A 48421-nucleotide genomic window follows, 5' to 3' on the forward strand; every position below is an offset into this window, starting at 1 on the left:
CCGCCGTCCGGCGCGGCCGGCGCGGCGCGTCCCCTGCGCGCGGGGGGGGGGGGGGGTCGGTGCGGGGGGCCCCCCCCCCGCGCCGCGGCGGTTCCGTTCCGGCGTGCGTCGGGTCAGATCTGCACGCCGAAGTCCTGGGCGATGCCGGCCAGGCCGGAGGCGTAGCCCTGGCCGACCGCGCGGAACTTCCACTCGCCGTTGTTGCGGTAGAGCTCGCCGAAGATCATCGCGGTCTCGGTGGCGGCGTCCTCGGAGAGGTCGTAGCGGGCGATCTCGGCGCCGCCGGCCGCGTTCACCACGCGGATGTAGGCGTTGCGGACCTGGCCGAAGTTCTGACCGCGGGCGGTGCCGTCGTAGATGGTGACCGGGAAGGTGATCTTGACGGCCTCGGCCGGCAGGCCGGCCAGGTCGACGTTGATCGACTCGTCGTCGCCGGCGCCCTCGCCGGTCCGGTTGTCACCGGTGTGCACGACGGTGCCGTCCGGGGCGCTGGTGTTGTTGAAGAAGACGAAGTGCGCGTTGGAGAGCACCTTGCCGTCCGCGTTCAGGACGATCGCGCTGGCGTCCAGGTCGAATTCGGCGCCGGTCGTGGTGCGGACGTCCCAGCCCAGGCCGATGCTGACCGCGGACAGGCCGGGGGCCTCCTTGGTCAGCGAGACGTTTCCACCCTTGGAGAGGCTCACTGGCATGGCGATTGCAGTCCCTTCGTTCGCTTTTTCCGGGACAACGCAATACGACGAGGGCTTGGTTCCGTGGATCCCGTGAATTCTTCGTCAGGGGTCAACCCCGGGCAAAGGCCGGGCAATGCGGTGGCATGGTCGGGCGGTTCCGGGGTCAGACCCGGGGGAACCGGCCCTGCAGCGTCCAGATGTTCGGGTTGTCGGCCAGGTCGGGGTGCATGTCGAACAGGTCGGCGAGGGTGTCCTGGAGGAAGTCCCGGGCCTCGCGCCGCAGCTCGCTGTGCCGGATCACGGCGGGCGGCTCGTCCCGCAGCCAGGTCGCGGTGACCTCGACCCAGTTGAAGCGGCGGGCGAAGCGCAGCAGTTCGGTGTTCTGGGTGAAGTCGAGGTCGGCGGTCTGCACCCGGGCCGCCCGGGAGCCGTCCGGGTCGCGGTCGAGCTGCTCGACGATGTCGCACAGCGCCCAGGCGAAGTCCAGTACCGGCACCCAGCCCCAGCGGGTGGAGAGTTCGGCGCCCTCGGCGTCCAGGTAGACGTCGCCGCAGAACAGGTCGTACCGCAGCGAGCGCACGGGGGCGGTGCGGTAGTCGGTCTGCGGGGGGTCGGGGAAGCGGTTGGAGAGGGAGTAGCCGAGCTCGATCACGTACGCCATTGTCGGGGGTCCGGGCCGGTGGCGGTAACCGGCCTCCGCTGCGGGCACGGGCGACCTACCTTTAACCGCGTGACCGGGCGGGGCGGGCGCGGGATGATGGGCGCATGTCCGAGCCCATCCGCGTACGGGGGTCGGTGGTCGTCCCCGACGCCGAGCTCGTCTGGCGCTTCTCGCGTTCCTCCGGCCCCGGTGGCCAGCACGTCAACACCTCCGACTCCAAGGTCGAGCTGCGCTACGACGTGGCCGCTTCGAAGGCGCTGCCCGAGGTGTGGCGCACCCGCGCCCTGGAGCGGCTGGCGAACCGGCTGGTGGACGGCCGGGTGCTGGTGATCCAGGCCTCGGAGTTCCGTTCGCAGTGGCGCAACCGGGAGGCGGCCGGGGCCCGGCTGGCCGCGGTGCTGAGCGAGGCGTGCGCGCCGCCGCCGAAGGCCCGTCGGGCGACCCGGCCGAGCCGGGGGATGGTGCAGCGGCGGCTGGAGAACAAGAAGCACCGCTCCGAGCTGAAGCAGGGGCGTCGGGCGCCGCGCGGCGAGTAGTCCGGCGCGGCGAACCGTTTCGGCCGGGGCGCCGGCGGGTGTCGTGCGGTGCTGCGGCTCAGCCCAGCGTGCGGTAGCCGCCGTGGAAGTAGAGCAGCGGGCGGCCGCCGGGGGTGGGGACGGTCGCCTCCAGGACCCGGCCGAGCAGCAGGGTGTGGTCGCCCGCGGGTATCCGCTGTTCGGTGCGGCATTCGACGGTGGCGAGCGCGCCCTCGATCAGCGGGGCGCCGGTGCGGGCGCCGTGGCGGTGCGGGGTCTCCGCGAACAGCAGCCGGTCGCTGAGCCGGCCCTTCATGGCGAAGCGGGAGCCGAGCGTCTTCTGCCCCTCGGTGAGCACCGAGACCGCCCAGGTGCCGTTGCGGGAGAGCACCTCGTCCATCCGGGAGTCCTCGCGCACCGAGATCAGCACCAGCGGCGGGTCCAGCGACACGGAGAGGAAGGAGGTGGCGGTCATGCCGATGTCCTCGCCGTCCTCCTCGTCGTGGACGGTCACCAGGCTGACGCCGGCGGCGAGCTGGGAGAGTGCTGCCCGGAACTCGTCGGGCGTGGCCTGGGTGGCAGCTTCGGGCTGCGGGGACGGGTACACGTACCGCACGGTAGTCGTCGCAGGCGGGAAACGGCATCGGGCCGTGGTCGTAGGACCACCGGCGCACGTCCGGCCGGGCGGGGGGCCCGGTCACTCCCAGGGGTGAAGCGGGTGGACCGGCGGGTGCAGTGGGCTTCAGGATGCGGCCAATGCGGTCGACCACGGGAATTGTTCCGATAGCGCTTTATGTCCGGCTATGGGGCGGATGAGCTGATGAAGGACGCATTAGTGTTGTGTGATTTAAGTCACAAGTGGTGGCCTATTGCTGACCGAGCGTGCCGAACGCTGTGCTCCCTGTGATTCAGTTCTTCTGGCAATCGGACGATAACCAATCAAGAACTATCCGAAGCAGCCGGGGAGCCCCCGCATGGAAGCCGAGTCGGAGCCGTACGTCCGTCTCGCGACCCTCCGCACCTTGCACCGGGTCGTGGCGGACCTCAACGCTGCCCGCAGCCTGGCGGGCACGCTGCAGGCCGTCGTCGAGGGCGCGGTGCACGGACTCGGCTTCGACGCCGCCGCGGTCAGCCTGGTCCGGCCGGACGGCGACCTGGTGGTGGCGGCGGTCTGGGAGCTGGAGGAGAGCCCGATGGGCGGGCCCTCGGTGCTGCTCGGCCAGGTCGGCTCACGCGAGTCCTGGGACCGGCTGCTCGGCGTCAGCGACCACTGGGGCACCCTGCGCTTCCTGCCGTACGACCGCGGCTGGGCGGTCGCCAGCGACATCCCGCGCTGGATCGGCGACGGCCCGCTGCCCGTCTACGCCAACGACTGGCACCCCGCCGACGGGCTGCTCGCCCCGATGTACAGCGCCGGCGGCGACCTGCTCGGCGTGCTCTCGGTGGACCGCCCGCGCAGCGGCAAGCGGCCCGGGGCGTGGACCCGCGAAGCCCTGGAGATGTTCTCGCTGCAGGCCTCCATCGCGATCGGCAACGCCCGGCTGCGGGCCGAGATGCAGCGCGCGCTGGCCCGGCTGGAGAAGGAGCAGCAGGCGCTGCGGGCCAGCGAGGAGAGCTTCCGGCAGGCCTTCGAGTACGCGCCCAGCGGGATGGCGATCACCGAGCTGCACGGCGCCGGGCGCGGTCAGCTGACCAGGGTCAACGACGCGCTCTGTCGACTGCTCGGCCGCCCCCGCGCGGTGCTGCGCCAGCAGAGCTTCGCCGACCTCGTCCACCCCGAGGACCGCGCCCTGTTGGAACGCACCAGCGCCGAGAGCGGCCGGGCGGAACTGCGGCTGTCCCGGCGGGACGGCGGCTACCAGTGGGTCTGCCTGCGCAACTCGATCGTGGCGGACGCGGCCGAGGGCCCGAGTTTCCTGCTCACCCATGTCGAGGACATCGAGGACCGCAAGCGCCACGAACTCCAGCTCGCCCACCGGGCCAGCCACGACGCGCTCACCGGCCTGCCCAACGGCGCCGAGCTCAAGGCCCGGCTGGCCCGCCGGCTCTGTCCCGAGCCGCAGCCGGTCGGTGCCGCCGCGCTCCCCGCCGAGGTCGGCCACCAGCAGCCGTACGGCTACCCGGCCGACTCCTACAGCGCGCACACGGCGTACGAGGGGCTGGAGGGCGCGGACCCGTACGCCGGGTCGGTGCACGGCTACGGACCGGTCGAGGGCTCCCCGCTGCCCGGCCTCGCGGCCGGCTTCGGGGAGCACGTGCACGCGGTGGTCCCGGCCGAGTACGGGCCGGGCGGCGGCGACGCCTGGTCCGTGCCGTTCCGCTCCGGCCCGCCGACGCCGGTCGACAAGGGGCTGGCGGTGCTCTTCTGCGACCTGGACGGCTTCAAGTCGATCAACGACCGGTTCGGGCACAACGCCGGCGACTCGGTGCTGGTCGAGGTGGCCCGGCGGCTGAGCGGGGCGGTCCGGGACGGCGACACGGTGGCCCGGCTGGGCGGCGACGAGTTCGTGGTGCTGGCCGACGGGATCGGCCGGGACGAGGCCAAGGACCTCGCCCACCGGCTGCGCAACGCGATCATCCCGCCGATGCGGATCGACGGCCGGGCGATGCGGGTCGGGGTGAGCCTCGGGATCGGCTGGGCCGGCTGCGGGATGAGCATCGAGGAGGTGCTGCACACCGCGGACGAGCGGATGTACGACGAGAAGCGCGCCCGGGGCGGCGCGGTGCGCGGGGCGCGCGGCGAGCGCTCGCACCGGCGGGCGGGCTGACGGAAGCCGCTCGGTTCCGGCCCGGAGTCGATCGGATGCCGAGCACCCGGGGGCGCACAGGTTACCCACGGGTTGTCAAGGGTTCTTTTCCTGCTGTCAGGTAGGACAGGTAGGGTGCCCGGTACGACAGCGTCCATGATCTGCGCCGCCCGCGCGCGGCGACGCACACCGGATGGGGGAGCAGACCACCGTGACGACCGCCGGCGACAACGGATTGCCCGAGGGTCAGGCGGGCGGTGCCCCGCAGGACGACGACCCGTTCGGCTACCTCTACCGCCCGGCCGACGGCTCCACCGGGCAGTCGGCCGAGCCGCAGCAGGGCGTTCCCCGGACGTCCTACAACCGCCCGATGGAGGTCGGCCGGGCGCAGTACGGCTACCCCCCGCGGGCGCAGCAGCAGCAGCCGTACGGGCAGCAGCAGCCGCCGTACGGCCAGCAGGCCCCGTACGGTCAGCCCGGGATGCCGCCGCAGCAGCAGGCCGAGTACACCGCGCCCACCCAGCAGACCCGCTACGCCGAGCACTCCCGGCCGCAGCCGGGGGACGAGCCGCGCAGCAGTGGCCGGAGCAAGGGCGCGGTGATCGGCGCGGTCGCGGTGGTCGCCGCGATAGCGATCGGTGCCGGGATCGCGCTCTCCACCGGGGATCCGGACGGCGGCAAGGACGCCAAGGGCGGCAGCACGACCGCCGCCCCGCCGGCGCCCAGCGGCGGCGCGACCCCGAGCGGTTCGACCGGCTCGGTCTCGCCCTCGGCGAGCGCCACCGTCTCCGCCGGGCCGGCGACCGTGGACGCCGGTCAGCTGCAGGGCCAGAACGCGCCGTCCGGCAACAGCGTCAAGGGCGCGAAGTCCGCCGACGGCAGCTACCTGACGCTCCAGCAGGGCGGCAGCGTGACCTGGAACGGCCAGATCGCGACGGCCGGGACGTACAAGCTGACCGTGCACTACAACAACGCCGGGGCCGATGTGAAGGGCGCGGCGTCGGTGAACGGCAAGGACTGGCCGAGCGGCCTGACCTTCAAGAACTACTCGCCGGGCAAGGACCCGGCCTCGTCCTGGTTCAGCACGTGGATACTCCCGCAGCTGCAGGCCGGGGCGAACTCGGTCTCCTTCACGGTCCCCTCGGGGCCGATCCTGATCGACCAGATCACGGTGGAACCGAGCAGCTGACCGGCTGACCGGACGTGCGAACGGCCGCCCTCCCCACCGGGGGAGGGCGGCCGTCGGCGTTCGGTCAGCCGGACTTGACGGTGCGGAACCTGTCGCCGCCGACCACCCAGCGGCCCCGGCGCATGACGGCGACCAGGTCGTAGCTGTCGGAGTCGACCACGACCAGGTCGGCGAGCTTGCCGGTCTCCAGCGAGCCGATCGAGTCGGCGAGGCCGAGCAGCCGGGCCGGGGTGGTGGAGAGTGACTCGACGGTCCGGGTGAGACTCAGGCCGTTGACGGTGACGGAGCGCTTGAACGCCACGTCCAGGGTGAGGGTGGAGCCGGCGATCGCGCCGCCCTCGACCAGCCGGGCGACGCCGTCCTTGACCTCGACCTGGAGGGGGCCGAGGGGGTAGAGGCCGTCGCCCATGCCGGCGGCGCCCATGGCGTCGGTGATCAGGGCGACCCGGTCGGCGCCGGCGGTGCCGTAGGCGAGGTCGAGGACGGAGGGGTGGAGGTGGACGCCGTCGTTGATCAGTTCGACGGTGACGCGTTCGTCCTCCAGCAGGGCCACGATCGGTCCGGGGGCGCGGTGGGCGATGCCGGGCATGGCGTTGAAGAGGTGGGTGGCGACGGTGGCGCCGGCCTCGACGGCTTCGAGGGTGGTGGGGTAGTCGGAGTCGGTGTGGCCGACGGCGGCGATCACGCCGAGGTCGGCGAGCATACGCACCGAGTCGAGGCCGCCGGGGAGTTCGGGGGCGAGGGTGACCATCTTCGCGTGGCCGCGGGCAGCGTCGACGAGCTTGCGGACCAGTGCGGGGTCGGGGTCGCGCAGCAGGTCGGGGCGGTGGGCGCCGCAGCGGTTGTGGGAGATGAAGGGGCCCTCGAAGTGGATGCCGGCCAGGACGCCGTCCTCGACGAGTTCGGAGAGGACGGCGGCCTGGCGGGCGAGGTCGTCGATCTCGCCGGTGACGGTGGAGGCCATCGTGGTGGTGGTGCCGTGTTCGAGGTGGGTGCGGGCGGCGAGCAGGGCCTCCTCGGCGATGCCGGAGGCGTAGGAGGCGCCGCCGCCGCCGTGGACGTGCAGGTCGACGAAGCCGGGCACGACGGTGTGGCCGGTCAGGTCGAGGTCGCCGGGCTCGGGGGCCCCGCCGAGGCCGGCGATGCGCTCGCCCTCGACGGCGATCCGGTCGCCCTCGACGACGCCGCCGGGCAGCACCAGTCGGGCTCCGGACAGAGCGGTACGGTCACGGTCCGCGGTGGTCACGCGGTCACCTCCATCGAGAGCAGATCCCAGGCGAGCAGGCCCGCGCCCAGGGACGCGGCGGTGTCTTTGAGCATGGCGGGTACGACCTTCGGGGGCATCTGGAAGGTCAGGCGCTCGGTGACCGCCGCGCGCAGCGGAGTGAAGAGCGTGTCGCCGGCCTCGGCCAGCCCGCCGCCGACGATGACGGTGGACGGGTCGAGCAGGCTCTGGGCCAGCACGATGCCGTCGGCCAGCGCGTCGACCGCGTTCTGCCAGACGGCGCGGGCGCGGTCGTCCCCGGCGTCCACCGCGGCGGCGCAGGATGCCGCGTCGGCGTCGGGGTCACCGCTGGCCTCGGCCCAGGCGCGGGAGACGGCGGAGGCGGAGGCCAGGGTCTCCAGGCAACCGCGGGCGCCGCAGCCGCACGGCGGGCCGCCGGGGCGGACCACGACGTGGCCGATCTCGCCGCCGTAGCCGTGCGCGCCGGCCTCGATCCGGCCGTCGATGCCGATGGCGCCGGCGATGCCGGTGCCCAGGGCGATGAACAGGAAGCGGTCGACGCCGCGGCCGGCGCCGAGCCGGCCCTCGGCGAGGCCGCCGGAGCGCACGTCGTGGCCGAGGGCCACCGGCATCGCGGGGCCGCCGGGGGCGGCGAGGCGTTCGCCGAGCAGCTTGCGCAGCGGGAGGTCGCGCCAGCCGAGGTTGGCGGAGAAGACCGCGATCCCGTTCCTCTCGTCGATCGTGCCGGGGACGGCCACCCCGGCCGCCGCCGGGGCGAGGCCGAAGCGGGTCCGGCCCTCGTCGGCCAGATCGGCGGCGAAGTCGAGGATGGCGGCGACGACGGCGTCGGTGCCGTGCTCCCGCCCGGTCGGTCGGCGTGCTTCGAACAGCACGGAGCCGTCCTGGGCGAGCAGCGCGGCCTTCATGCCGGTGCCGCCTACATCGAGTGCGATGACGTGCTTCACGGAGGACAGTTTCCCTTGGTCTGGTCGAAGAGGTCTAGTCCAGTTGTCGGATTGGTCTGGTCCATACTGGGTGAGCTTTGTCTCGGCTGCGGGGGTGTGCGGGACTTTGTGCCCGAGGGCCCGACAGGGGGCGTTCGGCCACCGGTTGTTGCGCATCGTGCAATGAACCAGGGCACTTCGGTAACTACTCGGCGGGTGGGGTCGAGTGGTGTGGACCATTCGGTGGGCGATTTGGCAGTGTTGCGCTCCCCCCAGCCGGACGCGACCGTCCGGCCGTAGTTCCCCCGTAGTTCCCCCCGAAGGCGGTACCCGCGTTGGACAGGCGCGCCCACGTTTCCACCCGTGTGCTCGGAACGGCGTTGGCCGGAGCACTGGTGCTCACCGCGGTCAGCGCCTGCAGTGGGCAGGGCGACGGGCCGGTCACGCTCAAACTGGTCGCCGCGGACTACGGGGAGAGCATCGACACCAGCTCCAAGCACTACTGGGACGAGGTCGCCAAGGCCTTCGAGTCGGCCAACCCCGGCATCAAGGTCGAGGTCGAGGTCGACAGCTGGACCGACATCGGCAAGAAGGTCGACGACATGATCGCGGCCGGGAAGTCGCCGGACCTGCTGCAGACCGGCGGCTTCGCCGAGCAGGTCGCGGCGGACCGGCTGTACCCGGCCGCCGACGTGCTCTCGATGGACACCCAGGCCAAGTTCATGGACAACTTCGCCCACGCCGGGCAGGTGATCGGCACCCAGTACGGGATCCCGTTCGTGTCCTCGTCCCGGGTGCTCTTCTACAACAAGGCGGTCTTCCGGCAGGCGGGCATCTCCCAGCCGCCGACCACCTGGAACGAGCTGCGGGCCGCGGCCGAGAAGATCAAGGCCAAGGTGCCGGGGGTGACCCCGTACGGGCTCCCGCTCGGGCCCGAGGAGGCGCCGGCCGAGTCGATGCTGTGGACGCTGAGCGGCGGCGGCTCGCTCTCCGACGACGTCGGCAACTACACCATCGACAGCGACCAGAACCAGGCGACCTTCAGCTGGCTGAAGAACAACCTGGTCGGCACCGGGCTGACGTATCCGGACCCGGGCAAGATGAACCGCACGCCGGTGTTCCAGGACTTCGCCTCCGGGAAGGTCGCGATGCTGAACGGGCATCCGACGCTGCTCCGGATGGCCACCGCCGGGAAGATCGACTTCGGGACGGCGCCGATCCCGAAGAAGGACGGCGTGGGGAAGACCGGGAGCCTCGGGGTCGCGGACTGGATGATGGCGTTCAAGGCCAACGGGCACAAGAACGAGATCAAGAAGTTCCTGTCCTTCGTCTACGCGAAGGACAACCAGCTGAAGTTCGACGAGCAGTACAACCTGCTGCCGGTGACCCAGGACGCCTTCAACCAGATGTCCTCCGACCCGAAGCACGAGGACCTCAAGCAGTTCGCGGTCGGGCTGACCAACGCGAGCTTCTACCCGTTCGGGGACCCGGCCTGGGGCGAGGTCAGCAACCGGATCAAGACCGGGATCGGGCAGGCGGTGACCGGGGACCCGAAGCAGGTGCTCGGCGGGCTGCAGGACGCGGCGGTCAAGGAGGCGGCCCGGGTCCGTCGGCAGTAGGACCCGGGCCCGCCCGGCGGGGCCGTCCTCAGGGGAGGGTGATCGCGTAGGTCTTGCGGAGGGTCTCGTGGACCGTCCAGGTGGTGCGGTCGCCCGCGCGCAGGACGGCGCAGTCGCCCGGGCCGACGGTCAGGGTCGGGCCGCCCTCGATCTCGATGGTGGCCCGGCCGCTCAGCACCGTGAACACCTCGTCGGCCTCCACGTCGGTGACCACGCCCGGGGTGATCTGCCAGATGCCGCGCAGCTGGCGGCCGTCGGGGGACTCGGCGAGGACCCTTCCGGTGACCTCGGGGGTGCCGGAGACGATCTGGGACGGGTCGAGGGGCTCGGGGTCGAGCTCGGCGGTCGGGACGTGGACGGTGAAGCTCGGCGTGTTCGGCGTGGTCATGGGGGTGACGGTAGCCGGGCGGGGATGCCGGGGCGGGGGGCAGAGTGTGTCGGGGGCGGGGGCGAGGATGACACTTCGTAGCCAGGAGGTGTTCGTCGTGGGCGAGCTGAACGAGCTGAGTGAGCGGGACCGGGCGGTACTGGCGCTGGAGGGGCGGCAGTGGCGGACGGCGGGGGCCAAGGAGCGGGCGATCCGGGAGGAGCTGGGGCTCTCCTCGACCCGGTACTACCAGCTGCTGAACGCGCTGCTGGACCGGGAGGAGGCGTTGGCGTTCGCGCCGGTGCTGGTGAACCGGCTGCGGAGGGTCCGGGAGGCCCGGCGGGAGGCTCGTTGACGGGGGGCTCTCGGGAGGGTGGGTGGCCGGGGGCGGTTCCGGGGGTGGCCGCTCCGGGGGCTGGATGATTTTCGGACTGCCGACCCTGTCTGCGTATGCCTGGCCGCCGTTGGCAGTCTGAAAATCACCCGCAACGCCCCTCTCCGCGGCCACCCCCTCCACCGCCCCCTTCCGCAGCGCGTCCCTCTCGCCTGGTTGGTTCGTGGGGTGGGGTGGGGTGGGGTGCGGGTTAGGGGGTGGTTCTTTGCGGGCGCGCGGGCTTTCGCCCTGCGCGCCCGCTGGGGTGGTGGGGTGGGCGGGGGTGGGTATGGGCCTGGGTATGGCTCTTGACGAGATGGGCGTGCCGGTCACTGGTGCCGGGCGGGACGGGTGGCGGGCGATCGTGGCGGCGCCGGGGGATGCGGTGGTCGCGTTGGACTTCGACGGGACGTTGGCGCCGATCGTGGCGGATCCGGCGCGGGCGCGGGCGCATCCCGGGGTGGTGGCGGCGCTGCGGGGGCTGGCGTCGGTGGTCGGGGCCGTGGTGGTCGTCACCGGGCGGCCGGCCGGGGTGGCGGCGGAGTACGGCGGGTTCGCCCGGGTGCCGGGGCTGGTGGTGCTGGGGCACTACGGGGCCGAGCGCTGGGAGGGGGGCGTGCTGACGGCGCCGGAGGTGCATCCGGGGGTGGCCGGGGCCCGGGCGGCGTTGCCGGGGGTGCTGGCCCGGGTGGGGGCGCCCGAGGGGACGTGGGTGGAGGACAAGGGGCGCTCGGTGGCGGTGCACACCCGGCGGACGGCGGAGCCGGAACGGGCGCTGGAGCTGCTGCGGGCGCCGGTGGGGGAGCTGGCGGCCGAGCACGGGCTGGTGGTGGAGCCCGGGCGGCTGGTGCTGGAGCTGCGGCCGCCGGGGGTGGACAAGGGGGCGGCGCTGACCGGGTTCCTGCGGGAGCGCGGGGCCCGCTCGGTGCTCTACGCGGGGGACGACCTGGGGGACGTGGCGGCCTTCGCGGCGGTGGAGCAGTTGCGCGGGGACGGCGTCGCCGGGCTGCTGGTGTGCGCCGGGGCGGTGGGGGACGCGCCGGTGCGCGAGCTCGCCGACCGGGCGGATCTGGTGGTCGACGGGCCCGCGGGCGTGGTGGAGCTGCTGGAGGGCTTGGGGCGGGCGGTCAGAGCGCGTTGAGCTGGTCCAGGAACCACTGCTGCGGGGGGAGCGCGGTGGCCGCCGCGGCGAGCCGCTTGGTGCGGTCGGCGCGCTCCTCCGGGCTCATGGTGAGTCCGGCGTGCAGGGCCTCGGCGGTGGCGATCACGTCGTAGGGGTTGACGGTGAGGGCGTCGTCCTTGAGCTCGGCGTGGGCGCCGGCCTCCCGGGAGAGGACGAGGGCGCAGCCCCGGTCGGAGACCACCGGGACCTCCTTGGCGACCAGGTTCATGCCGTCCCGGATCGGGTTGACGAGGGCGACGTCGGCGAGGCGGTAGGCCGCCAGGGAGCGCGGGAAGTCGTCGTCGACGTGCAGGATCAGCGGCCGCCAGGTGGGGGTGGCGAACTCGGCGTCGATCTCCTCGGCCAGGCGTCGGACGGCGGCGGTGTAGTCGCGGTACTCGGCGAGGTCGGTGCGGGAGGGGTAGGCGAAGGCGATGTGCACCACCCGGTCGTGCCACTCGGGGCGGGTGCGGAGCAGGTGCCGGTAGGCCTGGAGGCCGCGGACGATGTTCTTGCTCAGCTCGGTGCGGTCCACCCGGACGACGGTGCGGCGGTCGCCGACGGCACTGCGCAGGGCGGCCAGGCGTTCGTCCACGTCGGGGCGGTGGGCGCGCTCGCGCAGGAAGTCGGCGTCGGCGCCCAGGGCGTGGACGCCCAGCCGGGTGGTGCGGCCGCTGGGGGTCCCCCCGGCCGAAGGCTGGGGGAGGGTGACGGTGAGCGCCTCGTGGTCGACGGTGGCGCCGAGGAGGTCCGCGCAGCAGGCGGCGAAGGCGCGGGCCCAGCGTTCGGTGAGGAAACCGGCCCGATCGGCGCCGAGGATGCCGGTCAGCACGGCCCGGCCGACATCGTCGGGGAGCAGCCGGTAGTACTCGGGCGGGGCCCACGGGGTGTGGGAGAAGTGGCCGATCCGCAGGTCGGGGCGGGCTGCGCGGAGCAGGGCCGGGGCGAGGGACAGGTGGTAGTCCTGCACCAGCACCGCGGCGCCCGGGGCGGCCTCGGCGGCCAGGGCGTCCGCGAAGGCGGCGTTGTAGGCCCGGTAGGCGGCCCACTCGGTGCGGAAACCGGCGTCGAAGGAGGGCGCGGTCGGCGTCGCGTAGAGCAGGTGGTGGACGAACCAGAGGGTGGAGTTGGCGACGCCGTTGTAGGCGCGGGCGAAGGTCTCCGGGTCGATGTCGAGCATCCGCACGGCCTGGCCGCCGACCTCGTGCCCGGCCCGGTCGAGCCGGCCCTCGGGGGCCTCCCGGGCGGCTCTGCGGTCGGCGTCGTTCAGGGCGGCGCAGACCCAGACGGCGTCCGGGTCGTCGATCGCGGACAGGCCGGAGACCAGGCCGCCGCCGCCGCGGCGCAGGGTCAGTGTGCCGTCGTCGGCGGTGCTGAAGGACACCGGTCCCCGGTTGGAGGCCACCAGGACGGGGGCGGTGCCGGTCGCACTCGAACGTTCGGTCGTGAGATCGCCCATGGTTGGGATGTTGCCGGGGGGTCGGGTCGGCAAACGTTTCGGCAGGCGGTTCAGTGGCGGGTCGCGTACTCGGGGACAGTGTGCATCGGCGGGCGCTCCAGGGCCGTCACCGGGTGGGTGTGGGCGGTGAAGGCGCGGGTGTCCGGGTCGCGGCTGAACTGGGTGAGGTGGGGGTGGACCAGGTCGGCGGAGGCCTTGAGGCGGTGGGTGCGGTCGAGCCGCTCCAGGGCGGTGCGGTAGATCGTGGCGGCCATCCGGCCGAGGGCCTGGCCGTCCTGGTGGCGGTGGTGCCGGACGCCGACGTCGACCTGGGCCAGGGCGTCCAGTCCGACCAGTTCCAGGGCGTCGACCAGCAGGCCGAGCTCGACGCCGTAGCCGGTGGGGAAGGGCAGCCGTTCGAGCAGCGGGCGGCGGGCCGCGTACTCGCCGCCGAGCGGCTGGACGAAGCCGGCGAGTTCCGGCCAGTGCAGGTTGAGCAGCGGGCGGGCGACGAGTTCGGTGACCCGGCCGCCGCCGACCGGCAGGACCGCCCCGCTCTCGGTCTCCAGCGGGCGGTCGTACATGGCCTTGACCAGCTGGACGGACTCGTCGGTCAGCAGCGGGCCGACGATGCCGGAGACGAAGGCCGGGTCGAACTCGCGCAGGTCGGCGTCCACGAAGCAGACGATGTCGCCGCGGGTGACCAGCAGCGAGCGCCAGAGCACCTCGCCCTTGCCGGGGACGGCGGGCAGCCGGGGCAGGATCCGGTCGCGGTGCTCCACCCGGGCGCCCGCGGCGGCGGCGACGGCGGCGGTGGCGTCGGTGGAGCCGGAATCCACCACGACGAGTTCGTCCACCAGGGGGATCCGCTCCATCAGCTCGCGCCGGACGGTGCGGACGATGTCGCCGACGGTGGCCTCCTCGTCCAGGGCCGGAAGGACGACGCTGACGGTGCGGCCGGTGCGCCGCTTGGCCTCCAGCAGGGTGTGCACCGGCCGGTCGGTCGCGCTCCACGAGCGGCGGCGGAGCCAGGACGCCGCCTGCGGGAGGAGCGCGGGGATCGGTTCGGCGGGCACGGTGACTCTCCTCGGCGGGATCGGGGTGGAACGGCTCATCTCGCTTGGCGGACGGACCCGTTCAGGGGTGACGCCTTCGGATACAGTCTTCGTACAGCGGTCGGACCTTTGCACGCCGGGGTCACCGTTGCGCACCGCCACAATTTCACAAGCTCATCCAGAGGGACTGAGGGAACGGCCCGTTGACGTCCCGGCAACCTTCTCGCTCGGCTGTCTGTCGACAGGCCCCGGCGGGACAGGTGCCAATTCCGGCCTGTGGCGCGACCGCGCCGCGGGGAAGATGAGGAGAGAGGCCTCCGCCATCATGGCCATCGACACTGCCGCACCTGTTTCCGTGGACCTCGGCCCCGCCGCCGCGCTGTCCTGTCGGGAGTGCGGAACCCGGTTCCCGCTCGGCCCCAGCTTCGCCTGCCTGGAGTGCTTCGGGCCGCTGGAGATCGCCTACGAGTTCGGGAGCGAGCGCGCCGAGGAGCTGCGCAAGCGGATCGAGTCCGGCCCCGCGTCCATCTGGCGGTACGCGCCGCTGCTGCCGGTGCCGGCCGACGTCGCCTCCAAGCCCAACCTGAACCCCGGCTGGACCCCGCTGGTCAAGGCGGACAACCTGGGTCGTGAGCTCGGCTTCACCGCGCAGCTGCACATCAAGGACGACTCCGGCAACCCCACCCACTCGTTCAAGGACCGGGTGGTGGCCTGCGCGATCGAGGCGGCCCGGGCGTTCGGGTACACCACGCTGTCCTGCTCCTCCACCGGCAACCTGGCCGGCGCGGTGGGCGCGGCGGCGGCCCGGGCCGGGTTCCGGTCCTGCGTCTTCATCCCGCACGACCTGGAGCAGGGCAAGGTCGTGATGGCCGGGGTGTACGGCGGCGAGCTGGTCGGCATCGAGGGCAACTACGACGACGTGAACCGCTTCTGCTCGGAGCTGATCGGGGACCCGGCCGGCGAGGGCTGGGGCTTCGTCAACGTCAACCTGCGGCCGTACTACGGCGAGGGCTCCAAGACGCTGGCGTACGAGATCTGCGAGCAGCTGGGCTGGCGCCTGCCGGAGCAGATCGTCATCCCGATCGCCTCCGGCTCCCAGCTGACGAAGATCGACAAGGGGCTGCAGGAGCTGATCAGGCTGGGGCTGGTCGAGGACCGGCCGTACCGGATCTTCGGCGCCCAGGCGGAGGGCTGCTCGCCGGTGTCGGCGGCGTTCAAGGCCGGCCGGGACGTGATCAAGCCGGTGAAGCCGGACACCATCGCCAAGTCGCTGGCGATCGGCAACCCGGCGGACGGCCCGTACGTGCTGGACATCGCCCGCCGCACCGGCGGCGCGGTCGAGGACGTCACGGACGCGGAGGTCGTGGCGGCGATCCGGCTGCTGGCCCGGACCGAGGGCATCTTCGCCGAGACCGCGGGCGGGGTGACCGTCGGCGTGCTGAAGAAGTTGGTCGAGACGGGTCAGCTGGACCCGGCCAAGGAGACCGTCGCGATCAACACCGGCGACGGCCTGAAGACCCTGGACGCCGTCTCCGAGGCCGGGATGACCGCCGTCATCCGCCCGACGCTGGACGCCTTCCACTCCGCCGGTCTCGCGTCCGCCTGAACCACCCCCACCCCGCAAGGAGAGCCATGAGCGCCAACGTCCGCATCCCCACCATCCTGCGCACCTACACCGGCGGTGCGGCCGAGGTGACCGCCGAGGGGGCCACCCTGGCCGAGGTCATCGCCCACCTGGAGCAGAACCACGCGGGCATCTCGGCCCGGATCCTGGACGACACCGGCAAGCTGCGCCGCTTCGTCAACGTGTACGTGAACGACGACGACGTGCGGTTCGCCGAGGGCCTGGCGACCGAGATCGGGGACGGCGCCAGCGTCTCGATCATTCCGGCGGTGGCCGGCGGCTGCTGAGCCGTTCGGCGGTCGCGTTTCCGGGTTGCTTTCCGGGTCGCCCCGCGCCGCCCGTGCGTACGGAATTCCACTCTCCGTACGCACGGGCGGCGCGTTCGCATTTCGGCGGGAATATTTCCCGCTCAAGTCGGAGTAGAGTGTGGCTCTGCTGGGAACAGGGCCGCCCTTCCGGCGCACGGGGTGCTTCGCCGGAGGTCGTCCGACCGGCGGGACCGGCCCGGGGTCGTTCCCGGGAAACATGTCAGGCAGATGTCAGAATTCCTGCGGGCATTTGGGTAATTCGTCCGCTATGTCCGGCGGCGAATGCCGAGTTCCTCCCGGTTTGTTCACTCTTGTCTCTTGACGGGCCCTCGGAATTCCCGGCGGTTGACCCTGTTGCAGAGGGCGTCGGTCCGGATACATTCAGCGGCGGTCGACGTAATCAACCGCTCACGGAAGCCGTCCGGCGCCCCCGTGCGGAGGATTGCGGCGTGCACGGCTGCGCTCAGGGGGGGTTCCCCGGGCCGGCCTTCAAACCAGACCCGGGCCCGCGACCTGCGGGACCGTGAAGGGCCAGCACAGCACTAGGGGAGTTCGGAATGGCTCAGGGCACCGTCAAGTGGTTCAACGCGGAGAAGGGCTACGGCTTCATCGCGGTCGACGGTGGTGCGGACGTCTTCGTCCACTACAGCGCGATCCAGATGGACGGCTACCGCACCCTCGAGGAGGGCCAGCGGGTCGAGTTCGAGATCTCCCAGGGACAGAAGGGCCCGCAGGCGGACATGGTCCGCGCGGCGGTCTGACCCCTTCCGACTCCAGGAGCTCGGCGCGGCCCACTGCTGGTGGACCTCCTGCTTCTCGACGGGCCCGTACGACACGCGTCGTACGGGCCCGTTCGCGTTGCCGTGCGGGCCTGTTCGCGTTCCCGTACGGGCCCGTCGGGCGGCTCGCGGGTTGCCGATTGGGCTTGCACTCGACCACCCGGAGTGCTAATCATTGGCGTTAGCACTCACAGTGTGAGAGTGACAGCGGACCGGGTCGGTGAGGCCCCCGGGAGCGGTAGGGGAATGGACCTCCGCGCACCAGGGCCGTCCGTCGCGGGCACCCCTTGGTCCGAGCAGTCGACCGTGTCCCGGAGGACCACTTCTGATGGCCAAGATCATCGCCTTTGATGAGGAAGCTCGCCGCGGCCTTGAGCGTGGCATGAACCAGCTCGCCGACGCCGTGAAGGTCACGCTCGGCCCCAAGGGCCGCAACGTCGTGCTGGAGAAGAAGTGGGGCGCCCCCACGATCACCAACGACGGTGTCTCCATCGCCAAGGAGATCGAGCTCGAGGACCCGTACGAGAAGATCGGTGCGGAGCTCGTCAAGGAGGTCGCCAAGAAGACGGACGACGTCGCGGGTGACGGCACCACCACCGCCACCGTGCTCGCCCAGGCCCTGGTTCGCGAGGGTCTGCGCAACGTCGCCGCCGGCGCCAACCCGATGGCCCTGAAGCGCGGTATCGAGAAGGCCGTCGCCGCCGTCTCGGACCAGCTGCTGGCCCAGGCCAAGGACGTGGAGACCAAGGAGCAGATCGCCTCCACCGCCTCCATCTCCGCCGCCGACACCCAGATCGGCGAGCTCATCGCCGAGGCCATGGACAAGGTCGGCAAGGAAGGCGTCATCACCGTCGAGGAGAGCAACACCTTCGGCCTGGAGCTTGAGCTCACCGAGGGCATGCGCTTCGACAAGGGCTACATCTCCGCCTACTTCGCCACCGACCTGGAGCGGATGGAGGCGACCTTCGAGGACCCGTACATCCTCATCGCCAACTCCAAGATCGGCTCGGTCAAGGACCTGCTCCCGCTGCTGGAGAAGGTCATGCAGAGCGGCAAGCCGCTCGTCATCATCGCCGAGGACGTCGAGGGCGAGGCCCTGTCGACCCTGGTCGTGAACAAGATCCGCGGCACCTTCAAGTCCGTCGCCGTCAAGGCCCCGGGCTTCGGCGACCGCCGCAAGGCCATGCTCGGCGACATCGCCATCCTCACCGGTGGCACCGTGATCTCCGAGGAGGTCGGCCTCAAGCTGGAGAACGCCGGCATCGACCTGCTGGGCACCGCCCGCAAGGTGGTCATCACCAAGGACGAGACCACCATCGTCGACGGTGGCGGCGACAGCGAGCAGGTCGCCGGTCGCGTGAGCCAGATCCGCGCCGAGATCGAGAACAGCGACTCGGACTACGACCGCGAGAAGCTCCAGGAGCGCCTCGCCAAGCTGGCCGGCGGCGTGGCCGTCATCAAGGCCGGCGCGGCCACCGAGGTGGAGCTCAAGGAGCGCAAGCACCGCATCGAGGACGCCGTCCGCAACGCCAAGGCCGCCGTCGAGGAGGGCATCGTCGCCGGTGGTGGCGTCGCGCTGCTGCAGGCCGGTGTCGCGTTCGACAAGCTGGAGCTGGACGGCGACGAGGCCACCGGTGCCAACATCGTCAAGGTCGCGCTGGAGGCCCCGATCAAGCAGATCGCGACCAACGCCGGCCTGGAGGGTGGCGTCGTGGTGGAGAAGGTGCGCAACCTCCCCGCCGGTCACGGCCTGAACGCCGCCACCAACGAGTACGTCGACCTGGTCGCCGCGGGCATCATCGACCCGGCCAAGGTCACCCGCTCCGCGCTGCAGAACGCCGCCTCCATCGCGGCGCTGTTCCTCACCACTGAGGCCGTCATCGCCGACAAGCCGGAGAAGGCCGCCGCGGCCGCCGGCGGCGGCATGCCGGGCGGTGACATGGACTTCTGATCCTGATCGGATTCCCGGTCGGATCGTCGATCCTCGTCCGCGTGGGCGGTTCCCTTCGGGGGGCCGCCCACGCGGCGTTTCCGGGGGCCGTCCATGCGGCGTTCCGGGGGTCGCCCACGCGGCGTTTCGGGGTTCCGGCGTTTCCGCGGAGAATGGACGGATGGCTTCCGACGACATCGAGACCGCCCTGCACAACGCCCGGGCGCTGATCCTGGCCGACCTCACCGCGCGGGACGTGGCGGACGCCGCCGTCGTCTCGCTGGTGGAGCAGGCCGTCGCCCACCGCCGCTGGTGGCTGGAGCAGTGGCCGGACGGCACCGAGTACGTGCTCGGGCTGGTCGCCCAGGACGTCCAGGACGCCCTGTTGGAGGCGTACGGGCGGTGGCCGCTGTGCACCGCCTGCGTGGCCGACGGGGACCCGCACGCGCTCGGCGTGGAGCCGGAGTTGGGGCCGGAGCCGCACTGGGTGTGCGGCAAGCAGGGCGCCGTGGTGGCGGCGGTGGGGGAGCTGGGGGCCTAACTGGGGTCCTAGGCGCCCTGGAGGGCGTCGAGTTCGGCCGTCAGGTTGGTGCGGGCGGGCTCGGTGAAGCGGTCGCGCGCGGTGGGGGTGCGGTAGAGGGCCGGGAGCGCCAGGAGTTGGCGCAGCACGGCGGCCCGGCCGGCCCGGAAGTCCGGCTCCGGGACGAAGCCGTACTCCTCCCGGACGGCGGCCGCGTACGCCGCGTAGGCCTCCGGGGTGCCGCCGAGCACGGCGAGGTCCGCGTCGCAGAGCACCTCGCCGTCGCGGTCGCCGGGGGCCGGGTCGTGGGTGACGGTGAGCAGGACCAGCCGCTCGACCGCGGCGACCCGGTCGGCGGGCAGGCCGCCGGCGGTCAGCGCGCGGACGGCCAGGGCGGCGCTGCGCTGCTCGTTCTCGGTGCGGTCGGGCCGGTAGACGGCGTCGTGGAACCAGGCGGCCAGCCGGACGGCGTCCGGGTCGGCGGCGTGCCCGGCGAGGGCGTCGACGTGGCCGAGCACCGCGCGCAGGTGCGCGGGGGTGTGGTAGCGGCGCTGCGGTTCGGACCAGCGGCGCAGCAGTTCCCGGCCGTACGGTTCGGGGTCCTCGGTGGTGCCGCAGCGGTGCAGCAGGGCGGTCCAGGCGGTGAGCAGGTCCTCGGTCGGCATGGGCCTCATTGTGGTGGGTCGGGGATTCGAGGTCCGCACCGGTGGACGGATGTGCCGTTCGGCGATATATGTAGGTGTATGACTGAACGCTCCATGCAGGAGCCGACGCTGCTGCTGCTCACCGCGCTGGCCGACGCCCCGAGACACGGCTACGCGCTCATCCAGGAGATCGACGCGATCTCGGACGGCCGGGTCAAGATGCGCACCGGCACGCTCTACGGGGCGCTCGACCGGCTGCTGACCCAGGGGCTGATCGAGGTCGCCGCCGAGGAGGTCGTGGACGGCCGGGCCCGGCGCAGCTACGCGCTGACCGACGCCGGACGGGACGCCCTGGCCAGCGAGGCCGAGCGGCTGCGGGCGGTGGCCACCGAGGCCGAGCGGCGGCTGACGAAGATCCGGTCGATGTTGCCGGGGAGGACCGGGTCGCAGGAGCGGCCCGCCGCGGGGGGAGGACTCTCATGACCATGCCGGTGATCGGCCCCACGCCGTCGGCGCTGCTGCGGGCCGCGCTGCAGCTCTACCCGGCGCGCTACCGCCGTGAGCGCGGCGAGGAACTGGCCGAGGTCTTCGCCGACACGACGGCCGAGGGCGGTCGGGTGGCGGTCGCCCGGGAGGCGCTCGGCCTGGCGGTGTACGGTCTGCGGGTGCGGCTCGGGCTGACCGGCGGGTCGGCGGCCGGACGGCTGCTGGCCCTGCTGGCGCCGATGGTCGCCGGGGCCGTGGTCGGGGCCACCATGGTGCCCTGGGTGGCCACACTGGAGCGGACCACCAGGTGGCTCGCCTGGGACGACTCGTTCGGGAACCACGTCCGGGCCTTCGCCCCGCCGGCGGCCGCGCTGCTGCTCGGAGTGGCGGCCCTGCTGGGCCGGTGGACGGCGGTTCGGGTCACCGCGCTGCTGCTGGGCGCCATCGGGTTGTACGACCTGGGTGACGCGGCCCTGGGGAGGACCCTCTTCGACGTCTGGTGGGTCGGCTACATCGGGATGGCCACGGTGCCGTTCGTGGTGGCCGGGCTGTTGCTGGCCGCCGCGCCGACCGATCTGCTGCCCAGGCCGAACCTGCGCACCGCCGGGCTGGTGGTGGCCTCGGCGGTCCTCGGCGGGATGCTGGAGGCGGTCCAGAACTGGGACGACACGACGTTCCCGCTGGACCTCCAGTGGTTCGTGGTGCTGCTGATCGCTCCGACGCTGCTGGCCCTCGCCGGGCTGCGCGGGCGGCTGGGGGCGGCGGCGGTCGGGCTGGCGGTGCTGGTGGTGACCGGGCCGGGCAGCCTGTTCAACATCTGGCGGGAGTCCCGCGGGATCTCGCACCTGCTGCCGGTCGCAGTGCCGGTGGTGGCCCTGCTGGTGCTGGTGGCGGTGGCGGAGCGCCGGTTCGGCCGGCGGGAGGCCGTCGGGGTGGTGCCGGGCCGGGCCTGAGGCCCGCGCCGGGAAAGGGCCTGAGGAGCGCCCCCGTTCCGGTGTGACCGGAACGGGGGCGTGGTCTCGCCGGGGCCGGGGGGATGTGGCAGGCTATCTGATATGTCTAGACCAATTTTCGAAGTCATCGCGCTGACGCCCCAGGACGCCCAGGCTGCCGAGTCGGGCGGCGCCGACCGGCTCGAACTGGTCACCGACATGGCCGCCGACGGACTCACCCCCTCGGTCGAGGACTTCGCCCGGATCCGGGCCGCCGTCGGCATCCCGCTGCGCGTGATGCTCCGGATCCGGGACGGCTTCGCCCCCGGCGACCTGGACGAGCTGTGCGCCCGGGCCGCCGCGCTGCGGGCCGAGGGCGCCGAGGAGTTCGTGCTCGGCTTCCTGGACGCCGAGGGCGCCGTCGACCTGGCCGCCACCACGACCGTCGCCGAGGCGATCGCCGGCTGCCGCTGGACCTTCCACCGGGCGATCGACCACAGCGCCGACCGGGCCGCCCTGCGGGCCGCCGTCGGCGCGCTGCCCGGGCTGGACACCTTCCTCACCTCCGGCGCGGCGGCCGGGGTGGACGCCGGGCGCGAGGTGCTCGCCGCCGAGCTGGCCCGCCGCGGCGAGCCGGGCTACACCCAGCGGATCCTGATCGGCGGCGGCCTGCGGGCCGAGCACCTCAAGGAGCTGCGGGCGGAGGGCTTCGACGCCTTCCACGTCGGCGGCGCGGTGCGGGCCGACGGCTGGCGGACGCCGGTGGACGCGGCCAAGGTCGCCGAGTGGCGGGCGCTGATCGACGCGTGAACCACGGCGGAAGGGGCCTCCCGGTGGCCGGCCCCTTCCGCGTCCCGACCGGACAGCGCTCAGCCGAGCTGCTCGGGCAGCGGCTCGCGGTGCAGCACCGTCAGCCCGGAGACGGCGCGGGTGAGCGCCACGTACAGCCGGCGCAGGCCGGTCCGCTCGTCCGGCTCCCCGGCGATCACCGCGGCCGGCTCGTCCAGCACCACGTAGTCGTACTCCAGACCCTTGGCGAGCGAGGCCGGGACGAGGGTCAGCCGGGCGTCGGCGCTGGTCTCGGTGCCGGGGGAGAGGTGCGGCAGCCCGGCCGCCGTGAGCAGCTCGCCGAGCCGCGGGATCCGGGCGTCGGCGGCGATCAGGCCGGTCGAGCCCTCGTGCTCCAGCGCCTCCCGGCAGGCCGCCAGGACGGCCTCCTCCCACGCCTCGGCCTCCTCGACCCGGCGGATCTCCAGCGAGCCGGGCGCGTCGCGGACCGAGGTGGCCGGGGCCAGGCCGGGGGCGATCGCGGGCAGCAGCCGGGAGGCGTACACGATGACCTCCTCGGGCACCCGGAAGCCCTTGGTCAGCTCCTCGATGTGCGCCTCCGGCTTGCCCAGGTGGCGCAGCGCCTCGGGCCAACTGGCCGTCGCCCACGGGGTGGTGCCCTGGGCGAGGTCGCCGAGGACGGTGGCCGAGCCGGTGGTGCAGCGGCGGCCGACGGCGCGGTACTGCATCGGCGAGAGGTCCTGGGCCTCGTCCAGCACCACGTGCCCGAGCGAGGGGGTGCGCTGCACCAGGTCGGTCGCCTCGTCGACCAGGACGGCGTCGGCCGGTGTCCAGCGCGCGGTCTTCACCGAGCGGCCGGGCTTGGGCCAGAGCACCGTCCGCTGCTCCTCGGCGGTCAGCACGCCCTCGGCGCACTCGGCCAGGAACTCCGGGTCGGAGAGCAGCCGCAGCACCAGCTTGGCCGGGTCGACGGCCGGCCAGCACTCCTTGACCACCGCCTTGACCGCGGCGTTGCGGGCCACCGCGTCCTGCACCCGGTCGTCCGGGGCCTCGCCGCCCTGCTCCATCTTCAGCAGCACGGCGTGCGAGATGCGCTGCGGCAGGGCGTCCCGGGCGGCGCCGTAGCGGATCTCGCGGCCCTTCAACTCCTCGATGATCTCGACCAGTTCGTACACCGGGACGCGCCAGCGGCGGGAGCCGCGGACCACCACGCAGGGCTCGGTGGGCAGCGTGATGCCGGCCCGTACGGCCCGGCGCAGCACCTCGGCCATCCGGGCGTCGCCCTTCAGCCGGGCCGCCTCCGGGGTGTCCTCGCCCCGCACCTCGACGTGGGCGACCAGCTGCTGCACGGTGGCCTGGCCGACCTCCAGCTCGCCGAGCGCCGGGAGGACCTGCTCGATGTAGGAGAGGAAGGCGTTGTTCGGGCCGATCACCAGGGTGCCGGTGCGGGCCAGCCGCTCCCGGTGGGCGTACAGCAGGTACGCGACGCGGTGCAGGCCGACGGCGGTCTTCCCGGTGCCGGGCGCCCCCTGGACGCAGATGGTGCCCGTGATGTCGGAGCGGACGATCTCGTCCTGCTCGGGCTGGATGGTGGCGACGATGTCGCGCATCGGGCCGACGCGGGGCTTCTCGATCTCGGCGGCGAGCAGTGCGGAGGCGGTGTCCGTCTCCGCCGGGTCGGTGAGGTGCTCGTCCTCGTAGGCGGTGAGCTCGCCGCCGGTGTAGCCGAAGCGGCGGCGGCGCTCGACGTCCATCGGCTCGGTGCGGCTGGCCCGGTAGAACGGCTGGGAGACCGGCGCGCGCCAGTCGATCACCATCGGGTCGCCGTCGGCGTCGTGGACGTGCCGGCGGCCGATGTAGAAGTTCTCCCCGCCGCCCCCTTCGCTCAGCTCCTCGCTGACCGCGTGCAGGTAGTCGAGGCGGCCGAAGAACAGCGGGGTGTCGGAGAGGTCGGCCAGGGCGGCGATCCTGGCCTCGATCTGGTTCTGCAGGATGACGGCGGTGACCCAGGAGCCGGTCACGTCGCGGATGTCCAGCGACTGGACGTCCTCGCGCATGGCCCGCAGCGCGGACCGGGAGGCGGCCAGGTGGTCGCGTTCGCGCTGGAGGGGGTCGGTGGTGGGGGTGGCGGGCACAGCGAACCTTCCCGGCTGCCCCGGTGGCGGGCGCAGCGGATCGATGGAGCTCACGGTGGGGTACAGCCGACCGGTTGCCGTGCGGTCGGCGCCTCCCCCGGCTGCCTGCGGACGTCAGCAGGTACCACGGTTCGGGAGGGGGCAGACGGACGATCTTAGACCCGTCGGCCTCGGGGTTCCAGCCCCGCAGGTCTCAGGGTCGCGGGTACACCCGGAGGAGGACGGGCGTCGCGGTGGATGCGGCCTTTGGAGTGATGCCGTGGGCCGGTCGGGTGCCTACCGTGGAAGACATGAGCAGCGAAACCCCCACCCCCCGTTCGGGCCCGGCCGGCGCGACCGCCGTCCAGGGCCGCCACCACCGCAATCCGCTGAGCACCGCCGTGCGCAACGTCGGGATCGTGCTGGACACCGCCGCGCGGGTGATCTTCCTCGGGCGCGACGGTGTCCGGTACTGAACCTGTCTAGGGCACGTCTCTAGAGCACGTCGTCCGCGTCGATGATCCGGTACGCGTAGCCCTGCTCGGCCAGGAAGCGCTGCCGGTGGGCGGCGAAGTCCTGGTCCACGGTGTCCCGGGCGACCACCGAGTAGAAGTGCGCCGAGTGCCCGTCCGCCTTGGGGCGCAGGACGCGGCCGAGGCGCTGGGCCTCCTCCTGGCGCGAGCCGAAGGTCCCGGAGACCTGGATGGCGACCGTCGCCTCGGGCAGGTCGATCGAGAAGTTGGCGACCTTGGAGACCACCAGGACGCCGATCTCCTTGTTCCGGAAGGCGTCGAAGAGCTTCTCGCGCTGGGCGTTGCTGGTCTCGCCCTTGATCACGGGCGCGTCCAGGGCCTCACCGAGCTCGTCCAGCTGGTCGATGTACTGGCCGATGATCAGCGTCTGGTCCTTCTCGTGCTTCTTGACCAGCGCCTCCACCACCCGCCGCTTGGTCGCGGTGGTCGCGCAGAAGCGGTAGCGCTCCTCCGGCTCGGCGGTCGCGTAGGCGAGCCGCTCGGAGTCGGTCAGGGTGACCCGCACCTCGCAGCAGTCGGCGGGCGCGATGTAGCCCTGGGCCTCGATCTCCTTCCAGGGTGCGTCGAAGCGCTTCGGGCCGATCAGGCTGAACACGTCGCCCTCGCGGCCGTCCTCGCGCACCAGGGTGGCGGTCAGGCCGAGCCGGCGGCGGGCCTGGAGGTCGGCGGTGAACTTGAACACCGGCGCGGGCAGCAGGTGCACCTCGTCGTAGACGACCAGGCCCCAGTTGCGGGCGTCGAACAGCTCCAGGTGGGCGTAGACGCCCTTCCGCTTGGTGGTCATCACCTGGTACGTGGCGATGGTGACCGGGCGGATCTCCTTCCTGGTGCCGCTGTACTCGCCGATCTCGTCCTCGGTCAGCGAGGTGCGCTTGACCAGCTCGTGCTTCCACTGGCGGGCCGAGACGGTGTTGGTGACCAGGATCAGCGTGGTCGACTTGGCCTCCGCCATCGCGGCGGCGCCGACCAGCGTCTTGCCGGCGCCGCAGGGCAGCACCACGACGCCGGAGCCGCCGTGCCAGAAGCCCTCGACGGCCTGCGCCTGGTACGGGCGCAGCTGCCAGCCGTCCTGCTCCAGCTCGATCGGGTGCGCCTCGCCGTCGACGTACCCGGCGAAGTCCTCGGCGGGCCAGCCGAGTTTGAGCAGCACCTGCTTGATCTGGCCGCGCTCGGAGGGGTGCACCACCACGGTGTCCGGGTCGACCCGGGCGCCGACCAGCGGGACGATCTTCTTGGAGCGCAGCACCTCCTCCAGCACCGGGCGGTCGGTGGTGGTCAGCACCAGCCCGTGGACGGGGTGCTTGCTGAGCTGGAGCCGGCCGTAGCGGCCCATGGTGTCCGCCACGTCCACCAGCAGCGCGTGCGGCACCGGGTAGCGCGAGTACGTCACCAGGGCGTCGACCACCTGCTCGGCGTCGTGCCCGGCCGCCCGCGCGTTCCACAGCCCGAGCGGCGTCACCCGGTACGTGTGCACGTGCTCGGGCGCCCGCTCCAGCTCGGCGAACGGTGCGATGGCGCGGCGGCAGTCGGCGGCCTTGGGGTGATCGATCTCCAGGAGAAGAGTTTTGTCGCTCTGGACGATGAGCGGTCCGTCGTTCACGCGGGGGAGCCCTCCACTGGCTGACAGGCTGACTGGCTGCGGGACCGGATCCGGGGGGACCGGGCCCGACGCAGACCCTCCAGTGTCGCTCATCCCGGGCGGTACGTGGGAGGCCGCTTCGAGTGACCACGGTCCGGGCTCGCTCGTTGGGCCGGGCATGAAGAACTCGAAGCGCGTTCTGACCGCCCTCGCCCTGATGGGCACGGCCTTCGCGGCCACCGCCTCCTCGGCCGGCTCCGCCCACGCCCTCGCCGGGATCGGCGAGGGGCCCGGGGGGCTGCTGGCCGCCCCCGGATTCCTGATCGCCGACCAGGTCGGCGGCGGCTCGCTGCCGGTCGGACAGGGCCAGATCGGCAGCCTGGCGGACCAGGCCGTCAAGCAGAAGATGAAGGAGTCGACGGGGCACTGACGCCCCGTCGGGGCCTGCTACTCGTCCAGCTCCGCGACGCCGGTGATGCGGTGCAGGGCGAAGGTGCGGAGTTCGTCGGCGTGGTGGTCGAAGGCGGTGACGTAGCCGCCTTCGACCTTGACCGGGTCGATGATGCGCTGGCTGGCGATGCCCTCGGCGTTGAGGTAGCCGATCCACATGCGTTCGCCCAGCAGGACGGCGGTCTGGAGGGCGGCGAGGGTCTCCGCGGCGGCGGTGCGGGGGAGTTGGCGCGGGTCGGGGGTCGGCTCGCGGCGGGTGGCGGTGGCGGCGCGGTCGCCGGCCCGGATGGCCTTGATCGCGGCGGCGAGCAGGGTGTCGTCGGGGGCGGGCGGGCCGTCGGGGACGGGGGGGGGGGCGGTGCGCGGCGGGGTGCGGCGGCTGTTCGGGCGGGTGATCAGCACGTCGCCCTCGGCGGACTCGGCGGCCGGGGCGTAGCCCATCGTGCGCAGGGCGGCGAGCAGGACGTCCGGGGCGGCCTGGGCGGCGAGGACGGTGGGGGCGAGCAGCCGGAGCCGCAGGTCGGCGGTGCGGCGGTCGGCGAGCACCTCGTTCAGCAGCGACGGGTCGTCGCAGCGCAGGTAGGAGGAGGCCGCGCCGACCCGCAGGATGCCGTGCCGGCGGGCGACGTCGTCGATCAGGTAGGCGAGCGGCTGGGGGACGGGCGTGCGGCTGTGCTGGGCCAGGAAGGTCTGCAGGTCGGCGGCGGTGCGGCCGGCGTCCAGGGCGCGGCGCACCGAGGTCGGGGTGAAGCGGTAGACGGTGGCGCCGCCCTTGGACTCGATGTCGGCGCAGAGCGCGAGCGCGTGGGCGAGCGGGGTGAGCAGCGGGCCGGGGGCGATCGCGGTGAGGTCCGGCTGGAGGATCACGTGGTCCAGCGGCTGCGGCAGCAGCGGGGCGAGCACCTCGGCCGGGTCGGACTCGGCGGTGAGCAGGGCGCGGGCGGGTGCGGCCAGGGCGCCGCGGCCGGTGACGCCGAGCAGTTCGGCCTCGGTGAGCGTCCAGGCGGTGAGGTCGTCGCGCAGCTCGTGGCCGTCCGGGTTGGTGGGGCCGCCGCGCAGCGGGCGCTGCCAGCGCAGGGTGGGCAGCAGTTCCTCGGCGGTGGCCGGGGTGCCGGGCGGGAGTTCGGCGAGCAGCGCGAGGGCGGCACGGCGGACGGACGGGGCGAGGGTGCGGTCGAGTTCGGGGCCGAGGGCGGCGCGCGGCTTGCCCTTGCCGTCCGGGGTGCCGGTGAGGGCGGGGACGCGGGTGGCGGCCAGCCAGGCGCCGGCCAGGACGGACCAGCGCTCGGCGGTGTCCAGCTGCAGCCAGCTGTCGTACCCGGGGGTCGGCGACCAGCACTCGTCGGCTTCGCCGTCGGGGGCCAACAGGCCTGCGGTGTAGGCGAGTTCGAGCCAGAAGGCGGCCTGCTGCTCGGTGCTCTCCAGGGTCTGGGCGGCGCGCTTGAGATCCCGTACGCCGAGGCCGCCGGCCCGCAGGGTGGGCGGCGGGGTGAGGCCCCAGGCCTCCAGCAGCTCCTCGACGGTCCGGACGGCGGTGTGCGCCTGACCGGCCGCGGCGCTGTCCACGACCTGGGGGTCGCGCGGGGCGGCGGCGGGCGCGGGCTCGGGCTGGACCGGTTCGACGGTGCGGTGGGTGCGGCCGCCGCGCAGGTGCAGGGCCAGCTCACGGGGCAGCACCACGCTGCCCGGGCTGGTCGGCAGCAGCAGGCCGCGGGCCAGCAGCCATTCGACCGGGCTCTGTGCGTCCTCGGCGGTGACCGGGCGGGTGGCGTCCGGGACGGTGCCGGTGGGCGGGCCCCAGACCAGCCGGTCCAGCAGGCGCAGGGCGGCTTCGGGGGCGGTGTCGAGCAGCGCGGCGCAGCGGGTGCGGTCGGTGAGCAGCGCGGTCAGGGCGGCGACGGCGGTGACCGGGTCCGGGGTGGCGGGCTCTCCGGCCGAGGCCAGCAGCTGCTGGAGCCGGGCCGGGGACATCCCGGTGGTGGCGTCGGCGAGGGTCGGGCCGAGGCCGGTGCGGCCGGGGTTGACGGCGCTCGGGGCGAGCGCCTCGCGGACGGCGAGCACCAGCCGCAGGCCGTTGTCGGGGCCCCAGAGCAGGGCCCGGTCGCGCAGGGCGGCGATCGCGCGGGGGAGGGCGGCGGCGACCGCGGACCGGTCGGCCGGGGTGAGCGGGGTGGCGCCGGGGTGCGGTTTGACCTTGACCGGGCCGGTCAACAGGGTGCGGACGGTGGTCAGGCCGGTGCCGTCCGGGGCGGTCGCCAGCGCCTCGGCGACCTGGAGGGTGAAGCGGTCGAGCCGCTCCAGGGAGCGCAGTGCGGAGGCGCGCGAGGACAGCCGGGCGGACAGCTGGGTGAGGTCGCCGGGAACGGGGTTCAGCAGGTCGGGACGGGACCGGAGCAGGGCGGCCAGTGCGTCGTCGGGGCGGGCGCGCAGCTCCTCGGCGAGGGTGCGCGGGCCGGCGGGCGTCCTGCTCTGGCGTCGGGGGCCCTGCTGTGTGGTCATTCGACCTAGGTTAGTCGGGAGCACGGACGGTGGGGGCGCTCGTTGCACGGGCGGTGCGCAGGTAGGGCGGTGCACGGACGGTGGGCGGGCGGGGGCCGGCGATCGGTGGTGGCGGGACTCGCGCGGGCGGGGCACGGTGGGTAGCGTCACCGCCGAGGGCGGCGGTCGGGTACGGGCGAGGCGGGGTGTCGGTGATGACGGACGGCGAGTGGTGGCGCAAGAGCGGGCCGTGGAGCGAGCGGGCGGGGGCGCCGGAACCGGCCGTTCCGTCGGCTCCGGCGGCGCCTCCCGCGGCTCCGTCGGTGCCGCCGGCCCCGGCGGTGGAGGACAGCGTGTACGGGCCCTCGGCGGGTTCGGCCGCGCCGTCCGGCCCGTCGACGGGCGGCATCCCGAACGTGTCGCTGGACCTGCCGGGGGTCGCCGGGCCCGGGGAGGGGTCGGAGGTGATCCCCTCGCCGATGGTGCAGAGTTCGAGCCCGTGGACGATGACGATGCTCGACTTCTCGGACACCCCGCAGGCCGCGCCGAAGGTGATCCCCGAGCAGCGTGCGGCGGAGGAGGAGGCGGCGCAGCGACCGCCGGTGGACCAGGCGGCGGCGCAGCGACCGCCGGTGGACCAGGCGGCGGTGGGGTCGAAGCGGCGGCAGCGGAAGGCCAAGGCCGCGCCCGCCGGCGGGGCGGGCGCGAACAAGGGGGCGGGCAAGGGTGCGGGAGGCGCGGGCAAGGGCGCCCGGAGGCCGTCCCCGCTGATCCTGCTGTCCTGCGGTCTGTTGGTCGGCGGCGCGATCTCCGGCTTCTTCCCGGCCATGCTGGCGGGCTGGGGGCTCGGCTACCTGTCGCGTCAACTCTCGGATCTCACCCGTAAGTTCGTGATCCTCGGGATCCCGCTGATCACGATGAGCGTGACCGCCCTGCTCGCGATGCAGCACGCCAAGGAGGCCGGTGCCGCCGGTGGCGGCGGGGCCGGGGTGCACGGCGGTTCCCCGCTGGGCCAGTTCAGCTGGTCGATGGCGCCGGGCGTGCTGCGGACCGCGGCGGTGCTGACGGCGGTGGTCCTGCTGCTGCTGAGCATGCGCCGCCGTCCGCCGCAGCAGGGCTGACCCGCGGCGATACGTCGGTCAACGGGCCTGCTGCGCCGCCATGCCGAGGATTCCGTCGAGGACGGCCGCCGGGGCGTCGGTGGTCAGCGAGTGCCCGGCGCCGGGGACGATCTCGGTCCGGGCGGCCGGGGCGAGTCGGTGCAGTCGTTCGGCGACGGCCCGGGCGTCGTGCAGGGCGCTGCGTTCGCCGAGCAGGAAGAGCGCGGGGGCGCTCAGCCGGGCCAGGTCGGCGTCGTCCAGGGTGGTGGCCGGGGGCAGTCGGCGGCGGAAGCCGGTCGAGGCCCGCATCAGGGTCATCAGCTCGGTCTCCAGGAGGGCGCTGTTGCCGAGCGCCTTGGCCAGCCGGGGGCGGAGCGGCCGTGGGGCCAGGGCGGCGAGGCCGCCGAGGATGATCCAGGTGTAGAAGCGCCGGCCGACGTCGGCGAGGCCGGCCGGGTCGACCAGGGTGAGGCTGGTGGTCCGGCCGGGGTGGCGGAGTTGGTGGTGGAGGGCGATCCAGCCGCCGTAGGAGCAGCCGACCACGTGGGCGGCCGGGACGTCGAGGGCGCGGAGGAGTTCCTCCAGCCAGTCGGCGGCGTCGTGGCCGTCCTTGATCGGGGCGGTCTGCACGCTGGCGCCGGGTTCGCCGACGGTGTCCACGGCGATGACGGGGTGGTGTTCGGCGAGCCGCTCGACGTACGCGTGCCACATCAGGGCGTTGCCGCCGGAGCCGGGGAGGAGGACGACCGGCTGTCCGTGGGCGGGGCCGGTGCGCTGGACGCGGGTGGTGCCGAAGCCGGTCGGGATGTCGAGCGGGCTGCGCTGTCCGGGCCAGAGCTGGGTCAGCGCGCGTTCGTAGGTGGTGCGGAAGCGGGCTTCGGCCTTGCCGTCGGTGAACTCGCTGATTCGCATGGTACATGTGTATCACAGGCATGATACGTGTGTACCAGGAGTGGGAGGGCGAACCATGGAGGCCACGTCATGACGGAGAGTTCGGCGGGCAGGCCCGAGCCGGCGGACAGGCCAGGGTCGGTGGGCAAGCCGGAGCCGGCGGGCAAGCCCGACCACGAGGAGCGCCGGCGGCAGATCGCCGAGGCCCTGCTGCGGATCGCCGACACCGAGGGCCTGCAGTCGGCCAGCATGCGGGCGGTCGCCACCGAGGCGGGCGTCTCGCTGCGGCTCGTCCAGTACTACTTCACGACCAAGCAGGGCCTGCTGCTGGACGCCCTGGCCCGGCTCGGCACCCAGCTCCAGGCCCGGATGCAGCGTTGGATCGGCGAGGCGCGCGGCCCCCGGGAGGTGGTCACCGCGATCCTGTCCTGCATCCTGCCGACGGACGCCGAGAGCCGCCGGATCACCCGGACCTACGCGGCGTACTACGCCCTGGTGCTCAGCGATCCCGAGGTGCTGGAGCGGCAGGCCGCCCAACCGCCGGTCGTCCTGGAGGGCTTCCTGGTCAAGCAGTTGCGCGCGGCCCAGCAGGCGGGCGGGATCGCGCCGGGGCGGGACGTGGAGATGGCCGCCGCCGGGCTGCTGGCGATGGTCAACGGGCTCGGCTCCAGCGTCCTGGGCGGCCAGCGCACCGGGGAGCAGGCGCAGGCGGTCCTCGACCACCATCTGGACGAGCTGTTCCGGCAGCCGTCCGATCGGTGACGGCTGCGGGCGGCCGGTGACGGCCCGCACCGGCCGGGGCCGGCACCCCTTCCGGTGCGGGGGTTAACACCCGTACGGGAGGGGTGCTTTCCCCGTTCTGGCGGCCCGCCCTGGCGCAGCAGACTCGGGGCATGCCCACACAGCCCGTGACAGCGATCCCCGCGGCCCCGCCGGCCGCCGCCCGGCAACCCGGGCCCGGCGGCAGCGACTTCGCCCAGCTGAGCCGCCGGATGGCCGCCGAGGGACTGCTCGACCGGCGCCCCGGCTACTACGCCGTCCGCGTGGGCCTGGTGCTCGCCGCGTTCCTCGGCGGCTGGTACGCGCTGTTCGCGCTGGGCGACACCTGGTGGCAACTCGCCCTGGCCGCCGGGATGTCGGTCGTTTTCGCCCAGGTCGCCCTGCTCTCCCACGATCTGGCGCACCGTCAGGTGTTCAGTCGCCGCCTGCCGAGCGAGATCGGCGGCCGGATCGCCGCCAATCTGCTGATGGGCATGAGCTACGGCTGGTGGATGAACAAGCACACCCGCCACCACGCCAACCCCAACCACGAGACCCGGGACCCGGACGTCTCGCCCGACCTCGTGGTGTGGTCCCAGCGGCAGGCCCGGGAGGCCGGCGGCCTCGCCCGCTTCATCGGCCGCCGGCAGGCGTACCTGTTCTTCCCGCTGCTCCTGCTGGAGGGCCCCAACCTCAGCTTCAACAGCTTCCGCGCGCTGCGCGGCCCGGCGGTGAAGCGGCCGGTGCTGGAGGGCGTGCTGCTGGTGGTCCACTTCGCGGCCTACTTCGGCCTGGTCCTCGCCGCGCTGCCGCTCGGCAAGGCGGTCGCCTTCCTCGCCGTGCACCAGGCGCTGCTCGGCGTCTACCTGGGCTGCGTCTTCGCCCCGAACCACAAGGGCATGCTGATGGTGACCCCGGAACTGCGGCTCGACTTCCTGCGCCGCCAGGTGCTCACCTCGCGCAACGTGCGCGGCGGTGCGGTGCTCGACGCGGTGATGGGGGGCCTCAACTACCAGGTGGAGCACCACCTCTTCCCCAGCATGCCGACCCCCGCGCTGGGGCGGGCCGCCCGGATCACCCGGGAGTTCTGCGCGGAGAAGGGCATCCCGTACTACGAGACGGGCCTGCTCCGCTCGTACCGCGAGATCCTGACCCATCTGCACCGGACGGGCGAGCCGATCCGCTCCGGCGACTGAGCACTGTTCGGGGATCCGGCCGGGAGCGGGGCGTCGGCTGGCCACAGGACGTCGGCCGGGAGCGGCCCGTCGACCGGGCCGACGTCCCGCCCCCGGCCCGGGAGTTAGAGGTACACCGGGTGCGGGACGGCGGAGAGGGCGGCGTTGTGGCGTTCCTCGTGGCTGGTGCGGGCGAAGGCGGAGGCGATCCGGCCGTTGACGGCGCCGAGGGCGATGTCGTGGCGCGGGGCGGGCCCGTCGGTGGCGCCGGTGGTGGGCAGGTGGGGGCTGCTGAGGTACTCCTGGACGAGCCAGCCCTCGGCGACGGCCTGGCCGACGGCGGCCTCCCAGGTGGTGTCCGTGCTCTCCTTGCCGATGACGACGCCGTGCCCGCGGGTGTCCAGGGGGCGCTTGAGGACGTGGCCGGTGCGGTCCAGGGTGATCCGGCGCAGGGTGGCCGGGTCGCAGTGGGCGATGTTGCGCGACCACGGGATGGCGGGGTGGACGAGCCGGTGGTCGGCCGGGTCGAAGAGGTGGGTGAAGCGGGGGTCGGAGAGGACCGCGAGGCAGAGCTTGTTGTCGCCGATCAGCCGTCCGCGCAGGCCGTTCTGGACGAAGAGGGTGCCCTCCCGGACGGCGCGGAGGAAGGGCTCGGCCTCGTCGCCCATCCGCAGCAGGGCCTGGATGCCGACCTTGGCGTAGGCGTGCCGCACCGGTTCCCCGTGCAGGGTGACGCCGCGGTGCGGGTCGGTGCGCAGCTCGCGGGGGTCGGCGTGCAGGACGCGGACGCCGAGGGCGGTCAGGGCGGCGTCGTAGACCGGGACGTCGCGGCGGTAGCTGTCCCGCGGCTGGAACAGGACGACGGTCTCCGGCCGGGTGCCGGTGTGCTGTTCGGCGAGCTCGGTGAGCCAGCGGCCGGCCCAGACCGGGTCGTCGGCGGGCAGCGGCGGGGGCAGGGCGATGCCGTACCCGGTGAGCAGGGGCCGCCAGGCGGCGCGGGCCTGGCCCGCGTTGGGCAGGCCGCCGGGGCAGTTGGCGTTGGTCTCCAACACCCGCAGGGTGCCGTCGGGTTGGGGGAGCAGGTCGAGTCGCAGCAGGTGCACCCGGGTGTCCCGGGCCGCGGTCACGTGCGGGAGCAGCGCCGCGGGGACGGTCAGGACGGCGCGCAGCTCCGCGTCGTGGTCCCAGGCGGCGGTGATGGTCTCGATCATGCGGTGGTAGGCGGCGACGAGCTCGTCCAGTTCCCGGCGGCGGTGGGCGTGCAGGAGGAGTGGGAGGCCGAGGGTCCGCGGCTGGCCGAGGGTGACCTCGGCGACCAGGGAGTGGGCCAGTTCGCCGCCCTGCGGGGTCGCGGCGACCGCCGCGACCTGCCCGGCGAAGTCCTGGTCCAGCCCGGACCAGGTGTAGCCGGTGGTCGGTGTCGAGGCTTCGCTGCCGGTCGGGTCGTCGCTCACGCCGTCGTTCGCGGTTGTGTCGATCGAGGTCATTCCCACCCCATCAGGTGAAACGGCCGGTACGGAGGCCTGCGTGGCGCGGGTCCGTGGGGGGATCATCGCGCGGCACCGGGCCCGGGACTAGGGGAAGCGGGGGTTCCGGAACCGGGTCGCGGGCGGTGGGGTGACTCGTCCCAGGTCAGGGGGGTCGACGCGGCCCGGGGGTGGCGGGGCGGGTGCGAACACCCATCGGTGCCTCACACGGGTGAGCGGTGCTCGCGGTCCGATGACCTGACCGGGCCTGCCCTGACCGGGCCTGCCCTGGCCGGGCCGGCCAGGGCAGGTCAGGGGACGTCGGCGACGGCGACGGTGGTGCTGCGGTCGTCGGCCTCGGTGAGGAGGGTGCCGTCGGGGGCCCAGAGGGCGGCGCCGCCGCAGCCGGTCCAGGGGCCGGCCGGGCCGACGTGGTTGGCCAGGACGACGTACAGGCCGGTGGATCTGGCGATGCCCGGGTAGACGGTGGCGCGCTCGTGGACGCCGTTGCCGGTGCCGTAGAGGGAACTGGCCAGGTGGACGTCGCAGCCGTCGGCGGCGCCGCGGGCGGTGAGGTCGGGGAAGTGGTTGTCGAAGCAGGTGGCGAGGGCGAAGCGGAGGCCGCCGAGGGTGAACCGGCCATCCCGGGCGCCGGGGCTGAAGACGCCCTGCTCGTTCTCGTAGAGGTGCTGCTTGAGGTAGCGGGTGAGCAGTTCGCCGTCGGGCCCGTAGACGTAGCTGCCGATGGCGGGGAGCGGGCCGTCGGTGGGGACGGCGCAGTTGAGGACGGTGGCGATGCCGGTGGCCCGGAGGGCGTCGAGGCGGGGGTCGTCGGGGGTGACCCGGAGCCGGGGGTCGGCGGCCAGGGCGTCGATTTCGTAGCCGGTGAGGGCCAGTTCGGGGTGGACGATCAGCTCGGCGCCCTGGGCGCGGGCCCGTTCGGCGAGGGCGACGAGCTGCCGGACGTTGGCGGGGATGTCGGCGGGGACGCAGGACAGCTGGGCGGCGGCGATCTTCATGGACTCAGGGTCGCCGATACGCCGTCAGGACGAGGACGGCGGGGGGCGGTCGTCCTGAGAGGGGACGGCGGGCGGTGGGGGCGCGTGGTGTGCTGGCGCGAGTTGGTCATCCGTGTACGTCCGCTTGAGGAGACGCCCAGTGAACTCGCTTGTCCGGTACCGGTTTCGACGCGGAGCTCTGGCCGCGACCGTGGCGCTCTCCGTTGGTCTGCTCGCCTCGCCCGCGATCGCTGCGCCCGTGACCGCGCCCGCGCCCGCGCCCGAGCTCGGGGCGGCGAAGGCGGATGTGGTGCAGCAGCGGCTCGATGCGCTGGTGAAGGGGGACGGCGTGCCGGGGGTGTTGGCGGCCGTGCAGGGGAGGGACGGCCGGACGCACAACTACACGGCGGGTGTGGGGGATACGGCGACGGGCGTGAGGGTGCCGGTCGACGGGCAGTTCCGGATCGGCAGCAACACGAAGAGCTTCGTGGCGGTCGTGGTGCTGCAGTTGGCGGCGGAGGGGAAGGTGGACCTGGACGCCTCGGTGGACACGTACCTGCCGGGCGTCGTGCACGGGGACGGGATCGACGGGCGGAGGATCACCGTGCGGCAGGTGCTCCAGCACACCAGTGGACTGCCGAACTACACGGACTTCCTGGACACCTCCGGGCCGGACCAGTACATCGAGCCGCGTCAGCTGCTGGACATCGCGCTGGCGCACAAGCCGGACTTCGCGCCGGGGGCGGGCTGGAAGTACAGCAACACCGGTTACGTGGTGGCGGGGTTGATCGTGCAGCGGGTGACCGGACGGCCGCTGGGGGAGGAGGTCACCAAGCGGGTGATCGACAAGGCGGGTCTGCGGCACACGTACTTCCCGGCGCAGGGGGACACGGGCATCCGGGAGCGGCACCCGCACGGGTACGTGCGGGAGCAGGCGGGTGGACCGCTGCAGGACATCACGGAGATGGACCCGTCCTGGGCGTGGGCGGCGGGCGCGATGGTGTCGACGAACACGGACCTGAACCGGTTCTTCGCGGCGTTGATCGGCGGGCGGTTGCTGCCCCCGGCACAGCTGGCGCAGATGCGGACGACGGTCCCGGCGCCGTACCTGGGGCCGGGGGCGAGGTACGGACTGGGGCTCGCGAGCCGGCCGCTGTCCTGCGGGGGGCTGTACTGGGGGCACGGCGGGACGTTGCCGGGGTACGTGAGCCGGGGCGGGGTGACGGAGGACGGCCGGGCGGCGAACGTGACGGTGACCGAGCAGCCGGTGGAGGAGGTCAAGCAGCACGTGGCGGACGCGGTGGATGCGGCGCTGTGTAAGTGAGGTGGGGGCGGCCGGGCCACGGCACCGTGGCCCGGCCGTACGGGCATCAGGCGGCCCGCGGCGATGACGGCCCCCGCTGTTCTGCCCGCTCCCTCGGCCCTTCTCAGGCCTTCTTCTCGAAGCCCGCCAGCAGCCCGCGCGGGTCGAAGGTCACCCGGATCCGCGCGATCTTCCCGTTCTCCACGTGCATCCAGTTCGCCGTCGGCGCCGGCGGCGCAACGCTCGTGCACAGCTCGAACCAGGTGATCACGTCATCCCCGTCCGCGACCCGGACCTTGATGTCGATCTTCTCCAGCACCTGCCCGAGCCCCCGCAGCCCGCCCAGCGCCTCGTCGATCCCCGAGGCCGTGCCGAGCGCTCCGACGAAGTCCACGTCCTCGGCCAGCAGGCCCCGGAGGGTGTCGAAGTCGCCCGCCTCCCAGGCGGTGAAGTAGGTCTCGGCCAGCTCGCGTGCACTCTTCGTCGTCGTCATGCCTCCATCCTTCCGAGCGGCCACCCATCCGTCCAACAGATAGATCCGATGCCAGCTATCATCATCGGATATGGAGATGCACCAGCTGCGCTACTTCGCCGCCGTCGTCGACGAGGGCTCCTTCACGGCCGCCGCCGCCCGGTTGCACGTCAGTCAGTCCGGTGTCAGCACCCAAGTGGCCAAGCTGGAGCACGAGTTGGATCAGCAGCTGCTCGACCGGTCCGGTCGGAAGGTGCGCCTCACCCCGGCGGGCGAGGCGATCCTCCCGCTCGCCAGGAACGCCCTGGCCACGCTGGACGCCATCCGGCACACCGCCGCCGAGTTCGCCGACGCCGTCCGTGGCCGGGTCCGGCTCGGCATGATCATGGGCTGCGCGATCCGGCCCTTCCTGGACACCGTCGCCGACCTCGGCCGCACCCACCCCGGCGTCGAGCTGAGCCTGCACGAGGGCCACTCCGACCTGCTCCAGTCCCAGGTCCTGGCCGGCTCCCTGGACCTCGCCCTGATCGGCTACGCGGGCGAGGTCTCCCCGGGCCTGGAGGTCACCGTCGTCATCGACGACCCGATCGCCGCAGTCGTCCCGGCCGGGCACCCCCTCGACCGGGCGGAGCTGCAGCTCTCCGACCTGCGCGGCGAGAAGATCCTCTGCCTCTCCCCGGGCACCGGGCTCCGGGCCGCCTACGACCACTCCTGCGCGCAGCTGGGCCTGGACCCACGGGTGGACATCGAGGCCAGTTCGCCGGTGGCGGTGCTCCGGCTGGCCGAGCGCGGCGCCGGGGTCGCGGTGCTCAGCGCCTCCGCCGTCGAGGACCCCGGGCTGCGGGCCGTCCCGCTCACCGACGCCGGCACCAACGCCCGACTCGGGCTGGTCGCCCGCCCCGACCAGCGCTCCCCGGCCGTCCGGCTGCTCCGCGCCAGGCTCAAGACCGCTCTGCAAACAGACTGATCGTCATACGACTCACTCACTCGCATGAGTGCATTACTCCAAACGGGTGGCGGCCCATGACGGTCCGTATCCGGTGTCGAGTGCGGGCGGCCACGATGTGCGCGAACCGTGCGTCGGCCGTGTAGGCGTACGGTCCCAATCCCTGACCTGGTGAGGACACCTCCATGTCTACCCTTCGCATGCCCCGCCGCCTGGGCGCCTTCGCCGGTGCGACCGCGCTGCTCGCGCTCGCCGCCGGACTGCCCGCGACCGCCGCCGCGGCCGCCCCCGCGAAGCCGCGGATCGCCTCGGCCCCGGACTACATCGTCAACGTGGCCACCGGCTACGTGCTGGACAGCGGCGGCGACACCAGCGCCACCCGCGTGCCCGCGTACCTGTTCAAGGACGCCACGAACCCCTCCAACAACCTCAAGTTCACCTACGACCCGGACAGCAAGAAGATCCGCAACGTGGCCACCGGCTACGTGCTCGACAGCGGCGGCGACACCAGCGCCACCCGCGTGCCCGCGTACCTCTTCAAGGACGACAACAACAACCCGTCCGACAACCTGAAGTGGACCTACGACCCGGGCACCAAGCAGATCAGGAACGTGGCGACCGGCTACGTGCTGGACAGCGGCGGCGACAGCAGCGCCACCCGGGTCCCGGCGTACCTGTTCAAGGACGCCACGAACCCCTCCGACAACCTCAAGTGGAACTCCACGGTCTTCGGTGCCCGGGACACCCGGGGCGTCTGTCTGGACGCGGGCAACACCCGCAACAACGGCGACCAGGTGCGCGACTGGCAGTGCCTGGGCCACACCAACCAGCGGTTCACCGTCGACGACAACCACGTGAAGGTGGACGACACCATCGGCTCCGGCAAGGAGATGTGCCTGGACGCCGGGAACAGCCGCAACAACGGCGACAAGGTCCGCCTCTGGCAGTGCCTGGACCACACCAACCAGCGCTGGGTCGTCCGCGACGGGCAGTTCGTCCTCAAGGACACCATCGGCACCAGCCGGGAGATGTGCCTGGACTCCGGCAGCTACCGCAACAACGGTGACGCCGTGATCATCTACCAGTGCGGCGCCACGAACCCCAACCAGAAGTGGATCGTCCAGCGCGGCTACATCAAGCTCGCCGACACCCTCGCCTGACGGACCCCCGGGGTGCGCTGCGGCCACCGCGGCGCACCCCGGCGGGCTCAGCCCTTCCAGTACGGGTCACGCCCCGAGGCGGCGAGCGCGCGCTCCCACGGCGAGGCGGACTCCGGTACCGCGACCTGCTCCGCGAAACCCCCGTACTGGCGGAACAGTTCGGCGTTCTCGGCCACGATCTCGCCCACCAGCAGGGCGAGTTCCCCGTCCACCTCGATCTCCCCGCCGACCGCCCGCGCCACGTCCCAGCCGTGCAGCAGCAGTTCGAGGACCAGCATCCGGACGATCCCCACCGCCGGGTACGGCGACCCGCCCAGGTCGACGTCCCCCTCCCAGACGGCCGGCTCGCCCCAGGCCGCGACCGCCCGCTCCAGCTGCGCCGCGTACGCCGCCCGCCAGTCGGCGTCCGCCGTGAAGTCCCGGTCGACCAGCGCCGCGGGCAGCTCGACGCGCCGGGCCCGGTGCTCCAGGCCGTGCGAGGTGTAGAGCACCCAGTGGTTGATCAGCGTCCGGGTGTCGAACTCCCCGCAGGGGGTCGGCGCGTCCGGTCGGAAGCCGGCCGGAACGGCGGCGGCGACCTCGGCGGCGACGGCGGTGGCACGGGCGAGCAGGGGAAGCAGGGGGTGAGCGTTCATGCCGGCAAGCCTGCGCCGGGCCGACCCGCCCGGTCTTGAAGAAACGCGACGGCCGGGCTCTAACCTGGCCGTCATGGCAGACCCCGACCAGTGCCGCGGCGTGCTCCACCCCGCCAGGGCCACCGAGCGGATCAGTGTGGAGCGGCTCGCGCCCGCGCCCGAGGTGGCGCGCTGCGTGGAGTTCTACTGGCTGGTCCGCTGGGACCTCACCGGCCACCCGCCGTACGAGCAGAAGGTGCTCGCCCACCCCAACGTCCACCTGGTCTTCGAGGCCCCGCGGCCCCGGGTGTACGGGGTGGACCGCTCGCTCTTCGTCCGCCGGCTGGCGGGCGCCGGGCACGTGCTGGGCGTGAAGTTCCGCCCCGGCGCCTTCCGGCCCTTCGCCGGGCACCCGGTGCGCGCCCTCGCCGACCGGTCCGTCCCCGCCGCCGACTACTTCGGCCCCGAGGTGGACCGGTGCAACGACCGGCTCCTCGCCGCACCGGACGCCGCGGCGGCGGACGCCTTCCTCCGCCCCCGGCTGCCCGCCCCCGACCCGGTGGCCGAGGAGGTCGCCGCGATGGTGGAGCGGATCACCGGCTCCCCGGACCTGTGCCGGGTGGACGATCTGGCCCGCGAGCTGGGCCTGACCGTGCGCGGCCTGCAACGGCTGTTCGCCGAGTACGTCGGCGCCTCGCCGAAGTGGGTGCTGCGCCGCGCCCGGCTCCACGAGGCCGCCGAACGCGCCGCGGCGGCCGGGAAGTTGGACCTGGCCGCGCTCGCCGCCGAGCTCGGCTACGCCGACCAGGCCCATCTCACCCGGGACTTCACCGCGGCGGTCGGCATCTCCCCGGCCCGCTACGCGAGTTCGACCTGAGTCAGGCCCCGAGGAAACGCTGCAGCTCGTCGAGCATGAAGTTGGCGCCGGTGTAGCCGATCCCCTGGAACCAGAGCTGGTCGTCCACCGGGAACGCCCGGTGCGCCTTGACCGCGCCGAGCGCCTGCCAGGCCGGGCTCGCCAGGGTGGCGTCGGTGCCCGCCTTCGCCGGGTCGCCGTACGTCGCGTAGAGCAGCAGGTCGCCGTCGGCCCTGCCGATCTGGTCCGGCGGGACCTCGAAGTCCGACTGGTCGACGTTCTGCGGGTCGGGCCGCGCGACCTCGGCGTCGGCCAGCACCGTCCCGGGGAAGCTCTGCCGCCCGAACAGCCGGATCCCGCCGCCCTCGGTGAACCGCACCAGGCTCACCCGCTGCCCCGACAGCTTCGCCGCCGACAGCGCCTGGGCCACCTGCCCGGCGTGCTTCTGGTACGCGGCGACGAAGGCCGCCCCGGCCGCGACCCGGCTCAACGCCTGGGCGTGCAGCTGGAAGTTGGCCTTCCAGGGCGCCCCGGTGGTCTGGCTGAGCACGGTCGGGGCGATCTCCCGCAGCTGGTCGAAGCGGTCGCCGTCGCGGGCCTGGTTGGAGAGGATCAGGTCCGGCCGCAGCAGCCGGACGGCCTCCAGGTCGGGCGCGCCGGCCGGGCCGACCCGCCGGATCTCCGCGGTCCGGGAGGCCGGCCAGTACGCGGGGAAGCCGGTGTCGGCGGCCGGGAGCGCGGCGCCGAGCGGGGTGATGCCCAGGGTCAGCGCGGAGTCCAGCACGTCGGTGTCCAGCACGACCACCCGCAGCGGCGCGCCCGGCACCAGCACCGGCCCGGTCGCGGCGTTGACCGTTACCGGCGGCACCGGGGTGGGGGAGAAGCTGCCGCTCGCCTCGAAGCCGTCCGTGGTCGGCGGCTGGGCGGAGCGGCCGCCGGAGCCGGTGCACGCCGTGAGCGCGGCCCCGCCGAGTCCGGCGAGGAGGGTACGGCGGGCGATCCTGGGCATCGGCGGGTCCTCGGGCGGTGAGGCTGCGGGGGCGCGTCGATTATGTCCGAAATCAGGCTTAAAAGGCCGTTAAGCGCTGACATCTCCGACGGCGTCCACGGCAGCGTCCACGGCGTCGGCGCGCCCGGCGGGTGCCCGCCACGGCGCGCCCGGCACGACCAGCGGCGTCCCGGTCACCGGGTCCGGCACCACCACCGAGTCCAGCCCGAACACCTCCCGGACCAGCTCCGCCGTCACCACCTCGCCGGGGGCGCCCTGGGCGACCACCCGGCCGTCCCGCATCGCCACCAGGTGGTCGGCGTACCGGGCGGCCTGGTTGAGGTCGTGCAGCACGGCGACGACCGTCCGGCCGCGCTCCACGTTCAGCCGCCGGACCAGGTCCAGCACCTCGACCTGGTGGGCGATGTCCAGGTAGGTGGTCGGCTCGTCCAGCAGCAGGATGTCGGTGCCCTGGGCGAGCGCCATCGCGATCCAGGCCCGCTGGCGCTGGCCGCCGGACAGCTCGTCCATGCTGCGCTCGGCCAGCTCCGCCGTGGAGGTGCGCTCCAGTGCCTCGGAGACGGCCGCCTCGTCCTCCGGGGACCACTGCTGCCACCAGCTCTGGTGCGGCTGGCGGCCGCGCGAGACCAGGTCCGCCACCGAGATGCCCTCCGGGGCGGTCGGCGACTGCGGCAGCAGCCCGAGCCGCTGGGCGATCCGCCTGGTCGGGATCCGCGCCAGCTCCTGCCCGTCCAGCAGCACCGCGCCGCGCACCGGCTTCAGCAGCCGGCCGAGGGCCCGCAGCAGGGTGGACTTGCCGCAGGCGTTCGGGCCGACGATCACCGTCACCCGCCCGTCCGGGATCTCGACGTCCAGGTCCTCGACGACCGTGCGCGTCTCGTAGGCCAGGGTGAGGCCCCGGGCCTCCAAGCGGTGTGCGGTCATCAGGAGCCTCCACGGCGGGATCGGATCAACAGCCACATCAGGTACGGCGCGCCGACCATGCCGGTCACCACGCCCACCGGCAGCTCGGTCGGGGCGAGCAGCCGCCGGGCGATCAGGTCGGCCAGGACCACGACCAGCGCGCCGGTCAGCGCCGAGCACAGCAGCGGGACCTGCGCCGACCGGGCCAGCCGCAGCGCGATCTGCGGGGCCATCAGCGCCACGAAGTCCACCGGCCCGGCGGCCCCGGCCGCGCAGGAGGCCAGCACGATGCCCAGCAGCGCCATGCCGAGCCGGATCCGGTCCAGCCGCAGCCCGAGGCCGACGGCGGTCGCGTCGTCGAAGGAGATCGACCGCTGGGCGCGCGCCGCCCACAGCGCTACCGGCAGGGCCGCCAGCAGCACCCAGGCCAGCCAGCCCGCCTGGTCGTAGCCGGCGCCGTTCAGGCTGCCGGTCATCCAGACCTTCGCGGCCTGCGCCTGGAAGCCGTCGCCCTTGGTCAGGAACACCGAGGTGAGCGAGGACAGCGCCACGCTGATCCCGATCCCGATCAGCACGAAGCGCTGGGCGTGCAGCCCGCGCCGCCAGGCCAGCGCGTACACCAGCAGCCCGGCCGTCAGCCCGCCGCCGACCGCCGCGTACGGCGCCTGCCCGGTCGAGCCGACCACCCCGTACGCCGTCAGCCCGACCACGGTCGCGGTCGCGCCCCAGGTCACGCCCACCACGTCGGGGCTGGCCAGCGGATTGCGGGCGACGGTCTGGATCAGCGCCCCGGCCAGCCCGAGCGCCGCCCCGACCAGCAGTCCGACCACCACCCGGGGCAGCCGGAACTCGCCGACCACCAGCTCGTCCGGGCTCGGCTGCCCGAGCACCACCTTGACCACCTCGCCGGGCGAGACGGTCGACTCGCCGAAGCAGAGCGAGGCCACCACGGTCGCCGCCAGCGCCACCAGCAGGCCGGTGGCGGCGAACGCCGAACGCCGGTGCAGCAGGAAGGAGGCCCGCCCGGCCCGCACCACGGAGTATCCGCGCAGGGAGACCGAGGTCATGCCGCCACCACCTTCCGGCGACGCACCAGCGCGACCAGCACCGGCACCCCCACCAGCGCCGTCATCACGCCCGCCGGGACCTCCGAGGGCGGGAACAGCACCCGGCCCAGGGTGTCGGCGAGCAGCAGCAGGGCCGGGCCGAGGACGGCGGAGAAGGCCAGGATCCAGCGGTGGTCGGCTCCGGCGACGGCCCGGGCGGCGTGCGGGACGGCGAGGCCGATGAAGGCGATCGGGCCGGCCGCGGCGACCGCCGAGCCGGTCAGCACGGTGGCGCCGAGCGCGCCGACGGCCCGGACCAGGCCGGTCTTCGCGCCCAGGCCCTTCGCGGTGTCCTCGCCGAGCGCCAGCGCGTCCAGCCCGCGGGCCACGGACACCACCAGCAGCGTGCCGACGGCTAGGAAGGGCAGCAGCTGCCAGGCCACGTCCGCGGTCCGCCCGGAGAGCGAGCCGACGTGCCAGAACCGGAACTGGTCCATGGTGGCCGCGTCGGTGGTCAGCACCAGGGTGTTCAGCGAGGCGATGAACGCGGACATCGCCGAGCCGGCCAGCGCCAGCTTGATCGGGGTGGCCCCGCCCCGGCCGCGCCCGGCCAGGCCGTACACCAGCACGGTGGCGACCACGGCGCCCGCGAAGCCGAACCAGACGTACCCGGTGAGGGTGGAGACCCCGAAGCCGGAGATGGCGACCACCACGCCCGCCGCCGCGCCCTGCGAGACGCCGAGGATGCCCGGGTCGGCGATCGGATTGCGGGTCAGGCCCTGCATGACGGCCCCGGCCAGCCCGAGCGCCGCGCCGACGGCCAGCCCGACGACCGTCCGCGGCAGCCGCAGCTCGCGGACCACCACCGCGTTCGCCGAGCCGCCGCCGTGCAGCAGCGCGTCGACGGTCTCGGAGAACGGCACGGTACGGCTGCCGACCGCCAGGCTCAGCAGCACCGCGACGGCCAGCACGGCCAGCGCGGCGGCGAGCCACAGTATTCGGTGACGGGGTGTCCGCCGCTTGCCCGGTGGTGCGGTGGTGTCGGTCATGAGCCCTCTCCGCGGAAAACTCAGGCAAACCTAAGTTCCGGCTCGGAGGCGGGGCAAATCGCTTCGTCACGCCGGAGCCCGTTGAGTAGCCTGGCGGCATGCCCGCGACCTCCCCCGCCCCGCTCACCGTCGGCTTCGACCTCGACATGACGCTGCTGGACACCAGGCCCGGCATCCGGGCCACCTACCAGGCGCTGTCCGCCGAGACCGGCACCTACGTCGACGCCGACCTGGTGGTCACCCGGCTCGGCCCGCCGCTGCTGGACGAGATCCGCAACTGGTTCCCGGCGGAGGAGGCCGAGCGGGCCGCGAACCGCTACCGCGAGCTCTACCGCGACCACGCCTTCGCCCCGACCGTTCCGCTGCCCGGCGCCCTCGCCGCGGTCGAGGCGGTCCGCGCCCACGGCGGCCGGATCGCGGTGATCACCGGCAAGTACGAGCCCAACGCCCGCCTCCACCTGGAACACGCCGGGATCGCCGCGGACGCCGTGGTCGGCGACCTCTGGGCGGAGACCAAGGGCGAGGCGCTGCGCGCGAACGGCGCGAGCATCTACGTCGGCGACCACCTCGGCGACATCGTGGGCGCCCGGAGCGCGGCCGCCGTCGCGGTCGCGGTGGCCACCGGCCCGTACGGAGCGGACGAGCTGCGCGAGGCCGGGGCGGACGTGGTGCTGGCCGACCTCACCGGCTTCCCGGAGTGGCTCGACCGGCACCTCGCCTCGGTCTAGACCTGGGGCTCCACCCGGCGGCGCTGGGCCCGGGCGTTCAGGAACAGCCCGGTCAGCGCGGACAGGAACCCGGCCGGCATCAGCATGCTCAGCCAGTACATCGCCGTCGGCAGCGGCGTCAGGTGCAGGAACAGCGGGACGAAGGTGATCAGGGTGGCGAGCGCGCCGAGGGCGAACACGACCGTCCCGGCCTTGACGTACACGTCGCCGGGTTCGGCGCTCTGGCTGCTCACGTCCGCTCACTCCTCGGGGCTGCGCCGGGCGGCCCCGCGCGGGCCCCGGTCTGCGGCCCCCAGTCTGGCAGAACGCCCGCCGGGGCGGCTCACCGGAGCGGTTCGGTCACGTTGCGCAGTTTCTCGGCAGCGATGCGTTTTGATCCCTGCTGGGCGGGGGTATGCACGGGGTGCCGAGGGGCGCTACAAGGGCGTCCCGTGTCCTCAGACCCGGGGGTGTGAGCCGATGGACTGCGCCGAACCGCGCCCCGGCCGTGCCAGTACCGGGTCGCCGGCGGCCGTGAGATCCCCGCGTTCCCGACGCCCCGAGCGGGCCTCGGAACGCGGATCCATCGCGGAACGCCGATGAGGCCGTGACGGACCGTTAGTCTGCTCCTGACATCGCGCCGGCCGGGTGCGCCCACGGGCGCCGAGCCGAGGTCGGCCGTCTTCTTCCCACACCACCCAGTGATCCCCGGCCAGGGCCGGGATCCCTCACACCCATTCGAGGACTGTTCGAGATGCCCACCGGCCAGGTCAAGTGGTTCAACGAGACGAAGGGCTTCGGCTTCCTGTCGCGCGACGACGGTGGCGACGTCTTCGTCCACACCAAGGCACTGCCCGCCGGTGTCACCGTGCTGAAGCCGGGCCAGCGGGTCGAGTTCGGCGTGGTCGCCGGTCACCGCGGGGACCAGGCGATGTCCGTGCAGCTGCTGGAGGCCCTGCCGTCGGTGGCCGCCGCCCAGCGCCGGAGTGCCGACGACATGGCACCGATCGTCCAGGACCTGATCACCACCCTGGACGCGGTGCTGCCCGGCCTCCAGCGCGGCCGCTACCCGGCCAAGCCGACCGGCCAGAAGCTGGCCGGCCTGCTGCGCGCGGTGGCCGACCAGTTCGACGTCTGAGCCCCGGAGCGGGGTTCAGGGCGTCTGTGACGCGCCCTGGAACGCGAGCGCACCCGGGTCGAGCGGGGGCACCAGCCCCTCCGCGGCGGCCCGGGTGAGCAGCGCGCGGACGGCTTCGTAGCCCTCCTCGCCGAGGTCGGCGGTGAACTCGTTGACGTACAGCCCGATGTGCTGGTCGGCGACGGCCGGGTCCATCTCCTGGGCGTGCGCCAGCACGTACTCCCGGCTGGCCGCCGGGTCCGCCCAGGCCTGCCGGACGGAGCTGCGGATCGTCTCCGCGAGTCCGCGCAGCCGCTCGGCGCCCAGCGAACGCCGGGCGACGATCGCGCCCAGCGGGATCGGCAGGCCGGTCTCCCGCTCCCAGGCCTCGCCCATGTCGGCCAGGCTGTGCAGGCCGTACTGCCCGTAGGTGAAGCGGGCCTCGTGGATGACCAGACCGGCGTCCACCCGGCCGTCCCGGACGGCGGGCATGATCTCGTGGAACGGCAGGACGACGATCTCGCCGAAGCCGCCCGGCACCGCCTTCGCCGCCCAGAGCCGGAACAGCAGGTAGGCGGTGGAGCGCTCGGAGGGCACCGCGACGGTCTTCCCGGCGAGGTCCGCGGCGGAGTCCGTGCCGGGCCGGGTGAGCACCAGCGGGCCGCAGCCGCGGCCCAGCGCGCCGCCGCAGGGCAGCAGGGCGTACTCGTCCAGGACCCAGGGCAGCGCGCCGTAGCTGATCTTCAGCACGTCCAGCTCGCCGCGCTCGGCCAGGCCGTTGGTGACGTCGATGTCGGCGAAGGTCACCTCGGGGGCGTTCGCCCCGGGGACGGCGCCGTGCGCCCAGGCGTGGAACACGAAGGTGTCGTTCGGGCAGGGCGAGTACGCGATGCTCAGCCGTTCAGTCACGGTCGGCCTCCTCGATCAGTTCTCGGACGGGCAGCGCGGCGAAGGCCGACTCCAGGGCGGCCAGCGCCTCGCCGATCCGCCAGGCGGACCGGTCTCGCGGGCCCACCGGGTTGGACACGGTGCGCAGCTCGAAGGCCGGTACGCCGAAGCGGGCGGCGGCCTCGGCCACGCCGAAGCCCTCCATCGCCTCGGCCGCGGCGCCCGGGTGCCGGGCGGCCAGCGCGGCGGCGCGCTCGGCGCTGCCGGTGACGGTGGAGACGGTCAGCACCGGGCCGGTCACGGCCTCGACGCCGCGGGCCGCCAGGGCCCGGGCGGTCCACGCGACAACGGCCGGGGCAGGGGTGTGCCGGGCGGTGCCGAAGCCCAGCTCGGTGACGTCGGCGAAGCCCTCGGGGGTCTCCGCGCCGAGGTCGGCGGCCACGATCGCCGAGGCCAGCACGGTCGCGCCGACCGGCGCGTGCGGGGCGAAGCCGCCGGCGATCCCGGCGGAGGCGACCAGGCCGTACGGCCGGGCCGCCAGCGCGGTGGCGGTGGCGGCCGCGGCGGCGGCCGGGCCGACCCCGGCGGCCAGCACGTCCACCGGCGCGCCCGCGCAGCGGTGCAGCACCCCGCCGGGCAGCGTCAGGTCGGCGGCGCCCGGCGGCAGGCCGCGCAGCACCGGGGCGGCCGCGGCGGGCCCCGCCCCCACGCCCGGGGCGCCCCGCCCCGCGCCCGCCCGCGGCGGGTCGGGGCGGAGGGGGGGCGCGGGGGCGCGCGGGGGGCGCCTCCTGGGGGCCCCGCCCCCCCGGCTCGCGGGGGCGCCCCACCAA

49 protein-coding genes and 1 riboswitch are annotated in these 48421 nt (G+C 73.6%); of the genes, 25 read left to right on the forward strand and 24 right to left on the reverse strand.

Going from position 1 to position 48421, the window contains the following annotated elements; genetic code table 11:
• Window positions 1–113: 113 nt before the first annotated feature.
• Together ABTZ03_RS32990 and ABTZ03_RS32995 are read right to left on the reverse strand one after the other, a co-directional pair.
• Complete coding sequence (locus tag ABTZ03_RS32990) at window positions 114–689, reverse strand: TerD family protein (protein ID WP_350516821.1); 576 nt, start codon at window positions 687–689, stop codon at window positions 114–116.
• Between the two features lie 145 nt (window positions 690–834).
• Window positions 835–1332, reverse strand: coding sequence for a hypothetical protein (locus ABTZ03_RS32995; RefSeq protein ID WP_350516822.1), 498 nt, complete (start codon window positions 1330–1332; stop codon window positions 835–837).
• Between the two features lie 104 nt (window positions 1333–1436).
• On the opposite strand from ABTZ03_RS32995, the gene arfB reads away from it, so the two are divergent.
• Window positions 1437–1868: an alternative ribosome rescue aminoacyl-tRNA hydrolase ArfB gene (arfB, locus tag ABTZ03_RS33000; protein WP_350516823.1), complete on the forward strand. Its 432-nt coding sequence runs from the start codon at window positions 1437–1439 to the stop codon at window positions 1866–1868.
• A gap of 58 nt (window positions 1869–1926) precedes the next feature.
• Here arfB and ABTZ03_RS33005 read toward each other — a convergent pair whose 3' ends face one another.
• Entirely contained in the window at window positions 1927–2454 is a 528-nt protein-coding gene (locus tag ABTZ03_RS33005; protein ID WP_350516824.1) for a flavin reductase family protein, read from the reverse strand.
• Window positions 2455–2821: 367 nt separating this feature from the next.
• Between ABTZ03_RS33005 and ABTZ03_RS33010 the strand changes: the two genes are divergently transcribed.
• Entirely contained in the window at window positions 2822–4615 is a 1794-nt protein-coding gene (locus ABTZ03_RS33010; protein ID WP_350516825.1) for a GGDEF domain-containing protein, read from the forward strand.
• Between the two features lie 172 nt (window positions 4616–4787).
• Entirely contained in the window at window positions 4788–5783 is a 996-nt protein-coding gene (locus ABTZ03_RS33015; RefSeq protein ID WP_350516826.1) for a carbohydrate-binding protein, read from the forward strand.
• A gap of 64 nt (window positions 5784–5847) precedes the next feature.
• Here the strand turns inward: ABTZ03_RS33015 and nagA are convergent, their stop codons facing one another.
• Together nagA and ABTZ03_RS33025 are read right to left on the reverse strand one after the other, a co-directional pair.
• Window positions 5848–7029 (reverse strand): N-acetylglucosamine-6-phosphate deacetylase, encoded by a 1182-nt coding sequence (gene nagA / locus ABTZ03_RS33020; RefSeq protein WP_350516827.1) that lies wholly within the window; start codon window positions 7027–7029, stop codon window positions 5848–5850.
• The gene (locus tag ABTZ03_RS33025; protein WP_350516828.1) at window positions 7026–7973 is read right to left on the reverse strand and encodes an ROK family protein; all 948 of its coding nucleotides are present in this window, start codon (window positions 7971–7973) and stop codon (window positions 7026–7028) included. Before ABTZ03_RS33025 ends, nagA begins: the two co-directional genes overlap by 4 nt.
• 359 nt (window positions 7974–8332) lie before the next feature.
• On the opposite strand from ABTZ03_RS33025, the gene ABTZ03_RS33030 reads away from it, so the two are divergent.
• On the forward strand, window positions 8333–9571 hold the full coding sequence (locus tag ABTZ03_RS33030; RefSeq protein ID WP_350516829.1) for an extracellular solute-binding protein: 1239 nt from the start codon (window positions 8333–8335) through the stop codon (window positions 9569–9571).
• A gap of 28 nt (window positions 9572–9599) precedes the next feature.
• On the opposite strand, the gene ABTZ03_RS33035 is transcribed toward ABTZ03_RS33030, so the two are convergent.
• Window positions 9600–9959 (reverse strand): cupin domain-containing protein, encoded by a 360-nt coding sequence (locus ABTZ03_RS33035; RefSeq protein ID WP_350516830.1) that lies wholly within the window; start codon window positions 9957–9959, stop codon window positions 9600–9602.
• Window positions 9960–10026: 67 nt separating this feature from the next.
• Here ABTZ03_RS33035 and ABTZ03_RS33040 point away from each other — a divergent pair, with 67 nt between their 5' ends.
• A complete protein-coding gene (locus ABTZ03_RS33040; protein ID WP_350516831.1) occupies window positions 10027–10293 on the forward strand; it encodes a DUF3263 domain-containing protein in 267 nt (88 codons plus the stop codon).
• Window positions 10294–10612: 319 nt separating this feature from the next.
• Entirely contained in the window at window positions 10613–11452 is an 840-nt protein-coding gene (gene otsB / locus ABTZ03_RS33045) for a trehalose-phosphatase (RefSeq protein WP_350516832.1), read from the forward strand.
• Here the strand turns inward: otsB and ABTZ03_RS33050 are convergent.
• Together ABTZ03_RS33050 and ABTZ03_RS33055 are read right to left on the reverse strand one after the other, a co-directional pair.
• Window positions 11439–12932, reverse strand: coding sequence for an alpha,alpha-trehalose-phosphate synthase (UDP-forming) (locus ABTZ03_RS33050; RefSeq protein ID WP_350516833.1), 1494 nt, complete (start codon window positions 12930–12932; stop codon window positions 11439–11441). The genes otsB and ABTZ03_RS33050 overlap by 14 nt on opposite strands.
• Before the next feature lie 50 nt (window positions 12933–12982).
• Window positions 12983–13987 carry a glucosyl-3-phosphoglycerate synthase gene (locus tag ABTZ03_RS33055; RefSeq protein ID WP_350516834.1) on the reverse strand — a complete coding sequence of 335 codons (1005 nt, stop codon included), beginning with the start codon at window positions 13985–13987 and terminating at the stop codon, window positions 12983–12985.
• 150 nt (window positions 13988–14137) lie between these two features.
• Window positions 14138–14274, forward strand: a riboswitch (SAM riboswitch).
• A 17-nt stretch (window positions 14275–14291) separates the two neighbouring features.
• Here ABTZ03_RS33055 and thrC point away from each other — a divergent pair.
• The 5 genes from thrC (at window position 14292) to ABTZ03_RS33080 (ending at window position 19148) form a co-directional block, all read left to right on the forward strand.
• Entirely contained in the window at window positions 14292–15572 is a 1281-nt protein-coding gene (gene thrC / locus ABTZ03_RS33060; protein WP_350516835.1) for a threonine synthase, read from the forward strand.
• 26 nt (window positions 15573–15598) lie between these two features.
• Window positions 15599–15877, forward strand: a complete 279-nt coding sequence (locus tag ABTZ03_RS33065; RefSeq protein ID WP_350516836.1) for a MoaD/ThiS family protein — start codon at window positions 15599–15601, stop codon at window positions 15875–15877.
• A 578-nt stretch (window positions 15878–16455) separates the two neighbouring features.
• A complete protein-coding gene (locus ABTZ03_RS33070) occupies window positions 16456–16659 on the forward strand; it encodes a cold-shock protein (RefSeq protein WP_030289665.1) in 204 nt (67 codons plus the stop codon).
• Between the two features lie 346 nt (window positions 16660–17005).
• On the forward strand, window positions 17006–18628 hold the full coding sequence (groL, locus tag ABTZ03_RS33075; protein ID WP_350516837.1) for a chaperonin GroEL: 1623 nt from the start codon (window positions 17006–17008) through the stop codon (window positions 18626–18628).
• A gap of 160 nt (window positions 18629–18788) precedes the next feature.
• Window positions 18789–19148 carry a DUF8819 family protein gene (locus ABTZ03_RS33080; protein WP_350516838.1) on the forward strand — a complete coding sequence of 120 codons (360 nt, stop codon included), beginning with the start codon at window positions 18789–18791 and terminating at the stop codon, window positions 19146–19148.
• Between the two features lie 8 nt (window positions 19149–19156).
• On the opposite strand, the gene ABTZ03_RS33085 is transcribed toward ABTZ03_RS33080, so the two are convergent.
• Window positions 19157–19792, reverse strand: coding sequence for an HD domain-containing protein (locus ABTZ03_RS33085; RefSeq protein WP_350516839.1), 636 nt, complete (start codon window positions 19790–19792; stop codon window positions 19157–19159).
• Between the two features lie 78 nt (window positions 19793–19870).
• On the opposite strand from ABTZ03_RS33085, the gene ABTZ03_RS33090 reads away from it, so the two are divergent.
• The 3 genes from ABTZ03_RS33090 to ABTZ03_RS33100 all read left to right on the forward strand — a co-directional run bounded on the left by ABTZ03_RS33090 (window position 19871) and on the right by ABTZ03_RS33100 (window position 21999).
• Complete coding sequence (locus ABTZ03_RS33090; protein ID WP_350516840.1) at window positions 19871–20254, forward strand: PadR family transcriptional regulator; 384 nt, start codon at window positions 19871–19873, stop codon at window positions 20252–20254.
• Complete coding sequence (locus tag ABTZ03_RS33095) at window positions 20251–21210, forward strand: hypothetical protein (RefSeq protein WP_350516841.1); 960 nt, start codon at window positions 20251–20253, stop codon at window positions 21208–21210. The genes ABTZ03_RS33090 and ABTZ03_RS33095 overlap by 4 nt, the downstream gene beginning before the upstream one ends.
• Window positions 21211–21312: 102 nt before the next feature.
• Window positions 21313–21999 carry a copper homeostasis protein CutC gene (locus ABTZ03_RS33100; protein WP_350516842.1) on the forward strand — a complete coding sequence of 229 codons (687 nt, stop codon included), beginning with the start codon at window positions 21313–21315 and terminating at the stop codon, window positions 21997–21999.
• A 59-nt stretch (window positions 22000–22058) separates the two neighbouring features.
• On the opposite strand, the gene ABTZ03_RS33105 is transcribed toward ABTZ03_RS33100, so the two are convergent.
• Entirely contained in the window at window positions 22059–24113 is a 2055-nt protein-coding gene (locus tag ABTZ03_RS33105) for a HelD family protein (protein ID WP_350516843.1), read from the reverse strand.
• A 290-nt stretch (window positions 24114–24403) separates the two neighbouring features.
• Between ABTZ03_RS33105 and ABTZ03_RS33110 the strand changes: the two genes are divergently transcribed.
• Window positions 24404–24568 carry a hypothetical protein gene (locus ABTZ03_RS33110; RefSeq protein WP_350516844.1) on the forward strand — a complete coding sequence of 55 codons (165 nt, stop codon included), beginning with the start codon at window positions 24404–24406 and terminating at the stop codon, window positions 24566–24568.
• Between the two features lie 19 nt (window positions 24569–24587).
• Here the strand turns inward: ABTZ03_RS33110 and ABTZ03_RS33115 are convergent, their stop codons facing one another.
• Entirely contained in the window at window positions 24588–26225 is a 1638-nt protein-coding gene (locus ABTZ03_RS33115) for a DNA repair helicase XPB (RefSeq protein WP_350516845.1), read from the reverse strand.
• A gap of 157 nt (window positions 26226–26382) precedes the next feature.
• On the opposite strand from ABTZ03_RS33115, the gene ABTZ03_RS33120 reads away from it, so the two are divergent.
• Window positions 26383–26634, forward strand: a complete 252-nt coding sequence (locus tag ABTZ03_RS33120; protein WP_350516846.1) for a hypothetical protein — start codon at window positions 26383–26385, stop codon at window positions 26632–26634.
• A gap of 17 nt (window positions 26635–26651) precedes the next feature.
• Here ABTZ03_RS33120 and ABTZ03_RS33125 read toward each other — a convergent pair whose 3' ends face one another.
• Window positions 26652–29153 carry a helicase-associated domain-containing protein gene (locus ABTZ03_RS33125; protein WP_350516847.1) on the reverse strand — a complete coding sequence of 834 codons (2502 nt, stop codon included), beginning with the start codon at window positions 29151–29153 and terminating at the stop codon, window positions 26652–26654.
• Between the two features lie 194 nt (window positions 29154–29347).
• Here ABTZ03_RS33125 and ABTZ03_RS33130 point away from each other — a divergent pair, with 194 nt between their 5' ends.
• A complete protein-coding gene (locus ABTZ03_RS33130) occupies window positions 29348–30253 on the forward strand; it encodes a hypothetical protein (RefSeq protein ID WP_350516848.1) in 906 nt (301 codons plus the stop codon).
• Between the two features lie 18 nt (window positions 30254–30271).
• On the opposite strand, the gene ABTZ03_RS33135 is transcribed toward ABTZ03_RS33130, so the two are convergent.
• Window positions 30272–31144, reverse strand: coding sequence for an alpha/beta fold hydrolase (locus tag ABTZ03_RS33135; RefSeq protein WP_350516849.1), 873 nt, complete (start codon window positions 31142–31144; stop codon window positions 30272–30274).
• A gap of 69 nt (window positions 31145–31213) precedes the next feature.
• Between ABTZ03_RS33135 and ABTZ03_RS33140 the strand changes: the two genes are divergently transcribed.
• Both ABTZ03_RS33140 and ABTZ03_RS33145 read left to right on the forward strand, forming a co-directional pair.
• On the forward strand, window positions 31214–31885 hold the full coding sequence (locus ABTZ03_RS33140; RefSeq protein ID WP_350516850.1) for a TetR/AcrR family transcriptional regulator: 672 nt from the start codon (window positions 31214–31216) through the stop codon (window positions 31883–31885).
• 131 nt (window positions 31886–32016) lie between these two features.
• Window positions 32017–33078 (forward strand): fatty acid desaturase family protein, encoded by a 1062-nt coding sequence (locus tag ABTZ03_RS33145; RefSeq protein ID WP_350516851.1) that lies wholly within the window; start codon window positions 32017–32019, stop codon window positions 33076–33078.
• Window positions 33079–33182: 104 nt separating this feature from the next.
• Here the strand turns inward: ABTZ03_RS33145 and ABTZ03_RS33150 are convergent, their stop codons facing one another.
• Window positions 33183–34544, reverse strand: a complete 1362-nt coding sequence (locus ABTZ03_RS33150) for an ATP-grasp domain-containing protein (protein WP_350516852.1) — start codon at window positions 34542–34544, stop codon at window positions 33183–33185.
• A gap of 290 nt (window positions 34545–34834) precedes the next feature.
• Window positions 34835–35542: a carbon-nitrogen hydrolase family protein gene (locus ABTZ03_RS33155; protein ID WP_350516853.1), complete on the reverse strand. Its 708-nt coding sequence runs from the start codon at window positions 35540–35542 to the stop codon at window positions 34835–34837.
• A gap of 190 nt (window positions 35543–35732) precedes the next feature.
• Between ABTZ03_RS33155 and ABTZ03_RS33160 the strand changes: the two genes are divergently transcribed.
• Window positions 35733–36845 (forward strand): serine hydrolase domain-containing protein, encoded by a 1113-nt coding sequence (locus ABTZ03_RS33160; protein ID WP_350516854.1) that lies wholly within the window; start codon window positions 35733–35735, stop codon window positions 36843–36845.
• 103 nt (window positions 36846–36948) lie between these two features.
• Here the strand turns inward: ABTZ03_RS33160 and ABTZ03_RS33165 are convergent, their stop codons facing one another.
• Entirely contained in the window at window positions 36949–37317 is a 369-nt protein-coding gene (locus ABTZ03_RS33165) for a nuclear transport factor 2 family protein (RefSeq protein ID WP_350516855.1), read from the reverse strand.
• A gap of 70 nt (window positions 37318–37387) precedes the next feature.
• On the opposite strand from ABTZ03_RS33165, the gene ABTZ03_RS33170 reads away from it, so the two are divergent.
• Entirely contained in the window at window positions 37388–38263 is an 876-nt protein-coding gene (locus ABTZ03_RS33170) for a LysR family transcriptional regulator (RefSeq protein ID WP_350516856.1), read from the forward strand.
• Window positions 38264–38427: 164 nt separating this feature from the next.
• Complete coding sequence (locus ABTZ03_RS33175) at window positions 38428–39402, forward strand: RICIN domain-containing protein (protein WP_350516857.1); 975 nt, start codon at window positions 38428–38430, stop codon at window positions 39400–39402.
• Window positions 39403–39449: 47 nt separating this feature from the next.
• Here ABTZ03_RS33175 and ABTZ03_RS33180 read toward each other — a convergent pair whose 3' ends face one another.
• Window positions 39450–40037: a TIGR03086 family metal-binding protein gene (locus ABTZ03_RS33180; protein WP_350516858.1), complete on the reverse strand. Its 588-nt coding sequence runs from the start codon at window positions 40035–40037 to the stop codon at window positions 39450–39452.
• A gap of 73 nt (window positions 40038–40110) precedes the next feature.
• Between ABTZ03_RS33180 and ABTZ03_RS33185 the strand changes: the two genes are divergently transcribed.
• A complete protein-coding gene (locus ABTZ03_RS33185; protein ID WP_350516859.1) occupies window positions 40111–40893 on the forward strand; it encodes a DUF6597 domain-containing transcriptional factor in 783 nt (260 codons plus the stop codon).
• A 1-nt stretch (window position 40894) separates the two neighbouring features.
• Here ABTZ03_RS33185 and ABTZ03_RS33190 read toward each other — a convergent pair whose 3' ends face one another.
• The 4 genes from ABTZ03_RS33190 to ABTZ03_RS33205 form a co-directional block, all read right to left on the reverse strand.
• Window positions 40895–41881 (reverse strand): ABC transporter substrate-binding protein, encoded by a 987-nt coding sequence (locus ABTZ03_RS33190; protein WP_350516860.1) that lies wholly within the window; start codon window positions 41879–41881, stop codon window positions 40895–40897.
• A 69-nt stretch (window positions 41882–41950) separates the two neighbouring features.
• Window positions 41951–42805: an ABC transporter ATP-binding protein gene (locus ABTZ03_RS33195; protein ID WP_350516861.1), complete on the reverse strand. Its 855-nt coding sequence runs from the start codon at window positions 42803–42805 to the stop codon at window positions 41951–41953.
• Window positions 42805–43851: a FecCD family ABC transporter permease gene (locus ABTZ03_RS33200; RefSeq protein ID WP_350516862.1), complete on the reverse strand. Its 1047-nt coding sequence runs from the start codon at window positions 43849–43851 to the stop codon at window positions 42805–42807. Before ABTZ03_RS33200 ends, ABTZ03_RS33195 begins: the two co-directional genes overlap by 1 nt.
• Window positions 43848–44879: a FecCD family ABC transporter permease gene (locus tag ABTZ03_RS33205; RefSeq protein ID WP_350516863.1), complete on the reverse strand. Its 1032-nt coding sequence runs from the start codon at window positions 44877–44879 to the stop codon at window positions 43848–43850. Before ABTZ03_RS33205 ends, ABTZ03_RS33200 begins: the two co-directional genes overlap by 4 nt.
• 98 nt (window positions 44880–44977) lie before the next feature.
• Here ABTZ03_RS33205 and ABTZ03_RS33210 point away from each other — a divergent pair, with 98 nt between their 5' ends.
• A complete protein-coding gene (locus tag ABTZ03_RS33210; protein ID WP_350516864.1) occupies window positions 44978–45607 on the forward strand; it encodes an HAD family hydrolase in 630 nt (209 codons plus the stop codon).
• Here the strand turns inward: ABTZ03_RS33210 and ABTZ03_RS33215 are convergent.
• The gene (locus ABTZ03_RS33215) at window positions 45604–45840 is read right to left on the reverse strand and encodes a hypothetical protein (RefSeq protein ID WP_350516865.1); all 237 of its coding nucleotides are present in this window, start codon (window positions 45838–45840) and stop codon (window positions 45604–45606) included. The two genes, ABTZ03_RS33210 and ABTZ03_RS33215, sit on opposite strands and share 4 nt — an antisense overlap.
• Before the next feature lie 500 nt (window positions 45841–46340).
• Here ABTZ03_RS33215 and ABTZ03_RS33220 point away from each other — a divergent pair, with 500 nt between their 5' ends.
• Window positions 46341–46724 carry a cold-shock protein gene (locus ABTZ03_RS33220; RefSeq protein ID WP_188308195.1) on the forward strand — a complete coding sequence of 128 codons (384 nt, stop codon included), beginning with the start codon at window positions 46341–46343 and terminating at the stop codon, window positions 46722–46724.
• Window positions 46725–46739: 15 nt separating this feature from the next.
• On the opposite strand, the gene ABTZ03_RS33225 is transcribed toward ABTZ03_RS33220, so the two are convergent.
• The gene (locus ABTZ03_RS33225; RefSeq protein WP_350516866.1) at window positions 46740–47612 is read right to left on the reverse strand and encodes a menaquinone biosynthesis family protein; all 873 of its coding nucleotides are present in this window, start codon (window positions 47610–47612) and stop codon (window positions 46740–46742) included.
• Window positions 47605–48300 (reverse strand): futalosine hydrolase, encoded by a 696-nt coding sequence (locus ABTZ03_RS33230; protein ID WP_502894662.1) that lies wholly within the window; start codon window positions 48298–48300, stop codon window positions 47605–47607. Before ABTZ03_RS33230 ends, ABTZ03_RS33225 begins: the two co-directional genes overlap by 8 nt.
• Between the last annotated feature and the right edge of the window lie 121 nt (window positions 48301–48421).

Source organism: Kitasatospora sp. NPDC096077, from assembly GCF_040303245.1.
Classification (GTDB): Bacteria; Actinomycetota; Actinomycetes; order Streptomycetales; family Streptomycetaceae; genus Kitasatospora.

What these genes read in the sequence shown, in the direction of transcription:
- ABTZ03_RS33040 (WP_350516831.1), top strand. Translation starts at nt 10,027, where the DNA reads ATGACACTTCGTAGCCAGGAGGTGTTCGTCGTGGGCGAGCTGAACGAG.
- ABTZ03_RS33130 (WP_350516848.1), top strand. Translation starts at nt 29,348, where the DNA reads ATGACGGACGGCGAGTGGTGGCGCAAGAGCGGGCCGTGGAGCGAGCGG.
- ABTZ03_RS33050 (WP_350516833.1), bottom strand. Translation starts at nt 12,932, where the DNA reads ATGGGCGATCTCACGACCGAACGTTCGAGTGCGACCGGCACCGCCCCC.
- ABTZ03_RS33070 (WP_030289665.1), top strand. Translation starts at nt 16,456, where the DNA reads ATGGCTCAGGGCACCGTCAAGTGGTTCAACGCGGAGAAGGGCTACGGC.
- groL (WP_350516837.1), top strand. Translation starts at nt 17,006, where the DNA reads ATGGCCAAGATCATCGCCTTTGATGAGGAAGCTCGCCGCGGCCTTGAG.
- ABTZ03_RS33210 (WP_350516864.1), top strand. Translation starts at nt 44,978, where the DNA reads ATGCCCGCGACCTCCCCCGCCCCGCTCACCGTCGGCTTCGACCTCGAC.
- ABTZ03_RS33170 (WP_350516856.1), top strand. Translation starts at nt 37,388, where the DNA reads ATGGAGATGCACCAGCTGCGCTACTTCGCCGCCGTCGTCGACGAGGGC.
- ABTZ03_RS33185 (WP_350516859.1), top strand. Translation starts at nt 40,111, where the DNA reads ATGGCAGACCCCGACCAGTGCCGCGGCGTGCTCCACCCCGCCAGGGCC.
- ABTZ03_RS33120 (WP_350516846.1), top strand. Translation starts at nt 26,383, where the DNA reads ATGAAGAACTCGAAGCGCGTTCTGACCGCCCTCGCCCTGATGGGCACG.
- ABTZ03_RS33180 (WP_350516858.1), bottom strand. Translation starts at nt 40,037, where the DNA reads ATGAACGCTCACCCCCTGCTTCCCCTGCTCGCCCGTGCCACCGCCGTC.
- ABTZ03_RS33165 (WP_350516855.1), bottom strand. Translation starts at nt 37,317, where the DNA reads ATGACGACGACGAAGAGTGCACGCGAGCTGGCCGAGACCTACTTCACC.
- ABTZ03_RS33140 (WP_350516850.1), top strand. Translation starts at nt 31,214, where the DNA reads ATGACGGAGAGTTCGGCGGGCAGGCCCGAGCCGGCGGACAGGCCAGGG.
- ABTZ03_RS33145 (WP_350516851.1), top strand. Translation starts at nt 32,017, where the DNA reads ATGCCCACACAGCCCGTGACAGCGATCCCCGCGGCCCCGCCGGCCGCC.
- ABTZ03_RS33080 (WP_350516838.1), top strand. Translation starts at nt 18,789, where the DNA reads ATGGCTTCCGACGACATCGAGACCGCCCTGCACAACGCCCGGGCGCTG.
- ABTZ03_RS33035 (WP_350516830.1), bottom strand. Translation starts at nt 9,959, where the DNA reads ATGACCACGCCGAACACGCCGAGCTTCACCGTCCACGTCCCGACCGCC.
- ABTZ03_RS33175 (WP_350516857.1), top strand. Translation starts at nt 38,428, where the DNA reads ATGTCTACCCTTCGCATGCCCCGCCGCCTGGGCGCCTTCGCCGGTGCG.
- ABTZ03_RS33155 (WP_350516853.1), bottom strand. Translation starts at nt 35,542, where the DNA reads ATGAAGATCGCCGCCGCCCAGCTGTCCTGCGTCCCCGCCGACATCCCC.
- ABTZ03_RS33150 (WP_350516852.1), bottom strand. Translation starts at nt 34,544, where the DNA reads ATGACCTCGATCGACACAACCGCGAACGACGGCGTGAGCGACGACCCG.
- ABTZ03_RS33200 (WP_350516862.1), bottom strand. Translation starts at nt 43,851, where the DNA reads ATGACCTCGGTCTCCCTGCGCGGATACTCCGTGGTGCGGGCCGGGCGG.
- ABTZ03_RS32995 (WP_350516822.1), bottom strand. Translation starts at nt 1,332, where the DNA reads ATGGCGTACGTGATCGAGCTCGGCTACTCCCTCTCCAACCGCTTCCCC.
- otsB (WP_350516832.1), top strand. Translation starts at nt 10,613, where the DNA reads ATGGCTCTTGACGAGATGGGCGTGCCGGTCACTGGTGCCGGGCGGGAC.
- ABTZ03_RS33010 (WP_350516825.1), top strand. Translation starts at nt 2,822, where the DNA reads ATGGAAGCCGAGTCGGAGCCGTACGTCCGTCTCGCGACCCTCCGCACC.
- ABTZ03_RS33125 (WP_350516847.1), bottom strand. Translation starts at nt 29,153, where the DNA reads ATGACCACACAGCAGGGCCCCCGACGCCAGAGCAGGACGCCCGCCGGC.
- ABTZ03_RS32990 (WP_350516821.1), bottom strand. Translation starts at nt 689, where the DNA reads ATGCCAGTGAGCCTCTCCAAGGGTGGAAACGTCTCGCTGACCAAGGAG.
- ABTZ03_RS33015 (WP_350516826.1), top strand. Translation starts at nt 4,788, where the DNA reads ATGGGGGAGCAGACCACCGTGACGACCGCCGGCGACAACGGATTGCCC.
- ABTZ03_RS33135 (WP_350516849.1), bottom strand. Translation starts at nt 31,144, where the DNA reads ATGCGAATCAGCGAGTTCACCGACGGCAAGGCCGAAGCCCGCTTCCGC.
- ABTZ03_RS33110 (WP_350516844.1), top strand. Translation starts at nt 24,404, where the DNA reads ATGAGCAGCGAAACCCCCACCCCCCGTTCGGGCCCGGCCGGCGCGACC.
- ABTZ03_RS33095 (WP_350516841.1), top strand. Translation starts at nt 20,251, where the DNA reads ATGACCATGCCGGTGATCGGCCCCACGCCGTCGGCGCTGCTGCGGGCC.
- ABTZ03_RS33100 (WP_350516842.1), top strand. Translation starts at nt 21,313, where the DNA reads ATGTCTAGACCAATTTTCGAAGTCATCGCGCTGACGCCCCAGGACGCC.
- ABTZ03_RS33195 (WP_350516861.1), bottom strand. Translation starts at nt 42,805, where the DNA reads ATGACCGCACACCGCTTGGAGGCCCGGGGCCTCACCCTGGCCTACGAG.
- thrC (WP_350516835.1), top strand. Translation starts at nt 14,292, where the DNA reads ATGGCCATCGACACTGCCGCACCTGTTTCCGTGGACCTCGGCCCCGCC.
- ABTZ03_RS33065 (WP_350516836.1), top strand. Translation starts at nt 15,599, where the DNA reads ATGAGCGCCAACGTCCGCATCCCCACCATCCTGCGCACCTACACCGGC.
- ABTZ03_RS33090 (WP_350516840.1), top strand. Translation starts at nt 19,871, where the DNA reads ATGACTGAACGCTCCATGCAGGAGCCGACGCTGCTGCTGCTCACCGCG.
- ABTZ03_RS33205 (WP_350516863.1), bottom strand. Translation starts at nt 44,879, where the DNA reads ATGACCGACACCACCGCACCACCGGGCAAGCGGCGGACACCCCGTCAC.
- ABTZ03_RS33190 (WP_350516860.1), bottom strand. Translation starts at nt 41,881, where the DNA reads ATGCCCAGGATCGCCCGCCGTACCCTCCTCGCCGGACTCGGCGGGGCC.
- ABTZ03_RS33220 (WP_188308195.1), top strand. Translation starts at nt 46,341, where the DNA reads ATGCCCACCGGCCAGGTCAAGTGGTTCAACGAGACGAAGGGCTTCGGC.
- ABTZ03_RS33085 (WP_350516839.1), bottom strand. Translation starts at nt 19,792, where the DNA reads ATGCCGACCGAGGACCTGCTCACCGCCTGGACCGCCCTGCTGCACCGC.
- arfB (WP_350516823.1), top strand. Translation starts at nt 1,437, where the DNA reads ATGTCCGAGCCCATCCGCGTACGGGGGTCGGTGGTCGTCCCCGACGCC.